Below are 57,671 nucleotides of genomic sequence, written 5' to 3'. Positions count from 1 at the left end.
CTGGATCTCTTCTGCCTCCCCTCGCTGGCAGAGGGGATGCCGCTTTGCGTGCTGGAAGCCCAGGCCTGCGGGGTACCGGTGGTGATGAGCGATGTGGGGGCGGCCAGAGAGATCGTCTGCCAAGCCAGTGGCCATATCCTGTCGGAGCGGGATCCCAGTCACCTTGCCCAGCTTCTGGCACAAGGGTTGCTGCAGTGCCATAGCCTGCGTGCCGTCACCCGAGAGTTTGTGTGCCAGCAAAGCAGCTTGAGCCGGATGGCTCAGGCCTATCAGCAGCTTTACAGCCGCTGATCAAGCGACCCGATGACCAGAGGAGCATCCCATGGAATGGATCATGATCGTGTTCTGGCTGTGTGCTGTACTGGTGGTCTACCACCATGTCGGCTATCCCCTGCTACTCAAATTCGGTGGTCGGCAGGCGCGCAAGGTAGCCAATCCACCCCGCCCTCTGGATCGAGGGTTCAAAACAGACGCCACCGATGAGGCACTGCCGACCATCACCCTGTTGATGCCGGTCTACAACGAGGCGGCGACCATCGCGGCCAAGCTGCAAAACCTCGCCAGCCTCGATTACCCCGCCGACAAGCTGTGGGTGCATGTGCATTTCGACGGTTGCAGCGACAACAGCTACCCCATTGCGCTAAGCCAGCTCGGAGATCCCGCCCTGCTGCAGTTGCAGATCAGGCTGTTTGATCACCCCCGCAATCGCGGCAAGGTTGCCGTGCTCAACGAGGCCATGACCCGGGTACACAGCGATCTGGTGGCCCTCACCGATGTCTCGGCCCTGCTGCCCATCGACAGCCTGCTGCTGGCGGTCGCCCATTTTGCCGATCCCAAGGTAGGTGTGGTCGGGGAAGCATACCGCTTCTGGCAACCGGGCTCCCAGGGCGAGGAGAGTTACTGGCACTATCAAAGCCAGATCAAGCTCTGCGAGTCGGCCCTTGGCGGTATGCTGGGGGCCCACGGGGCCTTTTACATGATGCGCCGGGAGTGCCTCACCCCGCTGGCCGCCGATACCATCAACGACGATTTCATCCTGCCGATGCAGGCCATCGCCAAAGGATATCGGGCGGTCTATGACAATCGCTGCGCCGCACTGGAGCTGGAAGTTTCCGATGCCGTGCTGGAGGCGACACGGCGCCAGCGGATCGGGGCCGGCAACACCCAGCAGCTGCTGCGGTTGCTGCCCCTGCTGCACCCCAAGTTCGGCTGGGTTGCCTTCAACTTTGCCAGTGGCAAGGGGCTGCGGGTGCTGATGCCGCTCTGCCTGACCCTGCTGTGGCTCTGCGCCATCCCGCTGGCCACCCAATCCCTGCTATTTCAGCTGTTGCTGGGGCTGCAACTGCTGGGGTATCTGCTGGTCATCCTGATCCAGCTGACCCCTGTGCACCCCTGGCCCAATCTGTTTCGCAAGATCCACTATCTGGTGCTCGGACACTGGTACAACGGCATGGGCACCCTGCGCTACTGCCTGCGCGCCCCCATACGTTTCATGTCACAGGAGAAAGCCGTATGACACACCCCATTCCAAGATTGACCCTGGTGGTCAAACGCAGCATGGATCTGCTCGGTGCCACTCTTGGCCTGCTGCTGACGCTGCCACTGTGGCCGCTGATCATGCTGGCCATCCGGCTCGATAGCCCGGGGCCTGTGTTCTTTCGTCAGCTGCGGATCGGACGCAGCCACGCCACCCATACCGAGCTCTTTTTCATGATCAAGTTTCGCACCATGCGCGCCGACGCCGAGGCGGGCACCGGGCCGGTCTGGTGTGGCAAGGGGGACAGCCGGATCACCCGTAGCGGCGACTTTCTGCGCAAAACCCGGCTCGATGAGCTGCCGCAGTTTATCAATGTGCTCAAGGGGGAGATGTCGCTGATCGGCCCCCGTCCGGAGCGACCCGGGATCGCCAACCGGCTGGAAGATGCGGTGCCGTACTTTATCGAACGCACCTATGAAGTGGCCCCCGGCATTACCGGTCTGGCACAGGTCAACCAGGGTTACGACGAGTCGCTCGATGATGTGCGCAGCAAGTTGGCGTTCGATCTGGCCTACTCGGTCTCCCTGCTCCACCCCTGGCGCTGGCTGGTGCAGGATGTGCATATCATCGGCAAGACGATCGCCATCATGGTTGGCAAGAAGGGGCGCTAATCCCGCTGTGCCAACCTCAACCACACCCCAACCCCATCAGGCCATTGCCACTGCAATGGCCTTTTTTATGGCACATCCTTGTGGCACGTCCGCGGTGATCACTGAGAAGCCAGCGGCCTGATCGCCATCATCTGGCCCCATCCACAGGCCTGATGTCCGCGTGACCCACTGCAGAAACCCGAGCGTTGCGTGATCACCGAAGCAATCCGCCCCCTGCACCCCCTAACACCGGCACATAAAAAAACGAGTAGCCAGTGGCCACTCGTTTTGACAGGTTTCTCCGTGATTCAGGCGCTGTAGACGGCCAGAATATCGGTCACTCTGTTGTTGACGCTGTACCCGCGGGCTATGGTGTTGCGGGCCGCCTGACTCATTTTGCTGCGCACCACCCCATCGCTGCGCAGCCAGTAGTTGACCAGCTCCGCCATATCCCGCACATGGCCGGGCTCCACCAGCCAGCCATTGGATTTATGGTCGATCAGGTTGACCAGCCCCCCCACCGCAAAGGTACAAACCGGTATGCCGTGAGCCATCGCCTCCAGGGCCACCAGCGGCAACCCTTCAAAGCGGGAAGTGATGCAGAGCAGGTCGATGTTGTGCCACTCATTGGCCATGTTCTGGAAACCATGAAGCTGGACGCGATCACCATACTGCTGCAACAAAGCGCTTTTCATGGGGCCATCCCCGTAGAGATGAAACGCCCCATCCGGGCAGAAGGCGGCCAGCTGGCAGAACGCCTCCGGCCCCTTTTCCGGCGAGAGGCGGCCGACAAAGGCAATCCGGTTGCCAGTTACCGTAGCCGGCGTCGCAGGCATGGGGACAAAATTGCTGATCACCGTGCTTGGCACAGGCAATTTGCGAGCGATGGGCTCGCTCACTGCAATACACTTCGCAAAACGCGCTGTGATACGATCCAGCCAGCTGTAAAACTTCAGCAACCCCTCCCCGTCATCCCCACTGTGAAAAGTCGAGACCACCGATTTACCGGTAAACCAGGCCGTCAGCCGCCCCAGCACCCCGGCCTTGTAGCCATGGGTGTGGATCAGCACTGAGGCAGGCTGGCGGGCCAGACGGCGCATAAAATCGCGGCTGTTGTGGCACACCTCGTAAGGCAAGCCCTGCTGTTTGAGCAGGGTCGTAAACGGGGTCATGCCATGGTTGCTCACCAGCACTATGGTGGGGCGAAATCCCCTGGCCAGCAGATCGTTGGCGAGATGGATAATGTGAACTTCTATTCCACCGACCTGACGCGCATCGATGGCCAGCCAGATCTGCTGCATGGGTAACATAAGGCCCTCCTCCCGTGGCTCCATGCCACCTGAAATGAGGCGCTGCATAGAGCGGGCCAGTCAGGCAAAGAGGGGCAGGATCAGGCGCCGGGACAGGCGACCAGCAGGAGGGTCATGTCATCGAGGGCGGCATCATTGATGCGCTCATCAAACCAGCGGGCGATGCGATGAGCCAGTTGCTCAAGACCGGGCCCCGAAGTCAGGCAGATCTCCTTGAGCTGCGACTCCCAGCGCTTGCGCTCTGCGGCATCACGGCTATCGAGCAGACCGTCGGTCCAGAACAGCAGGATCTCGCCGGGCTTGAGCTGACGCTCATTGGTCACGAAGTGGGGATCCGGGCGCAAACCGGGCAAGGGGCCGGTCACGCCGACCTGACGGATGGTACCTGGCCCGACCAGCCAGGGCGCAGGGTGGCCCGCACTGGCCCACTGCACCCGCCCCTCGTTGCCGAGCTCAATGCAGAGGGTGGTGAGCAGGGTAGCCCCGAGGAGCGGATCACTGTGAACCGCATTGGACAAGATGGTCAGCAAGCGGGCGGGGGCGCGCTCCAGATCGTGGGCGGTCAGCAAACCGCGCAGATAACCGGCATAGGCATGGGCAAAAAACTTGGCTTCCGCATCGTGGCCCATCACATCCCCGAGCCACAGCACCCGATCCTTGACCAGCAGAAAATCCCCGCCCCCCACAGTAGCCGCGCGGGTTTGCAGCGCCAGCTGGTATCCCCCTATGGCGGTGGCGGGCAATAACGGGCGCAGCGCCGAGGTCATGCGCTGATCCAGCTGTTCGCCCCATTGCGACTTAAGCTGCTGCGAGCGTTGCAGCACCCGCGAAACCGCCAGCAACAGGTCCTGCTTGGTGATGGGTTTGACCAGAAAGTCATCGATCCCCAGCGCCCCCGCCCGACTCTGGGTCCACTGATCCTGATGACCGGTCAGGAAGATAAAGGGCACCCCCTTCATCTTGGGATCCTTCATCAACTGCTGGCGCAGCCCAAAGCCATCGATCCCCTCCATCTCGATATCGGAGAGCACCAGAGCGGGGGGCTGCTTCCCGAGCGCCAGCAGGGCGGTATGGGAGTCGGCATAACTTTCAACCCGGTAGTGCTCATGGAGATAGGCGGTGAGCAAGGCACGCATCACCTTGTCATCGTCGATCACCGCGAGCACCGGCAGTTGGTTGACCGGGCCCTGCTGGCGAAGGGTCACGCGATTGCGATCACCGTCGCGAGAGAAGTGCACCTCGGCAAACAGCTGGTGCACCAGCGCCAGCCCGTATCCCCCCTCCTGCAGCTCATCGGGTAACGGCGCGCTGGCAAGACCGGGTTGCGGACCGCCATCATCCTCCAGTATCAGACTCAAACCCGTTTCATCCTCTTTCAGCGTGAGCCAGAGCCTGGTCGCGGGAGGAGCTGTGTGCTTGACACTATTGGTGGCCAGCTCACTGAAACAGAGCAGCCAGTTGGCTTGATCCTTTGGGGAGACCTGAAACAGGGAGAGTCCCTGCGCCAGCCGGTTGCGCAGTTCGCGCACCGACTGCAGGGTTGCCGGAGCAGATCGCAACCAGTCATCCATATCGGGCCTCCATCAGCGGGCGATCAGATCCGGAAATTGAGCAAGGCACTGCGCCGGCACCAGCGCTTGAGCCATTCGGTCACCCGGTTACTGGGCAGCCGGTTGAGTTCGCGCAGGATCTCGCTGGCCAGCCCCGGGTTGAGTTTGTCGTTATAGACAGCGCCAATCAGATTGGCCTCGGCACGGGTCAGTTTATCCACCGCACTTTGTACCACCGTCGTCGGCGTCACTCCCGCCAGCACCACCAGCAGTGCCCCTTCACAGGCCCCACACACCTGATCGGCCGGAATATTACCCCGATTGAGGGCGGTGAGCGGCGAGGTATCGAAGATCACAACATCGTAATGTTCGAGCCAGCGAACCAGCAATTGGCGCAAGGTATCCTTGTTGCGAAAAGCCATCAGATCCTTGCCCGGCGCCGGGAGCAGGGACAACGACCGGCCAGTGGCCACCGGCTCGGGCACATCATTGGGCCCCCAGGCAACCGCCGTGGCGCGGCCGGGGTGATAGAGATTGAGATCCACCAGCAGGGTGCGCAGCCCATCCGCCTCCGAGCGCCTTGCCAGCGCATCGCAGATGGAGCTCACCCCCTCTCCCCCTTCTGACGAGGTGACCGCCAGCGAGCGGATCCCCCGGGCGACCGTCGCCGCGTAGAGGGATTCGAGCTCCAGATATTGAATGGGGATGCTCATATCAAAGCGTCCCGACCAGGGCCACCACCGAGATCGTGGTCAAAATGTCGCGCATGCCATCCATGAAGATGGCCCAGTTACTGCTCTTGCTGTCAGGGATAAAGACGGTGTCCCCTGCGCGCAGCACCGGTAACTGGCTAAAGTCGGGCTCTTTGGCAAAGCCGTCGAGATCGAAGCTGCGGGCCTGATCCCCCTGACCACTGGTGGCCATGTTGATCACCACAATCTTCTTGATATAGGCGCTGCTGGTCGGGCCCCCCGCCTCGGCCAGCAGATCCAGCAGGGTCATGGAAGAGTCAAAGCGGTAGCGACCGGGGCGGGCGATCGCTCCCAGCACCCGAATGGTGTTCTCCTTTGGCTCATCGAGCCAGGGACGATTCTTCTCCGGCAGGTAGATGGAATCGCCGGGCAGCACCTTGGGCAGCAAGGTTTCATCGCCGGTTTCAAAGTAGAGGGCAAGATCGAGCTTGCTGACCCGCGCCGTGCTGCCACTGCGATGGGCGATACGCACATTGCGCAGATCCGCCGCCGCAGTCGGACCATCGGCGGCCGACAGGATGTCGATAAAGCCCATCTGCTCATTGAAGGCATAGCGACCGGGCGCCCCGACCTGACCGAAGATATAGATGGAACTGTCCGGTGACTGGCGCACCCACTGGGACTTGTTGTCACTGGGATCGGTGGGCAGCTCGGGGATCATGATGGTGAATCCGGCCCGGATCTTTGGCAGGCTGGCGAGCGCCCCGCCCTGATGGAGAAACTTGTCGAGATCAAACAGGGTCGGCGTGGCCTGCCCCCCTTCGGCGGTCAGGATCTGCACCTTGGCGATATCGGCCCGCTCGTTGGGGCCACCGGCGTGGGCGATCAGATCCAGCAACGACATCTCGTCAGACCATTCATAACGGCCCGGGATCCGCACCGCCCCCATCACCATCACCGCCCGCCCGGGTGCCACTTTCAACCAGGACTTCTCGTTGATATCAGTTTTTTCCGGCACAAAGATGGCATCACCGGGTTTGACTTGGGGCAACGCCTTTTGCATCCCCTCGGTATAAGCCTGCAAGTCGATGGGTTCGATCGTGCCATCGGTGCGCAGCAAACGGATCTGACGACTCTCGGCATAGCGGGTCGGGCCGCCGGCATTGGCCAGAATATCGAGGAACGAGTCCCCTTCCCGCCCCTCATAGGCGCCGGGTTTGAACACCTCGCCCATGATGTAGATGGTGCGTGCCCCCCGTTTTATCTGCTCTTCATCCTTGGGCACGAAGATGGTGGCGCCCGGCGCCAGATTGGGCAGCAGCTTGTTGTTGCCGGAGTCGAGATAGGCTTTGAGATCGAACAGCTCGGGGGCATCACCATTGATCACCCGGATCCGCTCCACCCCGGCAAAACGGGTCACCCCACCAGCCCGCATCAGCAGATCCACGATGGAGTTGCCACTCTTGAAACTGAAGGCGCCGGGGCTGTTGACCTCGCCAAACACCTTGATCGCCTTGCCGGTATCGCCATCCCCGCCTGCCGCCAGGGTTGCCGCATCAAAATCGATCTGCACGTTGCCGATCAAAGGGGATGCTGGCACGAACACCACATCAAGGGATTGCAATGGCGGCAACACGCTGGCATCGCCAGTATCGAGATAACGCTTGTAGTCGAAGCTAGAGACCGTGCTGCCGCGCCGCACCTGCATATTGTTGAGCTGGGCACCGGGCACCAGACCGCCAGCGGCATCGAGGGCCATCTGCACGTTGCCATCGGGCGCCAGATCATAACTGCCGGGTTTTTTGACATAACCCATCACGCTGATCAGCAGCCGCTTCTCCAGCAAGGTGACGGTCAATTGAGAGAGGTTGTTGTAAACAGGTTTGAGGGCGGTGCGGATCAGTTCATCCGCCTGTTGCAGGGTCTTCCCCCCCACCACGACGTTGCCGACCTCAGGCAGTGCAATCTCCCCCTGCTTGTTGATCTGGAAAGGCTGATCAAAAGCAGGCTCACCGGGTTGCACTATGGCCAACCGATCACCGGGAGCCAACAAGGTGGAGGCCAGTAACGGGCAGGTGAACAACAGCAAGAGAACACAGATCAATCCTTCGAGAGCGCCCCGTTTCATAGACATCCTTTTCGTCTGTTACGTCTGCCCCCATTGGCGTAAGGGGAGCCCTGACCAATCAGCACGACAGCCATCCGCTGTTGTCTGTTGCAGCCGCAAACGTACTTGTTGTAGTGATTGTGCCAACACGGTCTGACGCCAGGCTACATCCGACCAGAGCCGTCCGTGCATATCCCGTTCGATATCAATACGTTGAGATTGTAGCCGTTTCAACTCGGCAGGCATACACCCCTGCAGACTCGCTTGCTTTAATTCCGTCAGCAGCAAGTCGAGTTCCTTCTGACGCTCATCATAACGAGACCAGACCCGCCGTTCATCCTCATTGACCGGAATACGGGTGGGTCTTGCCTCTGCCATGCCGCCATACCCCTGTGGCGGCCACTGCGCACAACCCGACAGCAAGATGGACGAGAGCAGGATACCAAAGCGTTTCATGATGCAGCGGCCATCATGCCACGGGAGCGCATATAGGCCTTGATGCTCTCATGGCAGGGGATCACCCGGTCAATATGCAGCATCTCCAGCAGGTCATGGGGTTGACCGGGTCCACAGACAAGGGCCATCTGATGCCCGTTCATAATCAATCTTTTATAGAGAAATACCAAGGCTCCGATCCCCGACGAGTCGATAAAATGAACATCGCTGATATCGGCCAGGATATCTCCCGGGTGGGTCGAGAGGGTTTCAAACAACGGGCGGAGCTCACTGACGGCCATCGCGTCAAACTCGTTTTCCAGTACCACTACCTGGATATCATTAAGGGTGTAAGTCATGCTTTCCATCGCTAGCTCCTTGTCGATTCTCAGACTGTTTGCTGTCACGGCATTCAGCACGTTGCAAATGTTATGCCGGGCAGTGCCACGGCACTTGTTCTCCAAATGATACTCTTTGTGCCTTATTCGCCAACACCCACGCCTCGTTTTGATTGCCAAATTGCAATTAACCTCCCCCGCACGTTGCAAACTGCAATTCACTTGGGCCGAGATCACCCGATAACAGGCTAAATGACTGATAATTCAAGCCCATTAGACCGGGCCCGATTATTGCTTGCCTTTGCACACAGCTCACAAGCCACCGTTGGCTCGGCCCCCATGCCGCCATATTCCAGGAAGGAGAGATCATGAAAGCAGGCCTTTACATCGCACCACTGCTGGCAGCCCTTTGCGGCACCGCATACGCAGCCCCCTCCCCTGACAGCGCCGTGTTGAAGGTTGAAGGCGCCATCAGCAGCCCCACTCATCACGCTCTGGCCCTGTGGGACAGCGCCATGCTGGATCAACTGCCGGTACACGAAATCAAAACCCATACCCCATGGTATGACGAAGCCAAAACCTTTCGCGGCCCGCTGCTGCAAGATGTATTGGCCAAGGTCGGGGCAACCGGCAAACAGCTCACCATTACCGCGCTCAATGACTACTCGGTACAGGTGCCGACAAGCGATGCCGAGCAGTATCGGGTCATCCTCGCCCGCACGATCAATGGCAAGCCACTGTCGGTGCGTGACAAAGGGCCGCTGTTCCTTGTCTATCCGTTCGATCAATATCCCGAACTGCAAAACAAGCTCTATTACGGTCGGGCTATCTGGCAGATCAGCGCGATAAAAGTGGAGTAGATCCCATCATGCGTTCCATGGCGGCCAGTCAACGTTTCTTGTTTGTGGTGCTCTGCGTGCTGCTCCTTGCCTTTGCCGGTATTGGTACCATCCAGTACCGGCAATTTCAGGATCTGCAGCGCAGTACCAGTCAGGGCGAAGACAACGTGATGTGGAACTATTTCCAGCTCTATAACGAAGCGCTGCGTTTTCAAAGCTCGCTGCTCCATGAGTCGCAACCGACCTTCCAGCTCAGATACGATATTCTGGTCAGCCGCATGGATCTGGTGCTGGAGAGCAAGGATCGCAGCCTGCTTCAGCAAACAGAGATCTACCAGCAGGCAAGCAAAGCCATTCGCTCCTACATCTCTCTGGCGGATATCTGGCTCGGCCCGGAAGCCACCAAGCCGCTGGACAATCTTGCCCATCAGGAGCTGCGCCAACAGCTCGCCTCCCTGCTCCCCCTGCTCCATCAGCTGACTCTGGAGGTGAACCAGCAGGCGACCCTGTTTGATGTGGCACGCCGCGACAGCGTGAGGGAGCAGATCATCACGACGACACTCATCGCGACCCTGCAATTTGCGCTGCTCTTTGTGCTCGCCCTGCTGATCTGGCGGCAAATGAATATCTCGTTTCTGCAACACAAACTGATGCAGCAGCTCAATGACAAACTGCTGCGGGCAAATCAAGCGGCAGAGGCAGGCACAAGAGCCAAAAGCAGCTTTTTGGCCAACATGAGCCATGAAATTCGCACCCCCATGAATGGCATTCTCGGCATGCTCTCACTGCTGGCCGACCGGGATATGGACCCGAGGGAGCGAGACTATCTGGAGACGGCGCGCGAATCGGCAAACCATCTGCTCGGTCTGCTTAACGACATTCTGGATGTATCCAAACTGGAAGAGGGCAAGATCGAGCTGCAACTGGCCCCCCATCACTTGCCCCAGCTGCTGGAGGATATCCGGGCCCTGATGCAGAGCAACTGCGATGCAAAAGGGATCAAACTGACCCTGACTGTTGCCCCCGATACGCCGGAGTGGTTGATGATCGACCCGCTGAGGGTGCGCCAGATCCTCTTCAACCTGGTGAGCAATGCCATCAAGTTCACCCATCAGGGGGAAGTAAAGATCCATGTTGATAGCACCCTGTTGGAGCAGGACCGCCACTCGATACGCATCTCGATCCAAGACACCGGGATCGGCATGAGCAAAAGTCAGCTAAAGAACCTGTTTCAACGTTTCGCCCAGGCGGATGTCTCGATCACCCGCCAATATGGCGGATCGGGCCTGGGACTTGAAATATCCCGTAACCTCGCACGCCTGATGGGCGGCGATATCTCGGTAGAGAGCAGTGAGGGACATGGCAGTACTTTTACCTACATCTGGCCCGCTAGAGCCACGACCCCCTCGATTGTTTGCCTGCCGTCCAAGCCGCTGGATCAGGAGAGCTATCGCATCTTGCTGGTTGATGACAATGCCACCAACCGCAAGGTGATCGGCGCCATGCTCGACTCCGTGGGCCATCAGGTCACATTGGCCGTTCAGGGAGAAGAGGCGCTGGAGAAACTGGGTCACACCGAATTTGATCTGGTGTTGATGGATGTCCAGATGCCAGTGATGGATGGCCTGGTGGCCACCACCCGGATCCGCACCTCCCAGATGCCTTGGGCAGATATCCCCATCATCGCCCTGACGGCGGATGCGATGCCGGAATCCAAGCAATACTATCTCTCCCATGGCATGAATGGATATATCACCAAGCCCATCAATAAAGAGACGCTGCTAAGCGAGATAAACAGACATATTTTCCATGGTCGGCTCAAATACAACGCAGCCATGCGTGTCACCAAACAATAAAACCCGGATTCCGGGCTACTGATTGCTCATGTGGGACAACATTGACCTCTGCAGGCAACTGAATGGGCTTGGGTCTGGAACGCACGCAGGCAAGCAGCTGGGTCACCTTGTGACGTGCACAAAGTTTGTCTCGGGTATGCAGGGATTTTTTGATCTCTTTACGGCGACCACAGGGGAGCGTGGTGACTTTCCGGTAATACCAGATGCCGTGGGGACTGAGCCAGAGATTCATCGATGAGCTCCTCGTCGTCCACACAAAGTGGATGACCAAGGGCTTTAGGAAGCTAACTTATTGAATTGCAGAAACAAGTGGTGGCCCTACCAGCCACATCCCGGCACTCGAGTCCCCCGCCTTGGCTGCTACCTTCCGGTCCTGACCAGGTCGACGGGTTATCAATGCGAGCCCAAATAAATCAGGCACTTGGGGATGGAACTGATTGCCATCAACAAGATTTCTAAAATCAAGATGTAACAACTAACCCGACCAAAGTAATCCACATGAAGTGGAGTAGCTATAGGGGCAATTGAAAGGCCCATGATAACGGGCCTCCCTTGAGGTCTCAAGCTTCTAAAGCTATGTCGTTGCTCTGATGTTTGGTCAGAGCAGTTTCAGAATGGGCTTCCAGCTTCCCTCATTCCAAAGCCATACTCATCGGCACTGCGTCCAAGGCATCTTTGCTTGTGCAGCTCAATCACCTGTACAGCTACAGGACGCAGAGAAACCCCAACTTTATTAATGACAGCCCATCTATAGATCTCCACGTTCAGACAAATGGTGGATCCCTCACAGATGTCAACCATTGGCACGATTGGCTGGCACTTAACGTTGAACTGGGGAACAGTGATCCTGATTATCTTATTGTCCTTCTTCTTGAGCGAAGAAATTCGCTTGGTCTTAAAAGTGATCGTCCTATCATCATTCTCGATCCATGGCAGGTCGACAGATAAGCACGGCTTCTTGCCACTACTTTTGTGGACATTTGTGGCGTATTCCTTCAGGTCTTCTGTGCACTGCTCGATAATACAGCGCCAATAGTCATTATCCTCGACAGTGAAGAAGCACTTCAGGTCACCCGCAGGGTTGTACTTGATGTCTGGATCCAGTAGATAGGGAGACTGTGCCGTCACTGGCAGAGTGGTGAAAGTATTGTTGCCGTTCACCTTGGTGAAATTTGGAGTCATAGGGTTCCTCTTGGCTTTAAAATCCACTGAACCACTAGACCTTAGAAGGCGCTGCGGACTTGGCGACTAATGTGGGGCTAGTGGCTGATGCGTATTCCTTGTGACCCCAGACGCACACATCCTTGATTCTGCGAAGGAGCCGTAATGGAAGACGTCCAGACCCTTCGCCCCAATCAATAATGACGGGTCATCTAAAGGTAATCTCCAGACGGCGATTCGTGCCTTTCTGATGGACAATAAAGACACATCCAGCCCTCCAGTTAACTGTGGAATTACGTTGGGTTTCATGTTGTTTCGCTTCTGTTTTCCGCACTTGCCTGTCAACTCACTGGTTGTTACTGTTTGGAAAGTGGAGGCCCCATGACGTTAGACGCCTTTTTACACGCAGATCGTGGTGATAACTTCTCACATCAGCATAGCCTTTGTGCGTTACCGTCTCCTTTAGGGTTTTATAACGGGATTGCTTGTGGTAATCGATGGGATTCACGATCTCTCATCTGAAAGGTAATTTTGGGAGTTGATTGATGGAAAACAAAATCCCCTTTGCCATTCAGACCAGTACCGGAGCTATCGTTTCTGTTGATCAAGTGGAGCGCGGACTTCAATGTGGGTGCCGCTGCCCCAGTTGCAACGGACGTTTAGTGGCAAGGAAGGGCGAGAAGTACGAGCATTGTTTCGCGCATCATGACGGGAGTAGTGATGATTGCGAGCTTGCCTTTGAAACCAGTGTCAGGCTTATGTTGCTCTCCAAGCTTGATGCCTTGCAAATTATCAGTACCCCCGCACATAGCATCCTCTTCGAGAACCAGTTAAAGCTGGTCACCCCTGAACACCCGAAGATAGCCGTCCGCTCAGTATCACAAGCCTGCTCTCATAACGCTCCGGCGGGATTATTTCAGCTGGTGAATAAGCAGGATTGGTTCCTCGCGCTGCACTTCCCCGCAGTCAATGATCCCGACTCACCAGCTTGGCTGGAGCAGTTCATCGAACAGCATCCCAACACTGGAGTCTTGTCTGTGCGGTACTCTAATTTTGGAAAACATCTCTACGGGGACCAGCGTCCGCAAGGCATGGATACCACCACTTGGCTGATAACGATCCTTTCCCAGCAGAATGATTGTCTTGGTTGGATCTATCACCCTGGTGAAGCACAGGTATTGCAGAAATGGCAGGTTGAAGCCGACAAATGGCTGGCTGAGCAATTGGAGCATGAGCGTCAGGAAATCAAAAGGCGTGAGCAGAATAGGCTGGCACGGGAGGAAGAACTTCAGAGACACATTGAAATTGTACAACTGAGGAAACGGCACTTGCAGGAGCGATCACAGCAGACTCAGGTTGCAGATCGTAAGGGAGAACCAAGTCTATCCCCGTCGCTGATCTCAAAGTCCTGCAAGCACTGCCAGCTTGTTAGTCCCGTTCTTGACCATGGGGGCTACTGTTCACGCCAGAGCTGCGTTCAGTCCCGTCAACAAAGCTTCCGCTCGCCGTTGGCTTCCCGCTATCAATACGGCAAGGAACGACATTCCCTACAGCCTAGTAGCGCAGATACCTGGTGGTCACAGTCCATGACTATCCCTACAAACAAGGAGCCAAGGAAGCGAATGTGTCGGTATTGTGGGGAAAGTATGGTTATGGGGCCGAATGGTTGGTGGTGTGAGCATTGCGAAGACAAGTGATGCATGCCAATGGCTCGCATTTATTGCTGAACTATTAAAATTTACAACTACATGTAAGTTTATTTCCGCAAGAATACCCTGTTTCATCTTGACGGTTAATAAAGTCTAAATGCAGGTGCTATTTATCATTAAAATGATTCAAAACGTCTCGTGCCTCGATTAGATTGGAATCATTTAAATGTGCATAACGATCTGTCATTCGGATGCTTCTGTGTCCAAGCCAAGCTTTAATTATAGCCATTGGGACGCCAGATTGAGCCAAACGACTTGCGCAGGTATGTCTCAATGTATGCGGTGTGACATCTATACCTAGTTTCGCATGTCTTCGAGCTAAGGTAAATTGCTTATAAAATGTCTGGTAATTTAAATCACTCCATTTTAGTACTGACTCCAATGCGCGAGCTGTCAAAGGAATTTTTCGAGGCATTGAGTTTTTGGTTTTTTCGAATAAGACACTCTTCATTTTTCGATTTATACTATGAGGCTGTATCGACATCGACTCTCCAAATCTGCATCCAGTATCAATAAGAAACCGAGTCAAATGCCACGATTCATCAAATCCTAATTCGCGAAGCCAATAAAGAAGGGCATCTTCTTCCATGCAAGTTAAAAATCTCGTTCTGGCGTTGCATTCCCTAAAGAGGTGAACAGAGGGCTTAAAGTGGATCAATTCTTCATCAATGGCAGTGCCTAAGAGCTTTGTTATAGATACAATTTTCCTGTTGATAGTTGCAAGGCTATTACCTTCCAGCCGATAGAAGTCAATAAGTTGAAGAAAGTGTTTCTTCGAGATCTCCGCAGGAATCAAGTCTAACCACCCCATCTGGACAAGTACATGCAGAGATCGCCTTTTCAATTCGCTCCCCGTTTTTCTATGAATCCAAGAACGACGCCATGTCAGTTCTAACATGTCCTTCATTGTCGGTTGATAATCTATAAAAGTTACTTTTCTGTTCTCTACTTTGACTTTGGACCGCTGGTTTATTATAGGCTTTATTATTTTATTTGAGCCTTCAAGCTTCAATTCTAATTCATGAGCCTCTGCGTATGTTCGTACAGATTTTCTAATTCTTTTTCCATCAACTGTCACATCGACTTGCCAGCTACTCCCCCTTTGCCTGATCATAATCACACACCATTAATAATGTAATTAGAGAGGGTGAAGAATTTAAATAATTATTTTGATACTTTCAACTGACAATTATTACAGATAGTCTCACTGATGGTATTAATACATTTTATTGTTTCGTCTTAAAAATAGAGGGGCCTTGAAATAGACCCCATCTCACTTTCGACTTTATTCAGGCAAAGCTACGCCGCACTGGGTTGCGATCCGACGCACTTGGGACTTGCGCTGGACGATCTCGGCCAGTTTGGCTTTCAGGACCTCTTCCTCGTCGCACAGCGTCATCCATTTTTCTTGAAGTTTCACAGGGTTGGCTTTGGCGGCTTCAACCCGCTCATACTCGTTGGAGGGCTTGGTGTGCTGGCAGAGGTCTTCACCGTAGCCGGTAGCAGCCAGGACGTCGAAGCGAGCGGCAGGAGCATCAGCTTCATCTTCACTCAGGGAAAAAGCAGCGTTGCCGTCGGTGTCGTGGTAATCAGGCCCAAGCAACTCTTCGAGCTGTTCATTAACAAAGGAAGCTGTTGCACGGGTGTCGGAGCGGTCTTCAGTGGACTCCATCGGGACTGTGGAGGTGGAGACCTCGGGGGTGTCCGATTTTACGGATTCCGTATTTCCGGACACTTGCTTGATCACTTCGTCAACGGTGGATTTGCCTACACCGAACAGCTCACCGATCTTACGTACACTCAGCCCTTCCTTGTGCTTCTCCAGAATTGCAGCGTCACGGCGCTCTTTGCACTGCTGGGAAAGGGACGGGCCACCGTTCGGGAAGTAGTCGCTGTAGCCAGCATTAACACGAGGACGGGGCGCCCCCAGCGCCTCTGCGATTTTCTTAATGTCCGCCTCGAAGACATTCTTCATGTACTTCCCGTCGCCCAGTCCCATCATTTTCTTAATGATGATGTAGTAGTCGGCCTCAGTAGTGCCTTTGCCGTGGGCCACATTCGCGCCCATAGCCATGATACGCACTTCTTCGAGAGAGGACGCAAGGACCACTTCATACTGGTCAGCGGGGATCTCGGTGATGCGCAGGCGTTCGTATGCTTCGAGGCGGTGGAAGCCGTCGGTCAGGTAAATGTTGTCTTCGATTTTGGCAAGGCGAATCTTTGTCTTGAAGGAAATCCCACGTTCGATCAGGTCCATCATTGCGACCACGTTGTCGTCGTCCATGTTGGCGCGGAACTGAGTGTCAGCGAAACGGATGATAGAAGCAATTTTGATGGCGGAAGTAGTCATTAAGTCATTCTCCTATTATCAATCGAGCCACTTGTGGGTCTCTTCGGGCAAAAGAAACCCAAACCCACAGGAGGTAGGTCTGGGCGAGGATCTTCAGGATTACTCAGATCGGGGCGAGATTATAACGACACCGATGCGGGGGGAAAATCAGGAAGCTCACAGACATGCTTATCAAGGTTCGCTGTATTCCCTGAGCACAGGGACCATAGGAAAAGTACCTACAGATTACCTATAGATAACTCCTTCTCCTGCCCTTGCTTGGATGGACAATGTTGATAGGTGATAAAAGGTAGAGCGGAGGGAAACGCTGGTGATGTCCAAATTCTCCAGTCTGACATTTTCGCACAGTCCCAAGCTCCTTCGCTGGGCACTCCATTTTTGCCCCAAGGGCATTTCTGAAGTAGTCCCGCGGTCCGTCACTGGGTGTTGCATGTTCCTGGTTCAAGATTTTGTACATGACCACTCACTAAGCCTCATTGGGAGCTCAACATGTTCATCCAACGAATACTGTTGATAGGTCTTCCTTGCTTGTCATCTGTCCTGAAGTCATCACTCGGTTGTCCTATGGATGATCAGGGGGAAGCGACAACAGGACAGCACTTGGGCCGTCCTCGGGTAGTCTTAAAGATACCTGTAGTAAGTAGTGTATAGAGAGATAGTATCCAGGGTATCTAATAGAAGTCTTTTAGTATTGGTCTTTTCGTATCCCCCCCTATGGTCAGGGAAAAGTAACTAGCTCCAATTGCCCCTGCTCTGGAGGTCTCTGGAAGGTGTTTTATTGGTGTCTTCGGGATAATCGTCGGGAGTACAGACCTCGGGACAGACCCACGGACAACAAACAGGGGCATTCAGACGAACAAGCGCAGATTCGGCCCCAGGCTCCCCCTCTGGTCCCTTCCAGATAGCCTCTCAGACGATCTCTCTGATCACCATACGCATTCCCCCATGTTACCCCACACGCTCACCCCTGCACGATCTCACAGGTCCACAGAGAAAGCCTGAAGACAGCAGGGACACGGATGGAAGGGAGGCGATGAGAAAGGTCCAGAGGGACAGGCGCAGGGTCATCGTCGAGTCCTCCCAAACGACAACCCCCCAAGGTGTCGCGGTGAACAGCCTCGGGGGTCGATTGAAAGATTCGATCAAAGTTGGCCACTCGATCAGCTCTTTCTATTGGTCAGGGTAAATTAGCTTTACCTAATGTTCTTTGGGACAGTCCCAGTGATTGATCCTTTCGATGGTCCCAGGCTCAACCGATAGACACACTCGATCAACTCAGCTCCCCATCCTCTCGCATCCTTGTTGATAGGCGATGGACAGTCGCTCGGCTGACCCCATGAAGCGTAGCGATTTCCCGCAGGGACTTGCCGCCTTCCAGCAGAGTCGCCTTGATTGCATCCTCGTCGATACTCTTGGGCCTGCCTGTGTACTTCCCCGCAGCCTTAGCTTTGGCGATCCCTTCCATCTGACGCTCCTTGCGTAGAGCCGTCTCGAACTCAGCAAAGGCGCCCAGCATGGTGAACATCAGCTTACCTTGGGCTGTCGTCGTCTCTAGGTTCTGGTCCAGTACACGCAGGGTCACGCCCTTGGCTTCCAGTTGTTCCGTAATGTCCAGCAGGTCAGCGAGAGAACGGCCCAGACGGTCCAGTTTGGTGATCACCACATCGTCCCCCTCTCGGACATACCGCAGGAGTTCGGCTAGTTGCTCACGGCCATCTGTGCTGGTCCCTGATACCTTCTCTTGGTACACACGCTCACAACCGGCCTTTGTCAGCTTATCCAGTTGAACATCCAGCGATTGACCGACAGACGACACACGTGCATAACCGATAACCTGTCCCATCACTCTCTCCTACTCAATCAACCAATGCCCAAGCTGTCATAGGGACTTTCCCCGCATCGTAATGCTTTCCAGCCGCTATCTCTGCTTGCCGGTGGTCAATCGCTGCGATGACCTTCAGTTCCTCTTGGAGGCCCGTAGCCGCAGCCTTATCAAGCATCCTTGGGGCAACTCTATCCAGTGACTTCCTGTCCTTGAATCGGCGAAGCCTGATAACCAAGTCATTCATACGGAAATCTCCTTCATCTTCTTCCTATTGCTTCAACGTGAGTCCTTGTCGGTGTCACGCCGTCACATTAACACCTAGACATTATGAGACTTAGATTATGAAACAGAAATGAGACGGTCAATACACCCGAGTGAAAGAAGTCCATTAGGGTATACTTAAAAGGGACGAATAAATGGTAGAGACACACGGCAGGAGGCCGCAGGAAGATGCAGGGGATCGCCTACGTGTTAGCAATAGGGTGGCTTGGGGTAGGTATAAGGAGAGGCGCAGGCAGGCGCTCAGGCGGTGAGAAAAAAGAACGGCAGGGCGACCGGTGCGCTGGAGAACTGAGGGGGTACGGGGGAAAGACGCGTGGTTTTATTACTCAGCTGATCCCACAGATTTTTTGCAGAATTTACCGAGAGTCTTTTGTTTGATAGCCTATTGGAAAAATTAACTTCATTTAGGTTATAAGATGGATTTAAACTCATTGAATGAACACTTGTTTAACTTAGTTTTTTATGGTGTTGTTTCAGGTATTGGTGCCTTTTTTGGTAGCTATTTAAAAAGGACTGGGGATTACAAAGCACAAATTGAAAATACAGATACATTAAGAAAAATTGAATTGAAAGTGGATAAGCTATTCAGTAAAAAAGAACGTTATGAGTTGCTGATTTCAGAAAAAATAGAAGTGTATGCTCAGTTAATTTTCGACATTCACGCGACATTCGCAATAGGACAGCACGCATACGTTATCGAAGAAATTGAACGTAATGTAGTATTTGAGAAAGCAAACAAAGCAGTTCTTATTCAAAAAATGTATTTCCCAGAATTAAAGGTTGTAACTGAACGGTTGTTCGACTCTGTTACTAATTATTCTGCCTTGTATCCTCTTTGCTTTGGAGAAACAAGGGAATACGATGAAATACAAACACGCCGAGAATTTTCTATTTTTGAAAAGGAAATAATTTCCGCTTGCAATAATGCTATAGATGAGCTTAAAGAATACATAAATAACAACATAAACATAGTCATTCCAGAATAAATGGGACTTTTGATAACTTGACATTATCGCGCTTAACTCACATCCAAATTTTTGATGTTTAAAGGGCATAAGATGAAACGAGACTGGGAAATTATTAGAGCTATACTGACAAAGATTGAAGATGATGTTTCTTTTCAGAAGAAATTCTTAGATTTATCAGATTTTAATAAAGCTACACTAGACGAACGTTATGTGATAGCCGAACACATGAGATTCTTGATTGATGCCCAGCTTGTCAGAGGGGAAATGAGTCAACGATTGGGGGTGAACGTTGTAAGCGGTTTCACTGCCAGAGGCCTTACGTTTGCTGGGCATGAATTCCTTGATACAATCAGAAATGATACCGTCTGGAACAAGACTAAAGAGACCTTTAAAATCAAGGGGCTCGACATGACCTTTGATCTTATTAAAACCGTTGCAGTCAGTGTGGCAACCTCGATCCTGTTCTGAATGTGTAAGCGGTAGAAATTAGAAAAATAATTTAGGCCTCGCGTGTGCGATACCAAACAATAAAACCAGTGGGAGATGGTCGTTTATCTACTTCGAAGAGCTGGGAACGATGAATAACCTCCCGCCAACTACGACATCCGTACAGCTTGGGGGATAAATCTGGCCATCTTTGCCCGATACTACGGATGGCTTCATTTAACTGGGCCCAGCCATCCTTAGCTATTGAGTGTTCTGCAAATTTCAGCTGTTGGACGATGGTTGTGCTTTCCCAATTGTCGATCTGTTCACCAGGGATAACTCCGTAGTAATAGAGACTCTTTCCGACTGGTGAGTTAATAAACTCGAAAAGTTCTTTCTTGCCGTCTTCAAATGCAGTCAGGAGGGAAATCAGCGTATCCTTATTGCTCTTGATGGTACTGGCTGCTGTAGACAGATAGCTGATTGCATCTTGGCAACTAATCTCCGAGTTCAATGCAAAACGTGACAGAAAATGATGAACCAGCTCATTTCGTAATTCGACCAACTGTTTGAGCTTTTCATTCATCCACTCACCGTCTTCTAGGCCAAAACTGACACGGAAGTAAGCTCGGCCGTTTAGAGCGTCATCATCAATTTCTTGCTCATTCTCCAACGTCGTTCTTTGGCTCCACTGACCAACCAAATGCCCCAGCGTTTTTCCGCCTAGAAGCTGGCGGTCACGTTCTACGTTACGAGCTAACTCATCGGAGAACCCGCTCACCTTTAGAGTGGGTAGGGCTGCTTTGAGCATCAATTCAAACTGCTGCAACTGGAGGAGACATCGCCCGTACTCCAACGCAATTTGCTCTTTCAGGTCATTCAAACCAGATTGTGCCGTGTCATGCCTATGGTGTTCCAATGGAGATCTTCCTTGTGCTCATTAGCATCCAGCTAATAGTGGCTATTTGAGTTGAAGTACCTACTAGATGTTCACCAATGTAGCGCGTTCATAGTGCGACTTCGATAGCTGCCTGTAGCTTCTCGACTGCAATTCCACCACCGTACCTGTCGTAGCTGATGGCACCATTGGTATGCCCCAAGATTGCCGCCGCATACTGTAACGGCACCCCATGATCCTTCAACGCTGTTGCCACAGTATGCCGTAAGCTGTGGAAGTCTTTGTCTACAGGACGATGACGACTGAACCACTGCCCCCAAAGATGGCTGTAACCGTCTTGTCGATGAGGTAGCTCTGGGAACAACCGTCCCCCTTCCCTTTCCTGCACAAAGTCGATAAAGCCACCAGCAATCAGCGAGGAGTGAATAGGGATCAGGCGGGCACTGTTGGCCGTCTTGAGCTTCTGGTCTGGGCGGTTGTCTCTGATGTTCAGGCACCACACCTTGTCGACCTGCTGCACATCGTCCGCGTACAACTGGCAGATCTCATTGGCTCTCGCTCCGGTATACAGGCCGAGCAGCGCTATCCACTTACGGTATGGCTCCTGCTGCTTCGCCCATTGGATCAACCGTTGCTTCTCCGCAGATGTATAGCTGCTTCGAGCATTGACCTCTTTGACCCGCTGTAGCTTGAGCCCAGCGAAGTGATTGACGATCCCCTCGTGGTGGTTCGATAACCAGACAAATAGCAGAGAGAGCTTCTGGAGGTACTTGTTGATAGTCGTTGGACTCTTGCCGGAGTTCAGTAACTCGTCCTTGAACTTGACCACATCGGCCTTGCTGTATGCCGTGGGAGCTCTATCCCCCAGCGCCTTGATGAAGTAGCCGATGTAGTTTTTTTGGTTACTGAGCTCTTTGGGCGCCCAGGACAGCGCCTTCTCTTTCAGATAACGCTCACTGAGTTCTGAGAGTACTGGGGATGCAATGGCAGAGGGTCCCACAGGGGCTGACTGAGAGGCTGGATTGGCCGCTGAGGGTGTCTGTTGCGGTAGCCGCTGAGGCTCTGGCAGGGAGTTTGACTGAGGTTCTGGCTGGACAGCCGCAGGTTTTACCCGAGAACGCGCACAGGCAAGCATCTGAGCCACCTGTTCACGAGCAACCAGCTTGTCCCGAGTACGGAGAGATTTCTTGATGTCTTTGCGGCGACCACAGGGGAGCACTGTCACCTTGCGGTAGTACCAGATACCTTGAGGACTGAGCCAGAGATTCACAGAGAAGACTCCTGATTCATCCACACAAAGTGGATTACCAAGAGGTCTGAAGGGGGAAATTAGCTGTAACTTATTGAATTGCAGAAACAAGTGGTGGCCCTACCAGCCACATCCCGGCACTCGAGTCCCCCGCCTTGGCTGCTACCTTCCGGTCCTGACCAGGTCGACGGGTTATCAATGCGAGAGGACCAATAGGACCACCGGCGAGGAGAATAGGCAAACTGGGCGTTCAATGCAACGGCTTTCTACCCTCCAACAGATCGTTTGCCTTATTTTTCAACAATCTGCCGAATGAATCAGCTAAACAGCATAAATTTCGCCCCCACCAGCAGCATCAGCAGAGCAAATGCCTGCTTGAGGCGTCTTGGTGACAATCGGTGTGCCAGCTTGGCACCAAGGCGGGCAAACTGGGTACTGGTCAGCACAATGCCCAGCAGGGCGGGCAGATAGATGTAGCCCACACTCCACTCGGGCAGATCGGCATGACCCCAACCCGCATAGAGGTAGCTGAGGCTCCCCGCCAGCGCGATGGGCATGCTGCAAGCTGCAGAGGCCGCTACCGCATTGCGCATTGGCACCGAGTTCCAGCTCAGGTAAGGGACGGTGAGCGAGCCACCGCCAATGCCAAACAGCGCTGACATCCAGCCAATGATGGTACCGGCGATGCCTGTGCCGAACGCTCCTGGCAGGTGTCTTTCCGCCTTGGGCTTGAGGTTAAGCCCCATCTGCAGCGCCATAGTCCAGGCGAAGCAGCCGATAATGATATTGAGGGTGCCGGTACTGAGCAGATTGGCCGTCATACCACCGAGCCAGGCACCAACCAACATACCAGCCCCCAATCTGCGGATCATCACCCAGTCGACGGCGCCCGCTTCCTGGTGCGCTCTAAGCGAGCTGAATCCGGTAAAGATCATGGTGGGAAGGGAAGTGCCGAGGGCCAGATGGGTAATTATTTCAGGGTCGATACCCTGAGCGCGAAAGGTCATGACCAGCACGGGGACAATGATCAATCCACCGCCAATCCCGAACAGCCCCGCCAGCATGCCGGCAAAGGCGCCCAGCAGGAGGTAACCCATAAACAGCATAAAAATTCCTGTGTTAAACAAAAACTGGCCAACACGGCCGGGCAACAGTGGATATCTGCATGAAAAAAAAGAGATGGCGCGAGGGCCATCTCTTCATTGTGCCGGTTAGTGCAGTGGAATGGTACCGTCCATCACCTTGTAGAAGGCCAGCACGGCACAGCCAAGTAGGGCCGCCGTCATCCCCTGCTCCAACCGGTTAAGGCCGCGCAGACCGTGATGCTGACGCGCCTTCCAGTAGATGAAGATGCCCGGACTATAGAGCAGCGCCACCAGCAACAGGTACTCCACACCGGCAGCGTAGACCAGCCAGCAGCCGTAAACTGTCGCCACCAGGGCCAGCAGCAGGTCACGCTTGCGCTGATGAGGTTGACCCTGATAGGTCTCCCCTTTCAATGCCAGCTTCAGGCCATAGGCACCGGAGAAAACGTAGGGCACCAGCGCCGCCGAGGTGGCGATGTTGACCAGCGCCAGATAGGTGCTGCTCTGGAAGTAGATGATGATCAGGAAGATCTGCACCAGACAGGTAGAGCACCAGAGGGACACCTGCGGCGAGCCGTTCTTGTTCTCCTTGGCAAACCAGCCCGGGAACACACCGGTCTTGCCTGCGATATAGGGCACTTCAGCGGCCAGCACGGTCCAGCTGAGCAGCGCCCCCATCACCGACACCACCAGACCGATGTTGATAAGCCAGGCCCCCCAGGGGCCGACTACGGCTTCAAGGATCATGGCGGTAGAAGGGTTCTTGAGCGCCGCCAGTTGCGGCTGGCTCATGACACCCAGCGAGAACAGGGTCACCATCACATAGAGTGTCAGGGCGCCGAGCAGCGCCAGCACGGTGGCACGGCCCACATCCTTGCGATGACGGGCACGGGCAGAGACCACCACGGCCCCTTCAATCCCGATAAAGACCCAGAGGGTCACCTTCATGGTGGACTTGACCTGATCCATCACGGAGCCCAGCTCCATGTTGTTCTGGCCCCAAATATCCAGAGTGAAGGTATCCATGTTGAAAGCCAGCAGGATCGCAACACAGAAGACGATGAGCGGCACCATCTTGGCGATGGTGGTGACGATATTCACCAGCGCAGCAACCTGTACCCCGCGCAGCACCAGCGCATGCACCGACCAGATCAGGATGGAGGCCAGCGTGATGGCCACCGGCGTATTGCCGTCACCGAAGATGACGTTGTCAGGTGTATCGAAGAAGTAGCTCAGGGCGCTGAACACCACGATGGCGTAGGAGACGTTGGCCAGCAGTTGGCAGAGCCAGTAACCCCAGGCGGCGTTGAAACCGATAAAATCGCCGAAACCGGCTTTGGCATAGCTGAAGATACCGCCATCGAGATCGGGGCGGCGCATGGAGAGGTTCTGATAGACCAGCGCGAGACAGATCATGCCCAGACCGGTGATGGCCCAACCCAGGGCGACCGCCCCGGCACTGGCATGCGCAGCAATGTTTTGTGGCAGACTGAAGACCCCGGCGCCGACCATGGAGCCGATCACCAGCGAAATGAGGGCGCCCAGCCCTAGTTTCTTGTCCATTTCAATCCTGTTTATTTAGGCGGCGGCAGAGCGTCCGTATTCATACTGCGCGCAATATGGGAGGGGCTGGGAATCCTGACCCCGTGAAAAAGGCGGCAACTATATTGCATGACTATTCCGACCGCAATCCCTCGTCCCGTCAATCATGCACCGCCTTGACCGCGCGCAATTTTACAGCACTGACCCATATGGCCTGTGAGCTGGCTCAAATTAACCAAGACCCATTGATATTTCTCATTTTTCTGCCAACACAACCTGACTCGCATGGTTCCTATGCATCGCCATTCAGGCGCTCTCTGTATAAATAATCTGCATAAAAAAGCCCCGGTGGAAACACCGGGGCCCATTATGTAAATCCCTATAAACGCAAACCGCCATCCAGTTCTATCATCCGCCCCGACAGATAGTCGTTGGCAAAAATAAAGCTCACCGTCTCGGCCAGCTGTTGCGCCTCGCCAAGGGTGCCGACCGGAATGGCCTGCTGCATCCGCGCCATCGCCTCCGGCTTCATCGCCGCCGTCATGTCGGTGGCAAACACCCCGGGGGCAATCCCCATGACCCGAATGCCATGGCGCGCCAGCTCCCGCGCCCAGGTCACCACCAGCGAGGCAACTCCCGCCTTGCTGGCGGCATAGTTGCTCTGGCCGATATTGCCGGCGCGGGCAATGGAAGAGATGTTGATGATAACGCCCCCCTGCCCCCCTTGCGCCATCAGCGCCGCCCCCTCGCGCCCGCAGAGGAAGGTACCTGTGAGGTTGACGTCAATCACGCTCTGCCACTGGGCCAGCGTCATCTTCTCCACCAGCTCACCCTCTTTCACCTTGATCAGCATGCCATCGCGCAAAATGCCGGCGCAGTTGATAAGACCGTGCAGCACGCCAAAACGCCCCTTGATGGCAGCAAAAACCGACTCAACCTCGGCTTCGCTCGCCACATTGCAGACAAACAGCTCGCACTGGCTATCTTGATCGCACTGATCATTCTGGCTGTGCACCATGGCTGAGGTCGCCTCCAGATCGGCGCGATTGATGTCGAGCAGCGCCAGCGTCGCCCCCTGTGCGCCCAGGGCCAGCGCAATGGCCCGTCCCAAGCCACGTCCAGCGCCGGTAATAACGATGACCTTATCTTTGATATCCATCAATGCTCCTTGTAGCGGTCGAAGGGAGATGCCTTGAAGAGAGGTGGCCCGTCAGGCGGGATCCTGTTTATCCAGATAGAGTTCGACGATGCTGGAGAAATCACGGCTCCCCTGCCCCTGAGCAGCATGCAGGTTGAACAGGTTACGGGCGAGCGCCCCCATCGGCACAGCGCTGTGGCCATGCTCGGCCAGCGCCATGGCCAGCCCCAAATCTTTCACCATCAGACGGGTCATAAAGCCCCCCTGATAGTTGCGGGCGGCAGGGACATTCTCCATCACCCCGGGCCAGGGGTTGTAGCGCTCCAGACTCCAGTTGTTGCCGGAGCTCTTGCCCATGATGGTGGAGAGCACGGCGGGATCCAGTCCCTCCTTCACCCCGAGGGCCAGCGCCTCGGCGGTACCCGCCATATGGATCGCAAGCAGCATGTTGTTGCACATCTTGGCGATCTGCCCGGCACCCAGCGCCCCGGCGTGAAACAGGTTCTGCCCCATGCAGGCGAGCAGAGGTTTTGCCGACTCGAAATCCGCCCTATCGCCGCCAACGATAAAGGTGAGCGTCCCGGCGGCCGCACCGGCGACACCGCCCGATACGGGGGCATCAATAAAGCGCAAACCGCGTGCGCGGGCCGCCTCCCCGACCTGACGGGCAGAGTCGACATCTATGGTGGAGCAGTCGATCACCAGTGCACCAACCGGCAGGGCTGCCAGCAGATCCTGCCCCTCAGACAACCAAAGGTCGCGCACATGCTCCCCCGCAGGCAGCATGCTGATCACCACCTCGCAGCCGGTCACCGCCTCACGGGCATCCCCCGCGGCGATGCAGCCAGCGGCGATAGCGCGCTCAATGTTTTGGGCAACCAGATCAAACACCTGCACCCTGTGCCCGGCCCTGGCCAGATTGGCCGCCATGGGCCCCCCCATGTTGCCGAGCCCGATAAACCCTATCCTTGTCATCCCGCTTGCTCCTTGCGTTGCTGATGGCGGCGTGCGCCGGTTGCCAAGATGTTATTCCTTGCAGGCCAACGGATTGCGCCCCTGCGGCCAGCGATAGAACTCGTCCAGCCACTCCCCCTCCGGTGGCAACTGTTGCCAGCGGGGATCTTTATCCTTGTCGATCAGCAGTGCCCGTACCCCTTCCACAAAATCCCCCTTCAGCACGCAGTTGACCGAGAGGGTCAGCTCCTCGGCAAATACCTCTGCCAGTGAGTTGCGGCGAGCCTGCCAATATTGACGCCACAAAATGGCGCGGCTGATGGGGCTGCCGGTGCGGCAGAGCTGCTGCGCCTGCTGGAGTACCGTCTCCTGTTCATCGAACTGAGCTTCGAACAACCGCGCCAATACCCCTTGCAGCGTGCGCCCCGCCAGCAGGACATCGATTTTCTGTTGATGGGGTAGCAATACTGGCGCTGGCAAGCGGGCCGCTACCTCACGGTGCAATCCCCTGAGCAGCAGATCGATCTGCTCACGGGGCTCACCACTAGCAGCCCAGTCGAGCACGGCGAGGCGTGACAACAGCGCACTGCGCTCGCCACTGGCGATAGCGTGATCCGCCAGCCCAAGACCGATGGCATCACTCCCGTTGAAGCGGGCGCCAGTCAGACCGAGCCAGAGCCCCAGCCGCCCCGGCATCCGGCTTAAAAACCAGCTTGCTCCCACGTCGGGGTAGAGGCCTATGGTCACCTCCGGCATGGCGAACAGGCTCTTTTCGGTCACCACCCGAAAATCGGCTCCGGCAAACAGGCCAATACCGCCCCCCATGCAGATACCGTCCGCCACGCAGATCAGGGGCTTGCGGTAAGAGTGGATGTGGTGGTCGAGCCGGTACTCCTGCTCGAAAAAGTCGCGGGCATATTCGAACAGTTCCGCCTCGCTCGCCTCCTGCTTGCGGTAATAGAAGGAGCGGATATCGCCACCGGCACAAAATGCCTTCTCACCCGCTCCCTGCAGCAGCACACAGACGATGGCGGGATCCTGCTCCCAACGGGTCAGCGTCTGTTGCAGGAGCTGGATCATCGGCAGGCTCAATGCGTTGAGAGACGATGGGCTATCGAGGGTCAACACCCCGACCTGATGGCCATCTTCGGTGGGATAACAGCTAACCTTGACCGGCTCACTCATAAACGGCTCCGTATGGATTTATTCTGTTGGGCCATATTGCCAGCGCGGTAAGCGTTTCTCCAGGAAGGCGGCCACCCCTTCACGCTGGTTGGCATCGCTAAAGAGATCGAGAAACAGCGCTCGCTCAAGGGGCAAGGCGGCATCCCGTGGGCCACTGCGCCCCTGATTGATCAGGGTTTTGCAGGCGCGCAGGGCGCTCGGGCTCTGGCGCTCCACCAGATGGGCCATCTGGTGCGCCGCCTCCCACGCCTGACCGGTTTTCACCACCTCCTCCACCAGCCCCATCTCGTAGGCCAGCGAGGCACTCACCTTCTCACCGCAGAGGATCATCCGCTTGGCCCAGCCCGGCCCCACCAGCTCGGTCAAACGCTGGGTGCCACCGGCACAGGGAAGCAAGCCCACCGAGGCTTCCGGCAGTCCCAGCAACGCCTGCTGCTCGGCGATGCGGATATCACAGGCCAGCGCCACTTCCAGGCCACCGCCCATGGCATAACCATTGATGGCGGCGATACTGACGCCGTGAAAACGGGCCAGCGCCTCGAAGGCCTTGCCAAAGGCCTCGGCTACTTCACGGGCCAGCTCGACATTCCCCTCGACAAACATATTGAGGTCGGCACCGGCGCAGAAAAATTTGTCGCCCGCACCACGGATCACCAGCGCCACCACGTCGGGACGACTGTCGAGCTCCACCATCATCTGCAAAAAGGCCTGCAGGCTGGCGAGGGTCCAGGTGTTGGCAGGGGGATGGTCGAGGGTGATATAGGCCACGTGGCCATGATATTCGAGTCTGATCCTTGTCATAGCATTGTCCTTGTCGATGAAGCTGCCGCCATGATGACAGGCTTGAATGACACCAACCTGTGGCTGGCTCACAAAGCCGAAACCGGCATGGCATGGTGCAAATCGGGTGGCAGGCAACACACCCTTGATGCGACCACCGGTTAGCCCAGCGACAAACCGGGATCGGCCAGCATGCGGCGCGCGATGATGAGTCGCATCATCTCGTTGGTGCCCTCCAGAATGCGGTGTACCCGTGTATCGCGCAGATAGCGCTCGAGCGGATACTCGCGGATATAACCATAGCCGCCAAAGAGTTGCAGAGCCTCATCACAGATTCGATAACCCACATCGGTGGCAAACCGTTTGGCCATGGCACACCAGGCACTCTTGTCCGGTGCCCCGCGATCCAGCTTGTCGGCGGCCTGACGTACCAGCAAACGGGCGGCAGCCAGCTCGGTCGCCATATCGGCCAGGCGAAACTGCACGCTCTGGAATTCGCTGATCGGGTGACCAAATTGCTGGCGCTGCTGCACATAAGCCAGCGCATCGTCCAGCGCCTGCTGGGCGGTGCCCACCGAACAGGTGGCAATATTGATGCGCCCCCCATCGAGGGCCTGCATGGCGAACTTGAACCCTTCCCCCTCCTCACCCAACCGGTAGCGGGCGGGAATACGCACCCTGTTGAAAACAACCTCCCGGGTCGGCTGGCTGTTCCAGCCCATCTTCTCTTCTGCCTTGCCATAGCTCACGCCGGGGGCATTAGCCGGCACCATAAAGGCAGAGATCCCCTTCGCACCTTCACCACCGGTACGGGCCATCACCACCAGCACATTGCTGCTGCCTGCTCCCGAGATAAAGACCTTGGTTCCCTCGATGAGGTAGCTGTCACCCTCACGCACCGCCCGGGTCTTGAGTGCCGCAGCATCGGAACCCGCCCCCGGCTCGGTGAGGCAATAGGAGCCCAGCAATTCGCCGCTAGCCAGTTTGGGCACCCACTCCTTGGCAACCTCGGTGGGCAACCAACTACCCAGCATCCAGCTCACCATGTTGTGAATGGTCAGATACGCAGTAGTCGAGGTACAGCCCATGGCAAGACGCTCGAAGATGAGGCTCGCATCGAGGCGCGGCAGCCCCAATCCGCCAAACTGCTCCGGAGTATAGAGACCACAAAAACCTAGCTCGGCCGCCTGCTTGATGGTCGGGATCGGAAACTCATGCTCCTTGTCCCAGCGCGCGGCATGGGGTTTGAGCGCCTCATCGGCAAAGGCGGCGGCCGCCTCCACATACGCCTGTTGATCATCGGTCAGGGTAAAATCCATCTTGTCGTTCGCTCCCTTGTTGTCCCGCGCTTATTTTCCTGAGTTAGCGCTTTATGACGCGGCGCCCACACACTGGTCATTCGGATCTGCCACTATGGCGCTGTTGTCGTGGTAGCTGATGACGCTCTCACTACCACCTATCTATCGACACACAACAGATTAACAATTGATTTACGTTTACGCTAACGTAAACTTGTGGCAGAAGTGAAGTACAAAATGGACCGACCACTGCCAGCCGTAACGCCGAGTCAGCCGGTCGAGCCAACCTTCCAACCCGACTGTCATATCCGCAAGGAGAGCATGGATGCAGATGGATGAGACCCTGAATGCCCTGACCGAACAGGTTGCGGCCTTCTGCCAGAAAGTGATCGCCCCGCGCGCCAGCGAGATCGATCAGAGCAACGCCTTTCCCCGTGATCTCTGGCCCCGGATGGGTGAACTGGGGCTGCACGGCATCACGGTGGCGGAGGAGTATGACGGGGTGAACCTCGGCTATCTGGCCCACGTGCTGGTGATGGAACAGGTAAGCCGCGCCAGCGCCTCGGTCGGCCTCTCCTACGGCGCCCACTCCAATCTCTGCATCAATCAGATCCACCGCCACGGCACGGCGGAGCAAAAAGCACGCTACCTTCCCCCGCTGGTGAGCGGCGAGCATGTGGGGGCGCTGGCCATGAGCGAGCCGGGAGCCGGGTCCGATGTGGTCAACATGCGCCTCACCGCGGAGCGCGAGGGCGATCACTTCGTGCTCAACGGCAACAAGATGTGGATCACCAACGGACCCGATGCCGACACCTTCGTCATCTATGCCAAGACAGATACCAGTGCGGGCCCCAAAGGGATTTCTGCCTTTATCGTTGAAGCCGGCACTCCCGGTTTTTCTACCGCCCAGAAGCTCGACAAGCTGGGGATGCGCGGCTCCAGCACCTGCGAGCTGGTGTTCGACAACTGCCGAGTGCCGCAGGAAAACCTGCTGGGCACCCTGCACGGCGGGGTCAAGGTGCTGATGAGCGGGCTCGATTACGAGCGGGTGGTGTTGGCTGCGGGCCCCCTTGGCATCATGCAGGCCTGCATGGATGTAGTGCTGCCCTATGTGCGTGAGCGCAAGCAGTTTGGTCAAGCCATCGGCGAGTTCCAGCTGGTGCAGGGCAAGCTCGCCGACATGTATACCCGCCTCGCCAGCAGCCGGGCGCTGGTCTACTCGGTGGCGAGCGCCTGCGATCAGGGGCGCACCAGCCGTAAAGATTGCGCCGCAGCCATCCTGTTTGCCGCCGAAAACGCCACCCAGATGGCTCTCGACGCGATCCAGCTGCTCGGCGGCAACGGCTACATCAACGAATACCCCACTGGCCGCCTGCTGCGGGACGCCAAACTCTACGAGATCGGCGCCGGCACCTCGGAGATCCGCCGCTGGCTCATCGGCCGCGAGCTGATGGGAGAAAATGCATGAGTCGTATCCACTCCCGCCTCGACACGGCGAGCCCGGAATATGCGGCCAATCGGGCCGCCATGCAGGGGCTGGTCGATGATCTCCATGCCCGCATTGCCGAGATCGCGCAAGGGGGCGGCGCGGCCAACAACGCCCGCCATCAGGCCCGTGGCAAGCTGCTGCCCCGCGAGCGCATCAATCAGCTGCTGGACCCGGGATCCCCGTTTCTCGAACTCTCGGCGCTTGCTGGCTGGCAGGTCTATGACGAGCCGGTGCCCGCCGCCGGTATCATCACCGGCATCGGCCGGGTTTCGGGCCGGCTCTGCATGCTGGTGGTGAACGACGCCACCGTGAAAGGCGGCACCTACTACCCGCTCACGGTAAAAAAACACCTGCGCGCCCAGGCCATCGCCGAGCGGCTGCGCCTCCCCTGCCTCTATCTGGTGGATTCCGGCGGCGCCTTCTTGCCGATGCAGGACGAGGTGTTCCCCGACCGGGATCACTTTGGCCGCATCTTCTACAACCAGGCCCGCATGTCGGCCCAAAACATCCCTCAACTGGCAGTGGTGATGGGGCTCTGCACCGCTGGCGGCGCCTATGTGCCCGCCATGGCTGATGAATCCATCATGGTCAGGGAGCAAGCCACCATCTTTCTGGCGGGTCCGCCGCTGGTCAAGGCCGCCACCGGCGAGGAGATCAGCGCCGAGGCCCTGGGCGGCGCCGAGGTACACTGCGCCCACTCGGGAGTTGCTGATCATATGGCCCGTGACGATGCCCATGCGCTGGCCATCGCCCGCACGCTGGTTACTCATCTGGGTAACGAGCCGATAGAGAGCAGCCCCGGCTACGAGCCACCCTGCTACCCGATCGAGGAGCTCTACGGTCTGGTGGGCACCAGTCTCAAACGCCCTTACGACGCCCGTGAACTGATTGCACGACTGGTGGATAGCTCTGACTTTGACGAATTCAAGGCGCTGTTCGGCACCACTCTGGTGACCGGCTTTGCCCGTATTTGCGGCATGGAAGTGGGGATCCTCGCCAACAACGGCGTGCTGCACAGCGACAGTGCCCAGAAGGGGGCCCACTTTATCCAACTCTGTAACCGGCGTGCCATCCCGCTGCTCTTTTTGCAGAACATCACCGGCTTTATGGTGGGGAGTAGCGCGGAAAAAGAGGGGATCGCCAAGCACGGCGCCAAGCTGGTCACCGCCGTGGCCTGCAGCCGGGTGCCCAAGATCACCCTGATCGTCGGCGGCAGCTTTGGTGCCGGCAACTACGGCATGTGTGGCCGCGCTTATGAACCCGATTTTCTCTTTAGCTGGCCCAACAGCCGTATCTCTGTCATGGGAGGCGAACAAGCTGCCGGAGTGCTGGTGCAGGTGCGTCGGGACAAGCTGACTGCCGAGGGCAAAGATTTGAGTGAGCAGGAGGCGGCCGCCATCCGTGCCCCGGTGATCGAACAGTATGAGCGCCAGGGTCACCCCTACTACGCCAGCGCCCGCCTCTGGGATGATGGCGTCATCGACCCGGCCCAGAGCCGCACCGTGCTGGCACTGGCGCTCGCCGCCTGTCAGGGTGCCCGCATTGAACCCGAGCAGTACGGCATCTTCCGGATGTAAGGAGCAAACCCATGTCAGATCCACTTACTTCCTCCCAGACCCCATTTCGGCTGGAGCGGCATGGCCCGCTGGCCGAGCTGGTGCTGTCGCGCCCGGCCCGTCACAACGCCTTTGATGCCGACCTGATGCTGGGGCTGCTCGACTGCCTCGATGACCTGGCCCATCTCCATGGTCATGATCTTGCCGAACGTCCTCACGCCCTGCTGCTACGTGCCGAGGGAAAACACTTTTGCGCAGGCGCCGACCTCAATTGGATGCGTAATCTGGCCCACGCCGATTTCGAGCACAATCGCGAAGACGCCCGGGTACTGGCCCGGCTGATGCAGACCCTCGACGAGCTCCCCTTCCCCACGGTAGCTCTGGTGCAGGGGGCCGCCTATGGCGGGGCGCTCGGCCTCATCTGCGCCTGCGATCTGGTGCTGGCCAGCGATGATGCGCGCTTCTGCCTCTCAGAGGTGAGCCTGGGTCTGGTGCCTGCGGTGATCAGCCCCTACGTGGTGCGCACCATGGGAATGCGTCAGGCGCGCCGCTACATGCTCAGTGCCGAGCCGTTCGATGCCATCACCGCCTGTCGGCTCAATGTGGCACATCAACTCTGCAAGCCGGATCAACTGCTGGTGGAGGGGCGGGCGCAGGCCCTTCGTCTGTGCCGCAACGGGCCGGAGGCGATGAAAGAGACCAAACGGCTGCTGGCGGCGATAGAGGCCCATCCTTCACGCCTGCACGAAGAGAGAACCGTCGAGACCATCGCCCGGGTTCGGGTGGGACTAGAAGCTCAGGAGGGGATGCAGGCCTTCTTCGACAAACGCCCTCCCGCCTGGCGCCCCCGTTTCAAGGATGAGACATGACCCACCACACTCAGATTAAGCGCCTGCTGATTGCCAATCGCGGCGAAATCGCCGTGCGCATCATCAAGACGGCGAAACGCCTCGGCATTCACACCATCGCCCTCTACTCCGATGCCGACGCCCATGCTATGCACACCCGTCTGGCCGATGAGGTCTGGCATCTGGGGCCCGCACCGGCCAGAGAGAGCTATCTCGACACCGGCAAGGTGCTGAAGATTGCCAAAGAGGCGCGCGCCGATGCCATCCATCCCGGTTACGGCTTTCTGTCGGAAAACAGCGATTTTGCCACCGCCTGCGAACAGCGCGGCCTGCGCTTTGTCGGCCCAAGCGGCGCCGCCATTCTCGCTATGGGCGATAAATCGGGCGCCAAGGCGCTGATGCAGGCTGCCGGTGTACCTGTGCTGCCCGGCTATCACGGCACGGATCAGCGGCCGGACTTTTTACGCGATCAAGCGAGCCAGATTGACTTCCCGCTACTTATCAAGGCCGCCAGCGGCGGCGGTGGCAAGGGGATGCGCCGGGTCGATCAGCTGGCCGACTTTGACGAGTCGCTGGCGGCAGTCAAACGGGAAGCCAAGGCCGCCTTTGGCGACGATCGGGTGCTGCTGGAGCGCTATCTGCCCCAGGCTCGCCATGTTGAGGTGCAGGTCTTTGCCGATAGCCTCGGCAACGCCATCTATCTGGGGGACAGGGACTGCTCCTTGCAACGACGCCATCAGAAGGTGATCGAAGAGGCGCCCGCCCCCGACATCCCTCCGGCTCTGCGCCGCGCCATGGGGGAGGCAGCCGTGGCCGCAGCCAAGGCCATCCACTATCAGGGGGCTGGCACCATCGAGTTCCTGCTCTGCAAGGATGAGTTCTTCTTTATGGAGATGAACACCCGGCTGCAGGTGGAGCATCCGGTCACCGAAGCGGTGACCGGGCAGGATCTGGTGGCTTGGCAACTGGCCGTGGCCGAGGGCAAGCCACTGCCACTCACCCAGGATGAGGTGGTGCTGCGCGGCCATGCGGTGGAGGCGCGCCTATACGCCGAGGATGTGGCGGCCGGTTTTCTGCCTGCCAGCGGGCCCATCCACTGGCTCCACTGGCCCGTTGGCGTGCGCATCGACACCGGCGTCACCGCTGGCGATGAGGTCAGCCCCTATTACGATCCCATGATCGCCAAGCTGATCGCCCACGGCCAGAGTCGCGCCGAGGCGTTCGCTCAACTGGCCGATGCGCTGGCGGCACTGGATCTCGGGCCGCTGGTGCACAACGGCCCGCTGCTGCTGCGCCTGTGTGAAGAGCCCGACGTCCTGGCCATGGGCCACCATACCCAGTGGCCCATTCCCACCACAGCACGGCCCATTCCTGAGCTCGCCTGGCCGCTGGCCGCCCTCTGGCTGGCGAGCCGCCCTGCGGGCACCTCCCCCTGGCAGCAAGCCTGCGGATTTCGGCTGGGACCGGATCGCTGCTGGACGGCGGCGGTGAGCATCGGTGATGAGCACCGGGTATTGACCCTTAACGATCATGGCGGCCAGTTCGAGTGGCAAGGGGAGACTCATTGCTACCAGAGAGGTGACGATCATATCCGGCTGCAGCAGGGTGGCTGCTGGCAACAGATCCCCATTCAGACGGTCGCAGGCTCGGAGGCAGCCTTCATCATGACCCTGGGGGGCCAGCGCATCCGCTTCGCGGCCGATGATCGGCAGCACAGCCACCACCATGAGCAGGCAAACGAGAAGGCGCAGGGCGCCATCGCGCCCATGCACGGCATAGTGGTAGCCGTGCTGGTCGAGCAGGGGCAAACGGTCAGCAAGGGGCAACCCCTGCTGGTACTGGAGGCGATGAAGATGGAGCACCAGTTGCGCGCAGAGCGGGACGGGGTAATTGAAGCCCTGCAGTGCAAACAGGGCGAGCAGGTAAGCCAGGGGACCGTGCTGGTGCGCTTTGCCGAAGAGACTGCTTCACAGGAGGAACACCCATGAACCGATCACAGGACGTCCGTGACGACAGGGTCAGTCTGGTGGAGATGGGGCCGCGCGATGGCCTGCAAAATGAAGCTGCGCCCCTCTCCTTGGTACAACGGCTGGAGTTGATCCAGCGACTGGCAGACAGCGGCCTGCAACGCATCGAGGTGGGTGCCTTTGTCTCTGCCAAAAAAGTGCCGCAGATGGCGGACTCCGCAGCGCTGTTCGAGGCACTGCCGCGCAAGGGCTCAACCCGTTACGGCGCTCTGGTGCCCAATCTGCAAGGCTTGCAGGCAGCCATTGCCGCCCGCGCCGACGAGATTGGCCTCTTCACCGCCTGCTCCGACGGTTTTACCCGCGCCAATATCGGCATCAGCGTGGAAGAGTCGCTGGTGCGCTTCGCCCCGCTGGTGCAGGAGGCGCGCCGCCTCGGCATCAAGGTGCGCGGCTACCTCTCCACCGTCATCGCCTGCCCGTTCGATGGCCCGACCCGGCCGAAACGGGTCGCAACCATGGCCGAGCAACTGCTGGATCTCGGTTGCCACGAAATTTCGCTGGGGGACACCATAGGCGTCGGCACTCCGGGCACCGTGGCCCCCATGCTGGATGCGGTGCTGCACGAGATCCCGGCGGGGCGACTCGCGGTCCATTTTCACGACACCTACGGCCAGGGGTTGGCCAACCTGCTACCCGCGCTGGAGCGCGGCATTCGCACCATCGACTGCTCGGTGGCGGGGCTTGGCGGCTGCCCCTATGCGCCGGGCGCTTCCGGTAATGTGGCGTCAGAAGAGGTGGTCTACCTGCTGCACGGCCTTGGCATGACGACGGGGGTGGACCTCGACACACTGGCGGCCACCGGCCAGTGGGTCAGCGAGCAGCTCGCTCGCCCCAACGGCTCGCGGGTCGGTCAGGCCCTGCACGCCAATGCCGAGCGGCTGCGTGCCCGCCTCTGCCAGCCACACGCCCAGCAACAGGAGTCATGACCATGTCCCGTTCCCTGCCCAGCAAGGAGATCACCTACAACATCTCGGAGCTGGCCCACGAATTCGATGTCACGCCGCGCACCATCCGCTACTACGAGGATGAGGGGCTGCTCACCCCGATGCGGGAGGGGCAAACCCGCATCTACAGCCATCGGGACAAGATCCGGCTCAAGTTGACCCTGCGCGGCAAACGGCTGGGGTTTAGCCTGGCCGAGATCCGCGAGCTGTTCGATATGTACGACACCGACAAATCGAGCAAAAACCAGCTCAACTCCATGATCAGCCTGATCGAAAGCAAGCGCAGTGCCCTGCACCAGCAACTGGAGGATATCCAGATGGTGATGGCCGAACTGGAAGCCGCCGAACAGCGCTGTGTTAATTCCCTTAACAGCTTGAAAACTGGCGCAGATTAACCGAATCTGGGAGCAAGCTATTGCCCTGGGGATCCCATGAGATATTGGTGCTGGTTTTTGCTCTTGTTCAGCCTCTCTGGCTGGAGCCATCCCCTCATCAAGGTTGGCGGATACCCCTATGCCCCCTTTGTGGTCAAACTCCCCGATTCCCGCTATGAAGGGCTGACGCTGGACCTCATCGCCAAGCTAAACGAGATCCAGCAAGAGGTAAGATTCGTGTTTGTTCCCACCTCGGCCGCCAACCGTTACAAGGCGCTCGATCTGGGCCGTTTCTCGCTGATGCTGTTTGAAGACACCAAGTGGGGCTGGGACACAGATAAATTCAAGATGACAGCCCCCTTCCTCGGTGGTGGCGAGGTCTATGTGGCCCTGAACAAAACGGGTCGGGATCAGCGCTTTTTCGATGACCCCTCTCGGCATCATCTTATCGGGGTGACCGGCTACCACTACGGCGTCGGCCAGTTCAATGCTGATCCTCTCTACCTGCAGCGCAAGCTCAATATCACCCTGGTCAAGGACAACGTCAGTGCCTTGCAAGCGCTACTCAAAGGGCGTGGCGAGGTAGCCATTCTCAACGTTTCGTACCTTAACCAGTATCTGCTGGCCCACCCCGACACCGCCGACCAGCTGCTGATCTCGCAGAAATGGGATCAACGATATCAACACCGCGCCATCCTTCACCCTGAGGCCCCCATTACCCCTGCCCAGCTGGAACAGTGGCTGGCAGCGCTGCAACAAAAGGGGGAACTGAATCGCCTTTGGACAAAGTACGGCGTACAACAGCACGCAACCCCATGATTACTATCCAGCTTTTCTGTACCATGGCGGGAACCAAATGGGAGTGCACCAAATGAACACCACCGAGCCCGCGTCCCCCAAGCTCCGCTTGCTGCGCTACCTTGCCTACGCTTTCCTGCTGCTTCTTATCCTGATCACCCTGCTGCTGTGGCAAACCCCCCGTCTGATCCAGCGCTATCTGCCCGGCTGGCTGGCCGAGCACTACGGCCTGCAGCTGACGCTGGGGGAAATTGACGTAGGTCTGCGCAACCCTTCTATCTCCCTCGGCACGACTGCCCTGCTCGATGCCAAGCAGCAGACCATCATCGGTTTTGAACAGCTCTTTATCACCCCAAACCTGCAAGCCAGCTGGCAGCAGAAAGGGATCGTGCTTTCCACCGTCACCCTGACCAAACCCGCGGTGCTGCTGCAACGGCTGACAGATAAAAAAGGAGATGTTCGACTCAATCTGACCGATGCGCTTGCCACCCTGCTCGCCCCTGTGCCCTCCCCCGAGCCCGAACCAGCCAGTGCACCGCTGCTGCTCGACATTGCCAGCGTCAATGTCACTGACGGCCATGTGCGCTATCAGGATCAGCGCAAGGAGAGCGAACCCGGCTGGTTGCCGCCCCTCAATCTGGAAAAAGTGACCCTCAAGCTCGATAACCTGCGCACCGAGGCAAATCACCCGACCGCCTATCAGCTGAACGCTGCCATCAACGGCAAAAGCAGCCTCGCTGCCCACGGCAAGCTCGATGTGATGAGCGGCATGGGTCAGGGCAAAGCGAGCCTCAAACAGGTCGATCTGAAACCCTTCGCCCCGCTCTGGGCACCCTATCTCAAGCTGGATCTGGCCAAGGGCCACGCCAATGCAGAGGTGGAATACCAGCTTAAAGAGGGCAAGCAAGGGGTACTGTGGCAATTGTCCAAAGGCAAGCTGACCCTAGACAACTGGCAGCTTAAAAAACACAAGGGCGACGAATTTGCCCGCTTCGGCCAGTTGGCCCTTAGCGAGCTGGCAGTCGATGGCCAGAAACAGTCGCTCCAGATCGGCAAGGTCACTCTGCAACAGCCCCTGCTCAAGGCCACCCTCAACCCACAGCAGGAGCTGGATCTGGCTGACTTGCTGATTGAACAGGCCCCCACCAAGCCCGTCAAAGAAGCCAACACCGCAAACGAGGTGGCCAACAATGCGGCGCCCAAGTCGGCACAACAAGCAAAGACAGCCGGTAACGGCAAGAAACAAGGGGCAGACAAACCCTGGCAGTGGCAGATCAAGCAGATCACCATCGACAAGGGCGATCTCACTCTCACCGAATCGAGCAGCGGCAAACCGCAGGCACGCCAGCTCTCCGGTCTCAAGCTGGCGTTGGGGCCACTGGGCAGCAAGGGGGAGCAACCGAGCAAACTGACTCTGGCCACCCAGTTCAACCAGAGCAGCCCCCTCGCCTTTGATGGCCAACTGACCCTGACTCCTTTCACCTTAAGCGGCGACATCAACCAGCAGGGGCTACCCCTGACGCTGGCACAGCCCTATCTGGCCGATCTGGTACGCATCAAGGTGCAAAACGGGCTGCTGAGCAGCAAGACCCGCCTTGATCTCGCCACCACCGCCCAGGGAGATCTCAGCAAGCTGACCCTGCAGGGGGGGCTCGATGTCAACGGGCTCAAGGTGGTCGATCGGGCAGACAATCAGCGGCTGCTGGAGTTCAACACCCTGGCTCTCACCGGTCTGACGTACGACGGCATCAGCCAGCAGATGCGGATCAAGGACATTGCCCTGAACAAGCCCTTCGCCCGCATCGAGATCAACGAAGATGGCACCACCAACCTGCAACAACTGCTGCTGCCGCAGCCGGCGGCAGCCAAAAGTACTCAAGCGGCGGCAGGCAGCAAGGCTCCCGACTTTCGTTTCACCATTGATCAGCTGCGCACCGAGCAGGGCAACCTGCGCTTTGCCGACCGCAGTCTGAGTCAGGATTTTGTGGCCGATATCGCCTCGCTGGGCGGCCAAAGTCGCCATATCAGCAATATTCCGGGGCAACGCTCCGATCTCGCCTTCAACGGCAAGGTGGATCGCTATGCACCGGTGACCATTCGCGGCGGTACCAACCTGCTGGTGGCCAACCCGATCCTCGACATCGCGGTCGCTTTCCACAATCTGGAGCTCACCACCTTTACCCCCTATTCGGGCACCTATGCCGGTTATGCCATCGACAAGGGGCAGCTCTCCATGAAGCTGCACTACAAGCTGGAGGGCAATCGGCTGGAGGGGGATAACGACATCACCATCAAGAAGCTGCAACTGGGCGAGAAGATCAAGAGCGATCAGGCCAAGGATCTGCCGCTGGGGCTGGCCATCGCCCTGCTGAGCGATGCCAACGGGGTGATACAGATGAACCTCAAGGTGAAGGGCGATCTCGATCAACCGGACTTCAGCATCGGCAATATCTTCTGGGATGTGCTGGGCAACACCCTGAGCAAGGCGATCACCTCCCCCTTCTCCCTGCTCGCCTCGCTGGCCGATGGCACCGAAGATCTCGACGAACTTCCCTTCCTGCCGGGGGATCCCGATCTCACCCCCACTCAGCAGGAGAAACTGGTCAAACTGGCGCAGGCCCTCAAGGATAGACCCAAGCTCAGCATGAACATTCGCGGCAAGGTCAACTTCAACGAGGAGCGCCCCATCCTGCAACGGCAAAAGCTTGAACGGGTACTAGCCAAGCTCACCGGCAATCAGGCGGATCTCGACCTGCTGGAACAGGACCCCGCCCTGCAAGAGGCTCTGGCCCAAGCCTATGAAGAGCGCTTTGGCGAAGATCTGGAAGATCTGGCGGACCGCCTCCATCTGGATGAAGAGAGCGCAGCACTGCGGGCCCAGGCGGTGATCCTGCTGCGGGATCAGCAGCTCATCACCGCCAAATCCCTGCGCAATCTCGCCATGCGCCGGGCGCAAAATACCAAGGAGTTTCTGGTCGACAGCCAGGGGATCGCCCCGGAGCGGCTGTTCGTGCTCGACAGCCAGGTCAAGGAAGAAGACAAGGAAGCCAAAGTGATCCTGACGCTGGATCAGTGACGCCGTTGCACTGCGCAAATGCGTAATAAAAATACAACCCCTCAACTATTTTGACACCTTTTGCTCACCAAACAGCCTGTCTTGGTGAGCATTTGGCCACTGATGCAAATAATCACGTAGTTTTTTTACGATTTATCCCCCTTGCCCCCTTGCGGGCGCGCCACAGCCTGCCTAAAATCGCGCGTCTTTTGTTAACCCCCACCTCTATTTTTGGAGAACGCCACGTGAGCGAAAAATTGGCCAACCCTGCCCCTCTGGGTCTGATGGGTTTCGGTATGACCACCATCCTGCTGAACATCCATAACGCAGGTTTCTTCCCCATCAGCGCCATGATCCTGGCCATGGGCCTGTGCTACGGCGGCATCGCCCAGATCATCGCTGGCATCATGGAGTACAAGCGTGGCAACACCTTCGGTGTGACCGCGTTCACCTCCTACGGCCTGTTCTGGCTGAGCCTGGTGTTCCTGCTGATCATGCCGACCATGGGTCTGGCCGAAGCCACTCCGCACGCCTACATGGGTTGGTATCTGCTGATGTGGGGCATGTTCACCCTGTTCATGCTGGTTGGCACCATCAACTACCCGCGCGCCAAGCAGTTCGTGTTCGCCTCCCTGACCGTGCTGTTCTTCCTGCTGGCCGCCCGTGACTTCACCGGCAGCACCCTGATCGGCACCATCGCCGGTTTCGAAGGCATCATCTGTGGCGCCAGCGCCATCTACCTGGCCATGGCCACCGTGATCAACGAACAGTTCGGCCGCACCGTGATGCCGATCGGCGATCACAAGAAAGCCGCCGCCGTACAGCTGAAAGCCGCTGCCTGATAGGCAAGCCACTCAGATTGTAAAAAAGGCACCCTCGGGTGCCTTTTTGCTATCTCGAATAACCATTCAACCGATCGGTTATCAGCTAAGTGACCCGGCGTCCACCTCCCCCGCCAGCAAGCGGGTCGCGGGAAAACGCTGCGCGGGATCCTGGCTAAAGAACTGGCTCAGTTGCCGGTATACCGCGGGATAGACCTGCTGCAGCCGCAGCGGATCGGTAAAGAAACACTCGCAACTGACGGCAAAAAATTCGGCGGGATGTTCAGCCGCATAGGGATCGATATCGGTCACTTCGTCCCGGTCGAGCTGCTGGCACAACTCGTCGAAGGCGCTCTGAAAGGCCTGTTGCCACAGCTGGCTGCTCATCTGCCCCGGCAATGGCGGCGCACCGTCCGCCTCACCGCCCAGCATATCGAGCTTGTGGGCCAGCTCGTGGATCACCAGATTAAAGCCGTCCCAGTCGCCATCTTGCTGCAGTTCGCTCCAGGCCAGCACCAGCGGCCCTTGCGGCCAGGATTCACCGGCGTTCTCCTCTTCAAACTCGCTCACCAGCCCGAACTCATCCTGTACTTCCTGACGCCGGGTCACGGGCTCGGGAATGATGATGATTTCGTGAAAGCCGCGATACCAGTCAAGGCCGAGGTGCAGAATAGGCAACGCCGCCTGCATCGCCAGCACCGCCTGTTGACGGCGGCTGAGCTCGACCCCGATCAGGGTCAGGGTCTTGCGCTTGAGTAGCTGTTGCCCCAACCCGATAAGCGTCGTCTGCTCGGTGTCGCTGAGCCCTTGCAAGATGGGCACTGCCGCCAGCGCCTGACGCCACAGTGCCAACTCATCCTCACTCATGGACGTTTGCGGGCGACCACCCAGCCATTTGAACCATCCCAGCACGCCTACTCCTTCTTTTGATACAAAAAACAGGTCACAGCAGTTTGACGAACCGTTTCGGCCGCTCCTGATAATCCTGCGCCAGATAAAAACGGTGAGCCGCCTCGCGCTTGAGACTGCTGGAAAGCTCCAGCTGGGCGCAACCTGCGGCCCGCGCCATCGCTTCGGCGCCCTTGAGCAGGGCTGCGCCCACTCCCGCCCCTCTTGCCCCTTCATCGACAACCAGCGCCGAGATCAGGCCCCAAGCTGGTGCAACATGCAGCGGTGCCAGTTTGTGCCACACCAGCACACCGACCACTCTGTCGGCCAGGGAGGCGAGCAGCACAACGCTCGCGGGATCCGGCGCCAACAGGCGCGCCGTCACGTCAGCGCCTTCGGCAGGATATCCCAATTGGGTGAACAAGTGGGCGATGGCGCTCCCGTCGTCGGCCTCAGGGGGACGGATCGTCAACGTCTCAGGGTCATTTTTCATTGTTGGCCTCATGTTTGCTTTCCATTGTGTTACGCCCGTCACATTGTCTGGCGCAGATCAACAAGGAGGATCTCATCTTTACTCATAGAAAACGCTGCCTGCCATTATCCCCCCACCCTTGTCAATTCACAAATTTGCAACAAGGCAACATTTTTCGCTGGGAAGCACCGATACAACTCGATATGTTACAAACCATGCATGGCGCGTGTTTGCGCTCTGCTTAACCCCTCAACCTCGCGCTCATTTGTTAACTGGATTGTTAACAAACAGGGCCGAAAACAGTGACAGAGAGCGAGGCCAAGATCTCGCCAAGACAGCGCCACAAACACAGCAAAGGAGTTGTTGTACATGAATGAAATCGTCAATGCCATCAATGGTGTAATCTGGAGCCCTGCGCTCATCTACCTGTGTCTGGGGGTCGGTCTTTACTTCTCCCTGCGCACCCGTTTTTTGCAACTGCGTCATATCAAAGAGATGGTGCGCCTGATGTTTGATGGCAAGAGCACCGATGCCGGTGTCTCCTCCTTCCAGGCGCTGGCCATGACCCTGGCCGGTCGTGTGGGTACCGGTAACATCGCCGGTGTGGCCACCGCCATCACCTTCGGTGGCCCGGGCGCCCTGTTCTGGATGTGGATGGTTGCCTTCCTCGGCGCCAGCTCTGCTTTCGTGGAGTCCACCCTGGGTCAGGTTTACAAAGAGAAGATCAACGGTGAATACCGCGGCGGCCCGGCCTTCTACATCGAGAAAGGACTTGGCATGAAGTGGTACGCCTGGACCTTCGCCATCGCTACCGTCTTCGCCTGCGGCGTGCTGCTGCCGGGGGTGCAGGCCAACTCCATCGGTTCAAGCCTGCAGACCGCCTTTAATATCGATCCGAACGTCACAGCCGCCGGTCTGGCGCTGCTGCTCGGCTTTATTATCTTCGGCGGCGTCAAGCGTATCGCCAGCTTCGCCAGTACCGTGGTGCCCTTTATGGCGCTGGGCTACATCATCGTGGCTTGCGTCATCATCGCCCTCAATATCGGCCAGCTGCCGGGCGTGATCCTGCTGATCTGGAAGAGCGCCTTCGGTCTGGATGCCGGTTTCGGTGCCATTCTGGGTCTGGCCATCATGTGGGGCGTGAAGCGCGGGGTCTACTCCAACGAAGCGGGTCAGGGTACCGGGCCGCACGCCTCCTCTGCTGCGGCAGTGAGTCACCCGGCCAAGCAGGGTCTGGTGCAGGCGTTCTCCGTCTATATCGACACCCTGTTCGTCTGCTCCGCCACCGGCTTTATGCTGCTGATCACCGGTCTCTATAACGTACAAGGGCCGGACGGCGCCGCCATCTACACGGGTATTGCCGGTATCGCAGCAGGCCCGGGCTATGTGCAGACCGCTATGGAGAGCATGATGCCGGGCTTTGGCAGCATTTTCGTGGCTATCGCGCTGTTCTTCTTCGCGTTCACCACCATCGTTGCCTACTACTACATCGCCGAAACCAACATCGCCTACATCAACCGCAAGATAAATCGCCCCTGGCTCACCTTCTTGCTGAAGATTGCGCTGATGGCTGCCACCGTCTACGGCACCGTCAAGACGGCAGATCTGGCGTGGGGCATGGGTGATATCGGAGTCGGCCTGATGGCATGGCTCAACATCATAGCCATTCTGCTGCTGCAAAAGACCGCCTTCACCTGTCTGAAGGATTATGAAGCGCAGCAGGCACAAGGTATTGACCCCGTATTCCACCCGGAGAAGCTCGGCATCAAGAACGCCGATTACTGGGTGGGCAAACGCTCCGAAGAGAACTTGGAGCGGGAGAAATCGGGCCATCAGTTCGAGCCGGATCAGGATCGCAAGATCTCCTAAACCGACACGAAATAACCGTTCGATAAAAATGGCAGCCTCGGCTGCCATTTCTTTTTCCTGTCACCTCATCTCAGAGCGGATTGCGGCGCGGCCCGAAGGGCAGGCGCCAGCGAAACAGGCTGTTAAGGGTGGCCCGCCACTGATTGGGTCGCCCCAGGATCTGCTTTTGCAAGCGGGTCTCTTCCTTCAGCATCGCCTCATCGCTGCGGGCCCAGGCCTGACTGTAGAGCTGCTTGATCCCCGCCAGTGCATCCGGCGACTTGGTGATAAGAGTGCGGGCAAACTCCCGCGCCTCCACCAGCGGATCGGCGCAGACCCGACTCACCAGCCCGAGGGATTTGGCCTCGATGGCATCCAGCTCGCGCCCGCTCATGGCCAGCTCCATGGCGGTATCCACTCCCATCAGGTTGCGCATGGTGACGCTACCGCTCATATCGGGAATGATGCCCCACTTGATCTCCATCACCGAGAAGCGGCAATCGGGGGTGCTGAAGCGAAAATCGGCGCCGAGCGCAATCTGCAAGCCACCGCCAAAACAGACTCCCTGGGTCACCGCAATCACCGGCACCGGCAGCTGGTGCCAGCCATAGGCAACCCGCTGGGCCAGATTGGTCGCCTCGTCTGCTTCACGCTTGAGAATATCGAGCGCCGCTACCGGCTGTCTCAGCATGGATTTCACATCCAGCCCGGCGCAGAAGGCTCGCCCCTCGCCATGCAGGATCACCGCCCGCAGCCCCTTGTGCCGGGCGAGCTGCGTCAATGTCTCATCGATGGCGCTGAACATGGCGCGGTCCAGCGCATTGAGTTTGTCCCCCCGCGTCAGCATCACTTCGGCAATCCCGTCGTGGATCTCGCACTTGATCCTTGGTTTTTCCATCTCCCTTGTCCTCCCCTTGATCCCTGAAACTGACTCACTGGTCATACCACCACGTTATCAGAGTGTGAACAGGCGGTACAGCTGAGACTAAAGTCGGCTGGTCGCCTCCCCCTCCCTTTGTCACACTGGGAGCTGCATGAGTGCCGCAAGCCAGCAGAGGACGCTGTCATGTCAACCCTGTTCAATTTTGCCAGACCACCGTTCGACCGACTGGATGAGGAGGCGCGCGAGCGGCTCTCCCGCCACCTCTCGCTCTGCTATTTTCGGGCCGGGGATCTGCTGCTCAAGGAGGGGGACGAGCCTCCCGGCCTCTATCTCATCATCAAGGGGGCGGTGGAAGAGTCGGCCCCTCACCACCAGTTTGGTGATTACGGGGTCGATGACCTGTTCGATGTGCGCGCCCAGTTTGACGGCCGCTGCCGCCACCGCTTCACCGCGCTGGAAGATAGCCTCTGCCAACTCATTCCTCGCCACACATTTCTGACGCTCTGTGAGCAGGATCCGCAGTTTGCCAGCTACTTCACCGCCAATCTGGCCGAGCGCCAACGCCAGCAGGAACAACGCGAACAACTGGGGCAGAAGAATCTGGCGGAGTTTATCCTGACACGCATCGAACCGGGCCACCTGCAGGCACCGCTTATCGTCGACAGCAAGTTGTCACTGCTGGCGGCGACCGAAGCCATGGTGAGCAAGGGGACCGATTGCCTGCTCTACCCAGCCCACGACGGCTCCCTCACGCTGGCAACCCGCAAGACCTTGCTCCATGCCCTGACCCTCAAGGGATTGCCGCTGACGGCCCCCCTCTCGGTGCTGACCCCCACGCCGCTCATCGGTCTGCCGCTGGAGAGCTATCTGTTTGATGCCCTGCTGCTGATGACCCGCCATCGCATCAAGCGACTGGTGGTGTGGCGCGGCAACGAAGTGGCGGGGATCCTGCAACTGACCCAGGTGCTGGGGCTCTTCTCTACCCACTCCCACGTGCTGACCCTGCGCATTGCCCGCGCCGACAGCCTGCCGGCGCTGGAGGCGGTCGCCCGCGAGCAGCAACAATTGACCCGCTCGCTGTTTGCCCAAGGGATCCACACCGCCTTTTTGATGAAACTGATCGCCACCATCAATGAACAGCTGATCGCCAAAGCCTTTGCGCTGGTGATCCCCCCCGAGGTGCAGGATAAGGTCTGCCTGCTGATGCTGGGCTCGGAGGGGCGCGGCGAGCAGATCCTCAAAACCGATCAGGACAACGCCCTGATCCTGCCAGAGGGGCTGACATGGCCCACCCAGACAGCCGATCTGGCCGAATTCAGCGGCCTGCTGGAGCGACTCGGCTACCCGCTGTGCCCCGGGCAGGTAATGGTGAACAATCCGGCCTGGGTAAAAACAGGCGATGAGTGGCAAAGCGCCATTGCCAGCGCCTGCACCACGGCCAGTGAGGAGGAGCTGCTCTGGCTCGCCACCCTGGCCGATGCTCACCCCATCGCGGGGGATCGACAGCTGCATCTGCCTGTTGCCAGAGCGCTGCGCGAGCAGTTGGCGGACAGGCGGAATCTGCTGGCGGAGATGGTGCGACCGGCGGTGGCCTTCCATGCCCCCCTCACCCTGTTTGGCAGGCTGGAGCAGCCACCTGAAGGGCTGGATCTGAAGCGAGGCGGCCTGTTTCCACTGGTACACGGCATCCGCATGCTGGCCCTTGAGGAGGGCATACTGGAAACCTCGACCCTGGGGCGCATCGACGCGCTAGTGGCCGCCGAGCGGCTCAGTGCCGACTATGGCAGCAATCTGGCGGAGGCGTTCCGGCTCTTTATTCGGCTGAGGCTGCGCAGCCAGCTCAAGGGGGGCAATAGTCGGGTGCAGACAAGCGAGCTTAGCCACAGCGAGCGGGATCTGTTGCGTCAGGCGCTGCATCAGGTGAAGAAATTCCAGCAGTGGCTCACCTTGCACTTTCGTCTGAGACAATAGTCATGTTGAGCCGCGCTCGACGATACTGGTATGGCCGTGCGTTCCGAACTGGCGAGTTCGCGCCGCTCTTTGCCACCCCACCGGAAGATGAACGGATCGCCCTCGATTTCGAGACCACCAGTCTCGATCCCGAGCAGGCCGAGATCGTCTCCATCGGGGCGGTGCGCATTCAGGGCAACCGGCTGCTGACCGGTGAGGCCCTCGCCATCAAGGTACAGCCACCGGCCAGCCTGACCAGCCAATCTGTGGTGATCCACGGTCTGCGCCATCAGGATCTGCAACAGGGAATGGAGCTGGAAGCCGCGCTGCGCCTGCTGCTCGACTATATCGGCCCGCGCGAACTGGTGGGCTATCACCTCGCCTACGATCTGCGTATTCTCAATCTCGCCTGCCAAAAATTGTGGGGATTGACCCTGCCCCAGCGAGGGATCGAGGTGAGCCAGCTTTATCATGACCACCTCTATCGCCGCTACCCCGATGCTGCGATTGACCTCCACTTGAGTGCCATCTGCCGTCACTTGGCGCTGCCCCCCCTGCCCGCCCACGATGCCCTTGCCGATGCCACCACGGCCGCGCTTATCTACCTGCGCCTGACCTGCGGCTCGCCGCTCACTTATCCCAAAGTCTAATTGTCGAGAAATAACATTTAATTCACATTTTGCTTACATGAGCAGATTGCCTGCTCGTCGGGGTTACCCCATCCACCGCTGACACTCATGTCATGGAGAACTGCAATGGAACAGCAAAGCTATCTGAGGATCCAGCAAGATCCCAACTTCCAGGAGCTGGTCGCCAAGCGCCAGCGTTTTGCCTGGGCCCTCTCGGCTCTGATGCTGGGACTCTACCTGGCGTTTATTCTGCTCATCGCCTTTGCCCCCGGTTGGCTGGGCACCCCCTTGAGCGAAGGTTCGACCATTACTCGCGGCATTCCTGTCGGGGTAGGATTGATCCTCTCCTCCTTCGTGTTGACCGGCGTCTATGTCTTTCGCGCCAACGGCGAGTTTGATGAACTGAACCAGAAGATCCTCAAAGGGGTGCAATCATGAAAGGCAAGTTGCTGCTGTTGACCTCACTGGCCTCCTCTCCCCTGCTGGCGGCCGATGCAATCTCTGGCGCCGTGGAGCGTCAGCCCCTTAATGTCGCCGCCATCGTGATGTTTCTGGTGTTTGTGGCCGCTACCCTGTTCATCACCTACTGGGCCTCCAAGCGCAACCGCTCGGCTTCCGACTACTATGCGGCCGGTGGCCGTATCACCGGCTTCCAGAACGGTCTGGCCATCGCCGGTGACTATATGTCCGCCGCCTCCTTCCTCGGGATCTCCGCGCTGGTCTACACCTCCGGCTACGATGGCCTGATTTACTCCATAGGTTTTCTGGTGGGCTGGCCCATCATTCTGTTCCTGATCGCCGAACGGCTGCGCAACCTCGGCAAATACACCTTCGCCGATGTCGCCTCATATCGTCTCAAACAGACTGAAGTGCGCACCCTCTCCGCCTGCGGTTCGCTGGTGGTAGTCGCCCTCTACCTGATCGCCCAGATGGTCGGTGCCGGCAAACTGATCGAGCTGCTGTTTGGCCTGCAATACCATGTGGCCGTGGTGCTGGTTGGTATCCTGATGGTGCTCTACGTGCTGTTTGGCGGCATGCTGGCCACCACCTGGGTGCAGATCATCAAGGCAGTGATGCTGCTCTCCGGTGCTAGCTTCATGGCCATCATGGTCATGAAATCGGTCAACTTCGACATCGGCGCCCTGTTTAGTGAAGCGGTCAAAGTGCACGAGAAAGGCTCCGCCATCATGAGCCCGGGCGGGCTGGTCTCCGACCCCATCTCCGCCATATCGCTCGGTCTGGCATTGATGTTCGGTACCGCCGGCCTGCCCCATATCCTGATGCGCTTCTTCACCGTGAGCGATGCCAAAGAGGCGCGTAAATCGGTGTTCTACGCCACTGGCTTTATCGGTTACTTCTACATTCTCACCTTCATCATCGGTTTTGGCGCCATCCTGCTGGTAAGCACCAATCCGGCCTTCAAGGATGCCACCGGCGCCCTGCTGGGCGGCACCAACATGGCAGCCGTCCACCTGGCTGATGCAGTGGGTGGAAGTCTGTTCCTCGGCTTCATCTCTGCCGTGGCATTTGCCACTATTTTGGCGGTAGTTGCCGGATTGACCCTGGCCGGTGCCTCTGCGGTCTCCCATGACCTCTATGCCAGCGTGTTGAAGAAGGGCAAGGCCAACGAGACCGATGAACTGCGCGTCTCCAAGATGACGACTCTGGTGCTGGGTGTGGTTGCCATTGGTCTGGGGATCCTGTTCGAGAAGCAGAACATCGCCTTCATGGTCGGTCTGGCCTTCTCCATCGCCGCCAGCTGCAACTTCCCGGTGCTGTTCCTCTCCATGTTCTGGTCACGCCTGACCACCCGTGGCGCCGTCTACGGTGGCTGGCTGGGACTGGCGAGCGCAGTGACCCTGATGATCCTGGGTCCGACCGTGTGGGTGAAAGTGCTGGGCCATGCCCAGGCCATCTTCCCCTACGAATACCCTGCCCTCTTCTCCATGGGGTTGGCCTTCATCGGGATCTGGTTCTTCTCCATCACCGACAGTTCCCAGAACGCCGCCGACGAGCATGCCAAGTTCCTGCCGCAGTTCGTTCGCTCCCAAACCGGGCTGGGGGCCTCTGGCGCAACTTCCCACTAACAGATCAAGTTCATCCTTCCAAGCCGGCTTCAAGCCGGCTTTTTTTATTGCCCATCAATCGGCTGCACGCCCCGCTTGCCCCGATCAAGATCACACTTCTCGCTAAAACTTTCGGGGGATCTGTGCCATAATGCGCGCCATTTGACAGACCAATCGGGACACATACCTTGTTAAGCAGCAACAACATCACCATGCAGTTCGGCGCCAAGCCGCTGTTTGAGAACATCAACGTCAAGTTTGGCGGCGGCAACCGCTATGGCCTTATCGGCGCCAACGGCTGTGGCAAGTCCACCTTTATGAAGATCCTCGGTGGTGATCTGGAGCCCACTGGCGGTAATGTGAGCCTGGACGTCAACGAGCGCATCGGTAAGCTGCGTCAGGATCAGTTCGCCTACGAAGATATGCGCGTACTGGACGTGGTCATGATGGGTCACACCGAGCTGTGGGCGGCTATCGCCGAGCGCGATGCCATCTACGCCAACCTCGAAGCCACCGACGAAGACTATATGAAGGCCGCCGAGCTGGAAGGTCTGGTTGCCGAGTATGACGGCTACACCGCCGAAGCGCGCGCAGGCGAGCTGCTGCTGGGTGTCGGCATTCCCCTTGAGCAGCACAACGGCCCAATGAGCGAAGTGGCCCCAGGCTGGAAACTGCGGGTGCTGCTGGCACAGGCCCTCTTCTCCAACCCTGACATCCTGCTGCTGGACGAACCGACCAACAACCTGGATATCAACACCATTCGCTGGCTGGAGCAGGTGCTCAACGAACGTGAAAGCACCATGATCATCATCTCTCACGACCGTCACTTCCTGAACTCCGTCTGTACCCACATGGCGGATCTGGACTACGGCGAGCTGCGCGTCTACCCGGGCAACTACGACGACTACATGCTGGCCGCCACCCAGGCGCGCGAGCGTCTGCTGGCCGACAACGCCAAGAAGAAGGCCCAGATCGCCGATCTGCAATCCTTCGTCTCCCGTTTCAGCGCCAACGCCTCCAAGTCCCGTCAGGCGACCTCCCGTCTCAAGCAGATCGACAAGATCAAGATTGAGGACGTCAAGGTCTCCAGCCGCCAGAACCCCTTCATCCGCTTCGAGCAGGACAAAAAGCTCTATCGCAACATCCTGGAAGTGGAAGGTGTATCCAAGGGTTATGGCGACGGTCCCCTGTTCAAGGGCCTCAACATGATGATGGAAGTGGGCGAGAAGGTCGCCATTCTGGGTACCAACGGTATCGGTAAATCCACTCTGATCAAGACCCTTGTCGGCGCACTGGCACCGGATACCGGCACCATCAAGTGGTCCGAGAACGCCCAGATCGGTTACTACGCTCAGGATCACGCCGAAGACTTCGACACTGATCTCAACGTGTTCGACTGGATGGCCCAGTGGAAACAGGAGAACGAAGACGAGCAGGCTGTACGCTCCATACTGGGCCGTCTGCTCTTCTCTCAGGACGACATCAAGAAGCCGGTCAAGGTGCTCTCCGGTGGTGAGCAGGGTCGCATGCTGTTCGGCAAGCTGATGATGCAGCGCCCCAATATCCTGATCATGGATGAGCCGACCAACCACCTGGACATGGAATCCATCGAATCCTTGAACATGGCGCTGGAGCTCTACCAAGGGACCCTGATCTTCGTCTCTCACGACCGCGAATTCGTCTCCTCTCTGGCGACCCGTATCCTAGAGCTGACCGAAGATGGCATCCGCGACTTCGGCGGCACCTACGAGGATTACCTGCGCACCCAGGGCGTGGTGTAACCCCCGCCTTGCAAGCTCGCAATGAAAAACCGGCACACACGTGCCGGTTTTTTTATATTCCGTATTTAGACGACTGAGATGGCGTATAGCCGCGGTGTGACTGCACGCCACAGAGTAGAGAGCAGAGCTTAAATATCCCCCTCTTGCCCACAGATAAAAAAACGGCTCCATCACGGAGCCGTTTTCAATGGATTGCGCAGTGCCGATTACTCGACGGTTGCTTCCACACTGGTGAAGTACTCGATCTTGGCAGCTTTGCGCAGCTCGTCGATCAGAGACTTGTAATCTACCTGGGCTTTGCCCTGACCCAGCTGAGCTTGCAGCATGGCGGCCATGCCGGATGCGGTGGCAGGGACGTTGACCTTGTCCAGCGCAACTACAACGCGGTCACCATTGGTCTCGGCAACCAGAGCCACGCTCGGCTTGCCGTCGACCGGATGAGGCAGTGTGAACGCCTGGGCAATCAGGTTCTGATCCAGCTCGCGATCGAAGCGGGCAACCCCTTTGTGGGTCTCCACTTTCAGACCGAGTGCAGTCAGATCGGCGGTGATGCTCTCACCGACTTTCAGCTTGTCCAGCAGGCCCTGGGCCTTGCCACGGGCTACTTCGCTAGCCTTGTCATGCTTGATGGCGGCAATCACCTGCTCTTTCACCTCGGCCAGCGGCTTGACCGCTTTGGGCTTGTGACCAGTGATGTGCAGCACCAGCGCCTTGCCGTCAGCCAGCTCGATCACGTCAGAGTTGGTGTTGTCATCGCGCAGCTGTTCGGAAAACGCCACGGAGAGCACCTTGGGATCGTTCAGCGGAGCCGGAGCAGTCGCCTGGGTGAAGAAATCGGAAGATTGAACCTTCATCCCCATGGCATCAGCGGTCAGATCCAGCGAGTCCGGGTTTTCGAAGCTGTTGTCAGCCATCTTCTGCTGCTCGGCGAAGAACTTCTCCTTGGCCTTGTCAGCTTGCAGACGAGTGATGGTCTCTTCTTTCACATCGGCAAACGGCTTGGTCTGGGCTGCTTCAACCCCCAGCAACTTGATGATGTGGAAACCGAACGGGCTCTTCACCACGCCGGAGAGATCGCCAGCCTTGTTCAGGGCGAACGCGGCTTTCTCGAAGGCCGGATCCATCACCCCTTTCTCGAACCAGTCCAGCTCGCCGCCTTTTTTGGCAGAGAAGGTATCGGAAGAGTCAGCCTTGGCCAGCGCAGCGAAATCATCACCCGCCTTGGCTTTGGCCAGCACGGCTTCTGCTTTCTGCTCGGCCGCTTTCTCATCCTTGCCAAACGGGATAAGGATGTGAGCCACGTGGCGACGCTCGGCACGCTGGAACAAGTCCTGATGCTGGTCGTAGTAATCCTGGGCATCCTGCTCGGTGACCTTGATATCCTTGGCGAGGTTGGCAGCGTCCAGCAGCAGATAGTCGACCTTGACCTGCTCGTCGTTCATGAAACGGGCGCCATTGGTCTTGTAGTACTGCTCCAGCTCGTTGTCGGAGACCTGAACATCAGCCATGTAGTTGGCGGCAGCCAGACGCACCAGACGCAGATCGCGAGTCTGGTTGTAGAGCTTGTCGAGCTGCTCCGCTTCGCCCTTGAGGGAGAATTCGGTGCCCAGCAGGGCGCTCATCAACTGTTGACGCACCATGTCCTGACGCAGGGAGTCACGGAACATTTCAGGAGTCATGCCGGCACGACGGATCAGCTGCAGATAGCGGTCATTGTTGAACTTGCCGTTCTCGGCAAATTCCGGCATGGCCACGATGGCTTGCTTGATCTGCTCATCGCTGACGCGCAGACCCAGTTCACGGGCCTTGCTGTCCAGCAGCGCCTGATCGATCAGGCGATCCAGCACACCGCGGCGGAACTGTTTCATGTAATCGGGGTTCGCGGCCAGCTGGCTGAATGCCTCTCCCATCTGGGATTCCATGCGGGCGCGCTCGTTGCGGTAGGCATTTTCCAGTGCGGTTGCACTGATCTCGGTGCCATTGACGGTGGCGGGGGCGGTACGGGCCGGGCCGTTCAGGTAACTACCTACACCAGCCAAGGCAAAGGAGAGGATGATCAGGCCCAAGATAACCTTGGCTACCTTGCCCTGCGCCCCTTCGCGTAGTTTATCCAACATCATGTTTGTACTTATGCTCCCGAACTCGATGGGCGTAAACAATAAAAAGGCGCACCGATTGCGATGCGCCTTGGTCAATCAGTATGAGAGAAGACTCTCTAACTTGTCTGGTCTGCGACCAAGGACGGTAGCCGACGGATATCAGCGACCGACTTAGTTAACAGCGTCTTTCAGGGCCTTACCGGCTTTGAAGGCAGGAACTTTACCAGCAGCGATTTCGATGGTCGCGCCAGTCTGCGGGTTACGGCCTGAACGGGCAGCACGCTCGCGTACAGCGAAAGTACCGAAACCAACCAGAGCAACCTGGTCACCCTCTTTCAGCGCTTCACCAACAGCATCAATGAAGGCATCCAACGCACGGCCAGCGGCAGCTTTGGAGATATCGGCACCGTCTGCAATCTTGTCAATCAGTTGAGATTTATTCACTCTTATATTCCCCTTTTATCGAACACCGCTGCGGCGCTGATTTCCCTGGCCACAACAAGTGGAGGTTTTATAGCAAGCCTCCTGATCAGTTGCAAGTGACAATCTGGCGCAAACCCGCGCCACACAAAGCATTGCGACTCATCACGAGTACCCGATCGGTGGTCAAGGCTACTTCCGTTATCGGGCGCATGCAAGCCTTAACCACCCGTCGAATGCGCCAAATTTGCGGCGCATCAACATTTACACGACAGAAACGCGCTCAAACCCCTGCGGATTGTCCTGCAACGCCAATTCCAGCACCTCGTCAATCCAGCGAACCGGATAAATTTCAAGGTCTTGTTTGACGTTTGCCGGGATCTCCTCAAGGTCACGCTCGTTCTCTTTCGGAATAAGCACTCGCTTGATGCCGCCACGATGGGCTGCCAGCAACTTCTCCTTGAGACCGCCGATGGGCAGCACTTCGCCGCGCAAGGTGATCTCCCCTGTCATCGCCACATCAGCACGAACCGGATTACCGGTCAAGCTGGAGACCAAGGCAGTACACATGGCGATACCGGCGCTCGGACCATCTTTGGGGGTGGCCCCTTCCGGTACGTGCACGTGGATATCGCGCTTCTCGTAGAAGTCGGCATTGATCCGCAACTTCTCGGCACGGGTACGCACCACCGTCATGGCCGCCTGAATGGACTCCTGCATCACTTCACCGAGAGAACCGGTATAAGTTAGCTTGCCTTTGCCCGGCATGTTGGTGGTCTCGATGGTAAGCAGATCGCCCCCCACTTCGGTCCACGCCAGACCACATACCTGACCAATCTGGTTCTGGTCGGTGGCTTTACCGTAATCGAAACGCTGTACCCCGAGGAACTCCTTGAGGTTGGCCTGATTGACCTGAACATGCTTGATGCTCTTGTCCAGCAGGATGCGCTTGACCGCTTTGCGACAAATCTTGGAGATCTCGCGCTCCAGACCACGAACCCCCGCCTCGCGGGTGTAGTAACGGATCACCCCGACCAGGGCAGAATCCTCGATGGTGATCTCGGACTCTTTCAGACCGTTGCGCTGGATCTGCTTGGCAACCAGATGCTGCTTGGCAATGTTGAGCTTCTCATCTTCGGTGTAACCGGAGAGACGGATCACCTCCATCCGATCCAGCAACGGACCCGGGATGTTCATGGAGTTGGAGGTGGCCACGAACATGACGTCCGACAGGTCATAATCCACTTCCAGATAGTGATCGTTGAAGCTGTTGTTCTGTTCCGGATCAAGCACTTCCAGCAAGGCAGAGGCGGGATCGCCGCGCATGTCCGAGCTCATCTTGTCGATCTCGTCGAGCAGGAACAGCGGATTCTTCACACCGACTTTCGCCATCTTCTGGATGAGTTTGCCAGGCATGGAACCGATATAGGTACGGCGGTGACCACGGATCTCCGCTTCGTCACGCACCCCACCCAAGGCCATCCGCACATATTTGCGGCCTGTCGCCTTGGCGATGGATTGGCCCAACGAGGTCTTGCCCACACCGGGAGGCCCAACCAGACAGAGGATGGGGCCCTTGAGCTTGTTCACCCTTGCCTGTACCGCCAGATATTCGAGGATGCGATCCTTGACCTTCTCGAGGCCATAGTGATCGGCATCCAGCACCTCTTGCGCCTTGCCAAGGTCTTTCTTGACCTTGGATCGCGCCTTCCACGGCACCTGTACCATCCAGTCCACATAGCTGCGAACCACGGTAGCCTCGGCGGACATGGGAGACATCATCTTCAACTTGGCAAGCTCGGCCTGGGCCTTTTCACGGGCATCTTCCGGCATGCCAGCCTCTTCAATCTTGCGATTGAGGGCTTCAAACTCATCCGGGCTATCTTCCAGCTCACCCAGCTCTTTCTGGATGGCCTTCATCTGCTCGTTGAGGTAATACTCGCGCTGACTCTTTTCCATCTGCTTCTTGACGCGAGTACGGATGCGCTTCTCGACCTGCAGCAGGTCAATTTCCGACTCCATCATCGCCATCAGGAATTCGATGCGCTCGGAAACCGAGACGATCTCCAGCACCTTCTGCTTGTCTTCCAGCTTGAGCGGCATGTGGGCCGCCATGGTGTCAGCCAGACGCGCAGCATCGTCGATCGCCGAGATCGAGGTCAGTACCTCGGGCGGGATCTTCTTGTTGAGCTTGATATAGCCTTCAAACTGGCCGATGGCGGAGCGAACCAGCACTTCCTGATCCTTCTCCTCAATGGCTTGGGAGGGGATGTATTGGGCCTCGCAGACAAAGAAATCCTTGTCGTCGATCATCCGCTCCAGGCGGGCACGCTGTCCCCCCTCTACCAACACCTTGACGGTGCCGTCCGGCAGCTTGAGCATCTGCAGAATATTGGCCACTGTCCCGACGGTGAAGATCTCCTCCACCGTTGGCTCATCGGTTGACGCATCCTTCTGGGCCACCAGCAGAACTTTCTTGTCCTGCTCCATGGCCGCTTCCAGACAGCGAATGGATTTTTCCCGCCCCACAAAGAGTGGAATGACCATGTGGGGATAAACCACCACGTCACGAAGAGGCAGGACGGGAATCTCGATGCGTTCTGAACGCTCTAGGTTCAT

Annotated in this window: 50 protein-coding genes and 2 other RNA genes (1 of these 52 running past the window's edge); 23 read left to right on the top strand and 29 right to left on the bottom strand. The window is 57.8% G+C overall.

Annotated elements, in window-relative coordinates:
• The 3 genes in view from G5380_RS01440 to G5380_RS01430 are tightly spaced (at most 31 nt apart) and all read left to right on the top strand, a layout consistent with a single transcriptional unit that may run on beyond the window.
• Positions 1-291, top strand: the 3' portion of a protein-coding gene (locus tag G5380_RS01440) for a glycosyltransferase (RefSeq protein WP_421352250.1). It extends 825 nt beyond the left edge of the window; the window shows 291 of its 1,116 coding nt (coding positions 826-1,116); the start codon falls outside the window, past its left edge; the stop codon is at positions 289-291.
• 31 nt (positions 292-322) lie between these two features.
• A complete protein-coding gene (locus G5380_RS01435) occupies positions 323-1,516 on the top strand; it encodes a glycosyltransferase family 2 protein (RefSeq protein ID WP_421352249.1) in 1,194 nt (397 codons plus the stop codon).
• Positions 1,513-2,148 (top strand): sugar transferase, encoded by a 636-nt coding sequence (locus tag G5380_RS01430; RefSeq protein WP_421352248.1) that lies wholly within the window; start codon positions 1,513-1,515, stop codon positions 2,146-2,148. The genes G5380_RS01435 and G5380_RS01430 overlap by 4 nt, the downstream gene beginning before the upstream one ends.
• A gap of 287 nt (positions 2,149-2,435) precedes the next feature.
• On the opposite strand, the gene G5380_RS01425 is transcribed toward G5380_RS01430, so the two are convergent.
• The 6 genes from G5380_RS01425 to G5380_RS01400 all read right to left on the bottom strand — a co-directional run bounded on the left by G5380_RS01425 (position 2,436) and on the right by G5380_RS01400 (position 8,589).
• Positions 2,436-3,437, bottom strand: a complete 1,002-nt coding sequence (locus tag G5380_RS01425) for a glycosyltransferase family 4 protein (protein ID WP_421352247.1) — start codon at positions 3,435-3,437, stop codon at positions 2,436-2,438.
• Between the two features lie 80 nt (positions 3,438-3,517).
• Positions 3,518-5,008, bottom strand: a complete 1,491-nt coding sequence (locus tag G5380_RS01420) for a SpoIIE family protein phosphatase (RefSeq protein WP_421352246.1) — start codon at positions 5,006-5,008, stop codon at positions 3,518-3,520.
• A gap of 23 nt (positions 5,009-5,031) precedes the next feature.
• Positions 5,032-5,700 (bottom strand): tyrosine-protein kinase family protein, encoded by a 669-nt coding sequence (locus G5380_RS01415; protein ID WP_005360129.1) that lies wholly within the window; start codon positions 5,698-5,700, stop codon positions 5,032-5,034.
• A gap of 1 nt (position 5,701) precedes the next feature.
• The gene (locus G5380_RS01410; protein WP_005360128.1) at positions 5,702-7,807 is read right to left on the bottom strand and encodes an SLBB domain-containing protein; all 2,106 of its coding nucleotides are present in this window, start codon (positions 7,805-7,807) and stop codon (positions 5,702-5,704) included.
• A gap of 18 nt (positions 7,808-7,825) precedes the next feature.
• Entirely contained in the window at positions 7,826-8,242 is a 417-nt protein-coding gene (locus G5380_RS01405; RefSeq protein ID WP_421352245.1) for a hypothetical protein, read from the bottom strand.
• Positions 8,239-8,589 (bottom strand): STAS domain-containing protein, encoded by a 351-nt coding sequence (locus G5380_RS01400; RefSeq protein ID WP_005333409.1) that lies wholly within the window; start codon positions 8,587-8,589, stop codon positions 8,239-8,241. The genes G5380_RS01405 and G5380_RS01400 overlap by 4 nt, the downstream gene beginning before the upstream one ends.
• A gap of 338 nt (positions 8,590-8,927) precedes the next feature.
• Between G5380_RS01400 and G5380_RS01395 the strand changes: the two genes are divergently transcribed.
• Together G5380_RS01395 and G5380_RS01390 are read left to right on the top strand one after the other, a co-directional pair.
• The gene (locus tag G5380_RS01395) at positions 8,928-9,419 is read left to right on the top strand and encodes a molybdopterin-dependent oxidoreductase (protein ID WP_421352244.1); all 492 of its coding nucleotides are present in this window, start codon (positions 8,928-8,930) and stop codon (positions 9,417-9,419) included.
• An 8-nt stretch (positions 9,420-9,427) separates the two neighbouring features.
• Entirely contained in the window at positions 9,428-11,254 is a 1,827-nt protein-coding gene (locus G5380_RS01390; RefSeq protein ID WP_421352243.1) for an ATP-binding protein, read from the top strand.
• Here the strand turns inward: G5380_RS01390 and G5380_RS01385 are convergent.
• The 3 genes from G5380_RS01385 to G5380_RS01375 all read right to left on the bottom strand — a co-directional run bounded on the left by G5380_RS01385 (position 11,241) and on the right by G5380_RS01375 (position 12,436).
• On the bottom strand, positions 11,241-11,486 hold the full coding sequence (locus G5380_RS01385) for a hypothetical protein (protein WP_421352242.1): 246 nt from the start codon (positions 11,484-11,486) through the stop codon (positions 11,241-11,243). The two genes, G5380_RS01390 and G5380_RS01385, sit on opposite strands and share 14 nt — an antisense overlap.
• A gap of 84 nt (positions 11,487-11,570) precedes the next feature.
• Positions 11,571-11,664, bottom strand: an RNA gene (gene ffs, locus G5380_RS01380) — signal recognition particle sRNA small type.
• A 199-nt stretch (positions 11,665-11,863) separates the two neighbouring features.
• Positions 11,864-12,436 carry a hypothetical protein gene (locus tag G5380_RS01375; protein WP_421352241.1) on the bottom strand — a complete coding sequence of 191 codons (573 nt, stop codon included), beginning with the start codon at positions 12,434-12,436 and terminating at the stop codon, positions 11,864-11,866.
• A gap of 524 nt (positions 12,437-12,960) precedes the next feature.
• On the opposite strand from G5380_RS01375, the gene G5380_RS01370 reads away from it, so the two are divergent.
• Complete coding sequence (locus G5380_RS01370; RefSeq protein WP_421352240.1) at positions 12,961-14,112, top strand: hypothetical protein; 1,152 nt, start codon at positions 12,961-12,963, stop codon at positions 14,110-14,112.
• A 118-nt stretch (positions 14,113-14,230) separates the two neighbouring features.
• Here the strand turns inward: G5380_RS01370 and G5380_RS01365 are convergent, their stop codons facing one another.
• From G5380_RS01365 to G5380_RS01350, 4 genes are all read right to left on the bottom strand, one after another.
• Entirely contained in the window at positions 14,231-15,238 is a 1,008-nt protein-coding gene (locus G5380_RS01365; RefSeq protein ID WP_421352239.1) for a tyrosine-type recombinase/integrase, read from the bottom strand.
• Between the two features lie 171 nt (positions 15,239-15,409).
• Positions 15,410-16,474, bottom strand: a complete 1,065-nt coding sequence (locus tag G5380_RS01360) for a hypothetical protein (protein WP_335833062.1) — start codon at positions 16,472-16,474, stop codon at positions 15,410-15,412.
• Positions 16,475-17,744: 1,270 nt separating this feature from the next.
• Positions 17,745-18,317 (bottom strand): recombinase family protein, encoded by a 573-nt coding sequence (locus G5380_RS01355; RefSeq protein WP_017779893.1) that lies wholly within the window; start codon positions 18,315-18,317, stop codon positions 17,745-17,747.
• A gap of 13 nt (positions 18,318-18,330) precedes the next feature.
• The gene (locus G5380_RS01350; RefSeq protein ID WP_024946490.1) at positions 18,331-18,543 is read right to left on the bottom strand and encodes an Hha/YmoA family nucleoid-associated regulatory protein; all 213 of its coding nucleotides are present in this window, start codon (positions 18,541-18,543) and stop codon (positions 18,331-18,333) included.
• 454 nt (positions 18,544-18,997) lie between these two features.
• On the opposite strand from G5380_RS01350, the gene G5380_RS01345 reads away from it, so the two are divergent.
• Together G5380_RS01345 and G5380_RS01340 are read left to right on the top strand one after the other, a co-directional pair.
• Positions 18,998-19,567 (top strand): hypothetical protein, encoded by a 570-nt coding sequence (locus tag G5380_RS01345; RefSeq protein WP_323929350.1) that lies wholly within the window; start codon positions 18,998-19,000, stop codon positions 19,565-19,567.
• Positions 19,568-19,639: 72 nt separating this feature from the next.
• A complete protein-coding gene (locus G5380_RS01340; protein ID WP_323929351.1) occupies positions 19,640-20,017 on the top strand; it encodes a DUF2513 domain-containing protein in 378 nt (125 codons plus the stop codon).
• Between the two features lie 31 nt (positions 20,018-20,048).
• On the opposite strand, the gene G5380_RS01335 is transcribed toward G5380_RS01340, so the two are convergent.
• From G5380_RS01335 to G5380_RS01290, 10 genes are all read right to left on the bottom strand, one after another.
• Positions 20,049-20,894, bottom strand: a complete 846-nt coding sequence (locus tag G5380_RS01335; protein ID WP_411585687.1) for an OST-HTH/LOTUS domain-containing protein — start codon at positions 20,892-20,894, stop codon at positions 20,049-20,051.
• 88 nt (positions 20,895-20,982) lie between these two features.
• Positions 20,983-22,143 carry a site-specific integrase gene (locus G5380_RS01330; protein ID WP_323929355.1) on the bottom strand — a complete coding sequence of 387 codons (1,161 nt, stop codon included), beginning with the start codon at positions 22,141-22,143 and terminating at the stop codon, positions 20,983-20,985.
• Positions 22,144-22,240: 97 nt separating this feature from the next.
• Positions 22,241-22,337, bottom strand: an RNA gene (gene ffs, locus G5380_RS01325) — signal recognition particle sRNA small type.
• 102 nt (positions 22,338-22,439) lie between these two features.
• Positions 22,440-23,228 (bottom strand): sulfite exporter TauE/SafE family protein, encoded by a 789-nt coding sequence (locus G5380_RS01320; protein ID WP_270817185.1) that lies wholly within the window; start codon positions 23,226-23,228, stop codon positions 22,440-22,442.
• 105 nt (positions 23,229-23,333) lie between these two features.
• A complete protein-coding gene (gene arcD, locus G5380_RS01315; RefSeq protein WP_005336921.1) occupies positions 23,334-24,770 on the bottom strand; it encodes an arginine-ornithine antiporter in 1,437 nt (478 codons plus the stop codon).
• Between the two features lie 358 nt (positions 24,771-25,128).
• Positions 25,129-25,908 (bottom strand): SDR family oxidoreductase, encoded by a 780-nt coding sequence (locus G5380_RS01310; protein ID WP_421352238.1) that lies wholly within the window; start codon positions 25,906-25,908, stop codon positions 25,129-25,131.
• Positions 25,909-25,959: 51 nt separating this feature from the next.
• Positions 25,960-26,862: a 3-hydroxyisobutyrate dehydrogenase gene (gene mmsB, locus G5380_RS01305; protein ID WP_201953309.1), complete on the bottom strand. Its 903-nt coding sequence runs from the start codon at positions 26,860-26,862 to the stop codon at positions 25,960-25,962.
• 51 nt (positions 26,863-26,913) lie between these two features.
• Positions 26,914-28,026 (bottom strand): enoyl-CoA hydratase/isomerase family protein, encoded by a 1,113-nt coding sequence (locus tag G5380_RS01300; RefSeq protein ID WP_421172158.1) that lies wholly within the window; start codon positions 28,024-28,026, stop codon positions 26,914-26,916.
• Between the two features lie 18 nt (positions 28,027-28,044).
• Entirely contained in the window at positions 28,045-28,827 is a 783-nt protein-coding gene (locus tag G5380_RS01295) for an enoyl-CoA hydratase (protein ID WP_005345131.1), read from the bottom strand.
• A gap of 140 nt (positions 28,828-28,967) precedes the next feature.
• Positions 28,968-30,125: an acyl-CoA dehydrogenase family protein gene (locus G5380_RS01290; RefSeq protein ID WP_421172159.1), complete on the bottom strand. Its 1,158-nt coding sequence runs from the start codon at positions 30,123-30,125 to the stop codon at positions 28,968-28,970.
• Positions 30,126-30,429: 304 nt separating this feature from the next.
• Here G5380_RS01290 and G5380_RS01285 point away from each other — a divergent pair, with 304 nt between their 5' ends.
• From G5380_RS01285 to G5380_RS01245, 9 genes are all read left to right on the top strand, one after another.
• A complete protein-coding gene (locus G5380_RS01285) occupies positions 30,430-31,572 on the top strand; it encodes an isovaleryl-CoA dehydrogenase (protein WP_421254772.1) in 1,143 nt (380 codons plus the stop codon).
• Positions 31,569-33,170 carry a carboxyl transferase domain-containing protein gene (locus G5380_RS01280; RefSeq protein ID WP_421249235.1) on the top strand — a complete coding sequence of 534 codons (1,602 nt, stop codon included), beginning with the start codon at positions 31,569-31,571 and terminating at the stop codon, positions 33,168-33,170. The genes G5380_RS01285 and G5380_RS01280 overlap by 4 nt, the downstream gene beginning before the upstream one ends.
• A gap of 11 nt (positions 33,171-33,181) precedes the next feature.
• Entirely contained in the window at positions 33,182-34,018 is an 837-nt protein-coding gene (locus tag G5380_RS01275) for an enoyl-CoA hydratase-related protein (protein ID WP_279490707.1), read from the top strand.
• Positions 34,015-35,985 carry an acetyl/propionyl/methylcrotonyl-CoA carboxylase subunit alpha gene (locus G5380_RS01270; protein ID WP_421352237.1) on the top strand — a complete coding sequence of 657 codons (1,971 nt, stop codon included), beginning with the start codon at positions 34,015-34,017 and terminating at the stop codon, positions 35,983-35,985. Before G5380_RS01275 ends, G5380_RS01270 begins: the two co-directional genes overlap by 4 nt.
• Complete coding sequence (locus G5380_RS01265) at positions 35,982-36,950, top strand: hydroxymethylglutaryl-CoA lyase (RefSeq protein ID WP_337072139.1); 969 nt, start codon at positions 35,982-35,984, stop codon at positions 36,948-36,950. Before G5380_RS01270 ends, G5380_RS01265 begins: the two co-directional genes overlap by 4 nt.
• A 2-nt stretch (positions 36,951-36,952) precedes the next feature.
• The gene (locus tag G5380_RS01260) at positions 36,953-37,363 is read left to right on the top strand and encodes a MerR family DNA-binding transcriptional regulator (RefSeq protein WP_337072138.1); all 411 of its coding nucleotides are present in this window, start codon (positions 36,953-36,955) and stop codon (positions 37,361-37,363) included.
• 36 nt (positions 37,364-37,399) lie between these two features.
• On the top strand, positions 37,400-38,161 hold the full coding sequence (locus G5380_RS01255; RefSeq protein WP_337072137.1) for a substrate-binding periplasmic protein: 762 nt from the start codon (positions 37,400-37,402) through the stop codon (positions 38,159-38,161).
• 52 nt (positions 38,162-38,213) lie between these two features.
• The gene (locus G5380_RS01250; RefSeq protein ID WP_421352236.1) at positions 38,214-41,216 is read left to right on the top strand and encodes a DUF748 domain-containing protein; all 3,003 of its coding nucleotides are present in this window, start codon (positions 38,214-38,216) and stop codon (positions 41,214-41,216) included.
• Positions 41,217-41,440: 224 nt separating this feature from the next.
• Positions 41,441-42,037, top strand: coding sequence for an acetate uptake transporter (locus G5380_RS01245; RefSeq protein WP_005336948.1), 597 nt, complete (start codon positions 41,441-41,443; stop codon positions 42,035-42,037).
• An 81-nt stretch (positions 42,038-42,118) separates the two neighbouring features.
• On the opposite strand, the gene G5380_RS01240 is transcribed toward G5380_RS01245, so the two are convergent.
• A complete protein-coding gene (locus tag G5380_RS01240) occupies positions 42,119-42,883 on the bottom strand; it encodes a zinc-dependent peptidase (RefSeq protein WP_319920723.1) in 765 nt (254 codons plus the stop codon).
• Between the two features lie 76 nt (positions 42,884-42,959).
• Positions 42,960-43,397 (bottom strand): GNAT family N-acetyltransferase, encoded by a 438-nt coding sequence (locus G5380_RS01235; protein ID WP_319920703.1) that lies wholly within the window; start codon positions 43,395-43,397, stop codon positions 42,960-42,962.
• A 348-nt stretch (positions 43,398-43,745) separates the two neighbouring features.
• Here G5380_RS01235 and G5380_RS01230 point away from each other — a divergent pair, with 348 nt between their 5' ends.
• Entirely contained in the window at positions 43,746-45,245 is a 1,500-nt protein-coding gene (locus G5380_RS01230; RefSeq protein ID WP_421352235.1) for an alanine/glycine:cation symporter family protein, read from the top strand.
• A gap of 70 nt (positions 45,246-45,315) precedes the next feature.
• Here the strand turns inward: G5380_RS01230 and G5380_RS01225 are convergent, their stop codons facing one another.
• On the bottom strand, positions 45,316-46,122 hold the full coding sequence (locus tag G5380_RS01225; RefSeq protein ID WP_216953774.1) for a crotonase/enoyl-CoA hydratase family protein: 807 nt from the start codon (positions 46,120-46,122) through the stop codon (positions 45,316-45,318).
• A 168-nt stretch (positions 46,123-46,290) separates the two neighbouring features.
• Here G5380_RS01225 and G5380_RS01220 point away from each other — a divergent pair, with 168 nt between their 5' ends.
• The 5 genes from G5380_RS01220 to G5380_RS01200 all read left to right on the top strand — a co-directional run bounded on the left by G5380_RS01220 (position 46,291) and on the right by G5380_RS01200 (position 52,533).
• A complete protein-coding gene (locus G5380_RS01220) occupies positions 46,291-48,078 on the top strand; it encodes a putative nucleotidyltransferase substrate binding domain-containing protein (protein ID WP_421352234.1) in 1,788 nt (595 codons plus the stop codon).
• 2 nt (positions 48,079-48,080) lie between these two features.
• A complete protein-coding gene (locus tag G5380_RS01215; RefSeq protein WP_421352233.1) occupies positions 48,081-48,707 on the top strand; it encodes a 3'-5' exonuclease in 627 nt (208 codons plus the stop codon).
• Between the two features lie 105 nt (positions 48,708-48,812).
• Positions 48,813-49,124 carry a DUF485 domain-containing protein gene (locus G5380_RS01210; protein WP_040068110.1) on the top strand — a complete coding sequence of 104 codons (312 nt, stop codon included), beginning with the start codon at positions 48,813-48,815 and terminating at the stop codon, positions 49,122-49,124.
• Positions 49,121-50,773, top strand: coding sequence for a cation acetate symporter (locus G5380_RS01205; RefSeq protein WP_040068108.1), 1,653 nt, complete (start codon positions 49,121-49,123; stop codon positions 50,771-50,773). Before G5380_RS01210 ends, G5380_RS01205 begins: the two co-directional genes overlap by 4 nt.
• Before the next feature lie 167 nt (positions 50,774-50,940).
• Complete coding sequence (locus G5380_RS01200) at positions 50,941-52,533, top strand: ABC-F family ATPase (RefSeq protein ID WP_040068106.1); 1,593 nt, start codon at positions 50,941-50,943, stop codon at positions 52,531-52,533.
• Between the two features lie 206 nt (positions 52,534-52,739).
• On the opposite strand, the gene ppiD is transcribed toward G5380_RS01200, so the two are convergent.
• From ppiD to lon, 3 genes are all read right to left on the bottom strand, one after another.
• A complete protein-coding gene (gene ppiD / locus G5380_RS01195; protein ID WP_421249224.1) occupies positions 52,740-54,653 on the bottom strand; it encodes a peptidylprolyl isomerase in 1,914 nt (637 codons plus the stop codon).
• Between the two features lie 150 nt (positions 54,654-54,803).
• Entirely contained in the window at positions 54,804-55,076 is a 273-nt protein-coding gene (gene hupB, locus G5380_RS01190) for a nucleoid-associated protein HU-beta (RefSeq protein ID WP_005315375.1), read from the bottom strand.
• Positions 55,077-55,316: 240 nt separating this feature from the next.
• Positions 55,317-57,671: an endopeptidase La gene (lon, locus tag G5380_RS01185; RefSeq protein ID WP_319920699.1), complete on the bottom strand. Its 2,355-nt coding sequence runs from the start codon at positions 57,669-57,671 to the stop codon at positions 55,317-55,319.

It is taken from the genome of Aeromonas sp. 604443 (assembly GCF_049170315.1).
Classification (GTDB): Bacteria; Pseudomonadota; Gammaproteobacteria; order Enterobacterales; family Aeromonadaceae; genus Aeromonas; species Aeromonas veronii_A.
The sequence above is the reverse complement of the archived record's forward strand: the minus strand, read 5'-3'. Positions and strand labels throughout refer to the sequence as shown.

Excerpts from the sequence above, each read along its gene's own strand:
- ppiD (WP_421249224.1), bottom strand. The coding sequence starts at position 54,653 with ATGATGTTGGATAAACTACGCGAAGGGGCGCAGGGCAAGGTAGCCAAG.
- G5380_RS01235 (WP_319920703.1), bottom strand. The coding sequence starts at position 43,397 with ATGAAAAATGACCCTGAGACGTTGACGATCCGTCCCCCTGAGGCCGAC.
- G5380_RS01205 (WP_040068108.1), top strand. The coding sequence starts at position 49,121 with ATGAAAGGCAAGTTGCTGCTGTTGACCTCACTGGCCTCCTCTCCCCTG.
- G5380_RS01290 (WP_421172159.1), bottom strand. The coding sequence starts at position 30,125 with ATGGATTTTACCCTGACCGATGATCAACAGGCGTATGTGGAGGCGGCC.
- G5380_RS01220 (WP_421352234.1), top strand. The coding sequence starts at position 46,291 with ATGTCAACCCTGTTCAATTTTGCCAGACCACCGTTCGACCGACTGGAT.
- G5380_RS01285 (WP_421254772.1), top strand. The coding sequence starts at position 30,430 with ATGCAGATGGATGAGACCCTGAATGCCCTGACCGAACAGGTTGCGGCC.
- G5380_RS01310 (WP_421352238.1), bottom strand. The coding sequence starts at position 25,908 with ATGGATATCAAAGATAAGGTCATCGTTATTACCGGCGCTGGACGTGGC.
- G5380_RS01265 (WP_337072139.1), top strand. The coding sequence starts at position 35,982 with ATGAACCGATCACAGGACGTCCGTGACGACAGGGTCAGTCTGGTGGAG.
- arcD (WP_005336921.1), bottom strand. The coding sequence starts at position 24,770 with ATGGACAAGAAACTAGGGCTGGGCGCCCTCATTTCGCTGGTGATCGGC.
- G5380_RS01405 (WP_421352245.1), bottom strand. The coding sequence starts at position 8,242 with ATGAAACGCTTTGGTATCCTGCTCTCGTCCATCTTGCTGTCGGGTTGT.
- G5380_RS01400 (WP_005333409.1), bottom strand. The coding sequence starts at position 8,589 with ATGGAAAGCATGACTTACACCCTTAATGATATCCAGGTAGTGGTACTG.
- G5380_RS01215 (WP_421352233.1), top strand. The coding sequence starts at position 48,081 with ATGTTGAGCCGCGCTCGACGATACTGGTATGGCCGTGCGTTCCGAACT.
- G5380_RS01295 (WP_005345131.1), bottom strand. The coding sequence starts at position 28,827 with ATGACAAGGATCAGACTCGAATATCATGGCCACGTGGCCTATATCACC.
- G5380_RS01420 (WP_421352246.1), bottom strand. The coding sequence starts at position 5,008 with ATGGATGACTGGTTGCGATCTGCTCCGGCAACCCTGCAGTCGGTGCGC.
- G5380_RS01350 (WP_024946490.1), bottom strand. The coding sequence starts at position 18,543 with ATGAATGACTTGGTTATCAGGCTTCGCCGATTCAAGGACAGGAAGTCA.
- G5380_RS01410 (WP_005360128.1), bottom strand. The coding sequence starts at position 7,807 with ATGAAACGGGGCGCTCTCGAAGGATTGATCTGTGTTCTCTTGCTGTTG.
- G5380_RS01320 (WP_270817185.1), bottom strand. The coding sequence starts at position 23,228 with ATGCTGTTTATGGGTTACCTCCTGCTGGGCGCCTTTGCCGGCATGCTG.
- G5380_RS01300 (WP_421172158.1), bottom strand. The coding sequence starts at position 28,026 with ATGAGTGAGCCGGTCAAGGTTAGCTGTTATCCCACCGAAGATGGCCAT.
- G5380_RS01280 (WP_421249235.1), top strand. The coding sequence starts at position 31,569 with ATGAGTCGTATCCACTCCCGCCTCGACACGGCGAGCCCGGAATATGCG.
- mmsB (WP_201953309.1), bottom strand. The coding sequence starts at position 26,862 with ATGACAAGGATAGGGTTTATCGGGCTCGGCAACATGGGGGGGCCCATG.
- G5380_RS01240 (WP_319920723.1), bottom strand. The coding sequence starts at position 42,883 with ATGAGTGAGGATGAGTTGGCACTGTGGCGTCAGGCGCTGGCGGCAGTG.
- G5380_RS01250 (WP_421352236.1), top strand. The coding sequence starts at position 38,214 with ATGAACACCACCGAGCCCGCGTCCCCCAAGCTCCGCTTGCTGCGCTAC.
- G5380_RS01275 (WP_279490707.1), top strand. The coding sequence starts at position 33,182 with ATGTCAGATCCACTTACTTCCTCCCAGACCCCATTTCGGCTGGAGCGG.
- G5380_RS01225 (WP_216953774.1), bottom strand. The coding sequence starts at position 46,122 with ATGGAAAAACCAAGGATCAAGTGCGAGATCCACGACGGGATTGCCGAA.
- G5380_RS01360 (WP_335833062.1), bottom strand. The coding sequence starts at position 16,474 with ATGACTACTTCCGCCATCAAAATTGCTTCTATCATCCGTTTCGCTGAC.
- G5380_RS01435 (WP_421352249.1), top strand. The coding sequence starts at position 323 with ATGGAATGGATCATGATCGTGTTCTGGCTGTGTGCTGTACTGGTGGTC.
- G5380_RS01260 (WP_337072138.1), top strand. The coding sequence starts at position 36,953 with ATGTCCCGTTCCCTGCCCAGCAAGGAGATCACCTACAACATCTCGGAG.
- G5380_RS01345 (WP_323929350.1), top strand. The coding sequence starts at position 18,998 with ATGGATTTAAACTCATTGAATGAACACTTGTTTAACTTAGTTTTTTAT.
- G5380_RS01365 (WP_421352239.1), bottom strand. The coding sequence starts at position 15,238 with ATGATCAGGCAAAGGGGGAGTAGCTGGCAAGTCGATGTGACAGTTGAT.
- G5380_RS01370 (WP_421352240.1), top strand. The coding sequence starts at position 12,961 with ATGGAAAACAAAATCCCCTTTGCCATTCAGACCAGTACCGGAGCTATC.
- G5380_RS01415 (WP_005360129.1), bottom strand. The coding sequence starts at position 5,700 with ATGAGCATCCCCATTCAATATCTGGAGCTCGAATCCCTCTACGCGGCG.
- G5380_RS01355 (WP_017779893.1), bottom strand. The coding sequence starts at position 18,317 with ATGGGACAGGTTATCGGTTATGCACGTGTGTCGTCTGTCGGTCAATCG.
- G5380_RS01395 (WP_421352244.1), top strand. The coding sequence starts at position 8,928 with ATGAAAGCAGGCCTTTACATCGCACCACTGCTGGCAGCCCTTTGCGGC.
- G5380_RS01270 (WP_421352237.1), top strand. The coding sequence starts at position 34,015 with ATGACCCACCACACTCAGATTAAGCGCCTGCTGATTGCCAATCGCGGC.
- G5380_RS01390 (WP_421352243.1), top strand. The coding sequence starts at position 9,428 with ATGCGTTCCATGGCGGCCAGTCAACGTTTCTTGTTTGTGGTGCTCTGC.
- G5380_RS01255 (WP_337072137.1), top strand. The coding sequence starts at position 37,400 with ATGAGATATTGGTGCTGGTTTTTGCTCTTGTTCAGCCTCTCTGGCTGG.
- G5380_RS01230 (WP_421352235.1), top strand. The coding sequence starts at position 43,746 with ATGAATGAAATCGTCAATGCCATCAATGGTGTAATCTGGAGCCCTGCG.
- G5380_RS01375 (WP_421352241.1), bottom strand. The coding sequence starts at position 12,436 with ATGACTCCAAATTTCACCAAGGTGAACGGCAACAATACTTTCACCACT.
- G5380_RS01210 (WP_040068110.1), top strand. The coding sequence starts at position 48,813 with ATGGAACAGCAAAGCTATCTGAGGATCCAGCAAGATCCCAACTTCCAG.
- G5380_RS01430 (WP_421352248.1), top strand. The coding sequence starts at position 1,513 with ATGACACACCCCATTCCAAGATTGACCCTGGTGGTCAAACGCAGCATG.
- G5380_RS01340 (WP_323929351.1), top strand. The coding sequence starts at position 19,640 with ATGAAACGAGACTGGGAAATTATTAGAGCTATACTGACAAAGATTGAA.
- lon (WP_319920699.1), bottom strand. The coding sequence starts at position 57,671 with ATGAACCTAGAGCGTTCAGAACGCATCGAGATTCCCGTCCTGCCTCTT.
- G5380_RS01385 (WP_421352242.1), bottom strand. The coding sequence starts at position 11,486 with ATGAATCTCTGGCTCAGTCCCCACGGCATCTGGTATTACCGGAAAGTC.
- G5380_RS01425 (WP_421352247.1), bottom strand. The coding sequence starts at position 3,437 with ATGTTACCCATGCAGCAGATCTGGCTGGCCATCGATGCGCGTCAGGTC.